Source organism: Nocardia sp. NPDC057668 (genome assembly GCF_042799795.1).
In the GTDB taxonomy this organism is placed as follows: Bacteria; Actinomycetota; Actinomycetes; order Mycobacteriales; family Mycobacteriaceae; genus Nocardia.
Genome location: NZ_JBHVIC010000001.1, coordinates 1,127,196 through 1,183,901, shown reverse-complemented (window position 1 = coordinate 1,183,901; position 56,706 = coordinate 1,127,196). Strand labels below are relative to the sequence as shown.

The 56,706-nt window shown below is 68.5% G+C and carries 54 protein-coding genes (2 of these 54 running past the window's edge); 39 read left to right on the top strand and 15 right to left on the bottom strand.

What is annotated here, in order from left to right:
- Positions 1-1,400: the 5' portion of an ABC transporter ATP-binding protein/permease gene (locus ACFVBH_RS05565; RefSeq protein ID WP_379000066.1), read on the bottom strand. Its footprint begins 1,216 nt before the window's first position; 1,400 of the gene's 2,616 nt are visible here — the first part of the coding sequence; its start codon is at positions 1,398-1,400; the stop codon falls past the left edge of the window.
- A 231-nt stretch (positions 1,401-1,631) separates the two neighbouring features.
- Here ACFVBH_RS05565 and ACFVBH_RS05560 point away from each other — a divergent pair, with 231 nt between their 5' ends.
- Positions 1,632-2,204 carry a TetR/AcrR family transcriptional regulator gene (locus tag ACFVBH_RS05560; RefSeq protein ID WP_354991049.1) on the top strand — a complete coding sequence of 191 codons (573 nt, stop codon included), beginning with the start codon at positions 1,632-1,634 and terminating at the stop codon, positions 2,202-2,204.
- A gap of 12 nt (positions 2,205-2,216) precedes the next feature.
- Here ACFVBH_RS05560 and ACFVBH_RS05555 read toward each other — a convergent pair whose 3' ends face one another.
- Positions 2,217-3,332 (bottom strand): agmatine/peptidylarginine deiminase, encoded by a 1,116-nt coding sequence (locus ACFVBH_RS05555; RefSeq protein WP_379000063.1) that lies wholly within the window; start codon positions 3,330-3,332, stop codon positions 2,217-2,219.
- 43 nt (positions 3,333-3,375) lie between these two features.
- Positions 3,376-4,587 carry a serine/threonine-protein kinase gene (locus tag ACFVBH_RS05550; protein ID WP_379000061.1) on the bottom strand — a complete coding sequence of 404 codons (1,212 nt, stop codon included), beginning with the start codon at positions 4,585-4,587 and terminating at the stop codon, positions 3,376-3,378.
- 280 nt (positions 4,588-4,867) lie between these two features.
- Between ACFVBH_RS05550 and ACFVBH_RS05545 the strand changes: the two genes are divergently transcribed.
- The gene (locus tag ACFVBH_RS05545) at positions 4,868-5,956 is read left to right on the top strand and encodes an agmatine/peptidylarginine deiminase (RefSeq protein ID WP_379000059.1); all 1,089 of its coding nucleotides are present in this window, start codon (positions 4,868-4,870) and stop codon (positions 5,954-5,956) included.
- Positions 5,957-6,147: 191 nt separating this feature from the next.
- Positions 6,148-7,110 (top strand): ferritin-like domain-containing protein, encoded by a 963-nt coding sequence (locus ACFVBH_RS05540; protein WP_379000057.1) that lies wholly within the window; start codon positions 6,148-6,150, stop codon positions 7,108-7,110.
- 219 nt (positions 7,111-7,329) lie between these two features.
- Here ACFVBH_RS05540 and ACFVBH_RS05535 read toward each other — a convergent pair whose 3' ends face one another.
- A complete protein-coding gene (locus tag ACFVBH_RS05535) occupies positions 7,330-8,127 on the bottom strand; it encodes an SDR family NAD(P)-dependent oxidoreductase (RefSeq protein ID WP_379000055.1) in 798 nt (265 codons plus the stop codon).
- Positions 8,128-8,172: 45 nt separating this feature from the next.
- Entirely contained in the window at positions 8,173-9,081 is a 909-nt protein-coding gene (locus tag ACFVBH_RS05530) for an alpha/beta fold hydrolase (RefSeq protein WP_379000053.1), read from the bottom strand.
- A gap of 143 nt (positions 9,082-9,224) precedes the next feature.
- Here ACFVBH_RS05530 and ACFVBH_RS05525 point away from each other — a divergent pair, with 143 nt between their 5' ends.
- Complete coding sequence (locus ACFVBH_RS05525; protein ID WP_379000051.1) at positions 9,225-9,863, top strand: TetR/AcrR family transcriptional regulator; 639 nt, start codon at positions 9,225-9,227, stop codon at positions 9,861-9,863.
- A 252-nt stretch (positions 9,864-10,115) separates the two neighbouring features.
- A complete protein-coding gene (locus ACFVBH_RS05520) occupies positions 10,116-10,730 on the top strand; it encodes a hypothetical protein (RefSeq protein WP_354991043.1) in 615 nt (204 codons plus the stop codon).
- 17 nt (positions 10,731-10,747) lie between these two features.
- Here ACFVBH_RS05520 and ACFVBH_RS05515 read toward each other — a convergent pair whose 3' ends face one another.
- The gene (locus ACFVBH_RS05515) at positions 10,748-11,173 is read right to left on the bottom strand and encodes a hypothetical protein (protein ID WP_379000048.1); all 426 of its coding nucleotides are present in this window, start codon (positions 11,171-11,173) and stop codon (positions 10,748-10,750) included.
- Positions 11,174-11,439: 266 nt separating this feature from the next.
- Entirely contained in the window at positions 11,440-12,687 is a 1,248-nt protein-coding gene (locus ACFVBH_RS05510; protein WP_379000046.1) for a thioester reductase domain-containing protein, read from the bottom strand.
- Positions 12,688-13,050: 363 nt separating this feature from the next.
- Between ACFVBH_RS05510 and ACFVBH_RS05505 the strand changes: the two genes are divergently transcribed.
- Positions 13,051-13,908, top strand: a complete 858-nt coding sequence (locus tag ACFVBH_RS05505; protein WP_379000043.1) for an Ig-like domain-containing protein — start codon at positions 13,051-13,053, stop codon at positions 13,906-13,908.
- Positions 13,909-13,965: 57 nt separating this feature from the next.
- Here the strand turns inward: ACFVBH_RS05505 and ACFVBH_RS05500 are convergent, their stop codons facing one another.
- Positions 13,966-14,463: a hypothetical protein gene (locus ACFVBH_RS05500; protein ID WP_379000041.1), complete on the bottom strand. Its 498-nt coding sequence runs from the start codon at positions 14,461-14,463 to the stop codon at positions 13,966-13,968.
- 219 nt (positions 14,464-14,682) lie between these two features.
- Between ACFVBH_RS05500 and ACFVBH_RS05495 the strand changes: the two genes are divergently transcribed.
- The 8 genes from ACFVBH_RS05495 (at position 14,683) to ACFVBH_RS05460 (ending at position 22,783) form a co-directional block, all read left to right on the top strand.
- Positions 14,683-14,961, top strand: a complete 279-nt coding sequence (locus ACFVBH_RS05495) for a hypothetical protein (protein WP_354991038.1) — start codon at positions 14,683-14,685, stop codon at positions 14,959-14,961.
- The gene (locus ACFVBH_RS05490) at positions 14,942-15,463 is read left to right on the top strand and encodes a DUF6879 family protein (protein ID WP_379000038.1); all 522 of its coding nucleotides are present in this window, start codon (positions 14,942-14,944) and stop codon (positions 15,461-15,463) included. Before ACFVBH_RS05495 ends, ACFVBH_RS05490 begins: the two co-directional genes overlap by 20 nt.
- Complete coding sequence (locus ACFVBH_RS05485) at positions 15,421-16,296, top strand: helix-turn-helix domain-containing protein (protein ID WP_379000036.1); 876 nt, start codon at positions 15,421-15,423, stop codon at positions 16,294-16,296. The genes ACFVBH_RS05490 and ACFVBH_RS05485 overlap by 43 nt, the downstream gene beginning before the upstream one ends.
- Before the next feature lie 80 nt (positions 16,297-16,376).
- Entirely contained in the window at positions 16,377-17,342 is a 966-nt protein-coding gene (gene ligD, locus ACFVBH_RS05480) for a non-homologous end-joining DNA ligase (RefSeq protein ID WP_379000034.1), read from the top strand.
- 107 nt (positions 17,343-17,449) lie between these two features.
- Positions 17,450-19,687 (top strand): MMPL family transporter, encoded by a 2,238-nt coding sequence (locus ACFVBH_RS05475; RefSeq protein ID WP_379001601.1) that lies wholly within the window; start codon positions 17,450-17,452, stop codon positions 19,685-19,687.
- 98 nt (positions 19,688-19,785) lie between these two features.
- On the top strand, positions 19,786-21,018 hold the full coding sequence (locus ACFVBH_RS05470) for a sensor histidine kinase (protein WP_354988849.1): 1,233 nt from the start codon (positions 19,786-19,788) through the stop codon (positions 21,016-21,018).
- On the top strand, positions 21,015-21,701 hold the full coding sequence (locus ACFVBH_RS05465; protein ID WP_379000031.1) for a response regulator: 687 nt from the start codon (positions 21,015-21,017) through the stop codon (positions 21,699-21,701). The genes ACFVBH_RS05470 and ACFVBH_RS05465 overlap by 4 nt, the downstream gene beginning before the upstream one ends.
- Positions 21,702-21,973: 272 nt before the next feature.
- On the top strand, positions 21,974-22,783 hold the full coding sequence (locus ACFVBH_RS05460) for a ParA family protein (RefSeq protein WP_379001599.1): 810 nt from the start codon (positions 21,974-21,976) through the stop codon (positions 22,781-22,783).
- 69 nt (positions 22,784-22,852) lie between these two features.
- On the opposite strand, the gene ACFVBH_RS05455 is transcribed toward ACFVBH_RS05460, so the two are convergent.
- Complete coding sequence (locus ACFVBH_RS05455) at positions 22,853-23,275, bottom strand: hypothetical protein (RefSeq protein ID WP_379000029.1); 423 nt, start codon at positions 23,273-23,275, stop codon at positions 22,853-22,855.
- Positions 23,276-24,007: 732 nt separating this feature from the next.
- On the opposite strand from ACFVBH_RS05455, the gene ACFVBH_RS05450 reads away from it, so the two are divergent.
- The 12 genes from ACFVBH_RS05450 (at position 24,008) to ACFVBH_RS05395 (ending at position 39,037) form a co-directional block, all read left to right on the top strand.
- The gene (locus ACFVBH_RS05450) at positions 24,008-26,239 is read left to right on the top strand and encodes a SulP family inorganic anion transporter (protein WP_354988845.1); all 2,232 of its coding nucleotides are present in this window, start codon (positions 24,008-24,010) and stop codon (positions 26,237-26,239) included.
- A 128-nt stretch (positions 26,240-26,367) separates the two neighbouring features.
- The gene (locus ACFVBH_RS05445; RefSeq protein WP_379000027.1) at positions 26,368-28,578 is read left to right on the top strand and encodes a SulP family inorganic anion transporter; all 2,211 of its coding nucleotides are present in this window, start codon (positions 26,368-26,370) and stop codon (positions 28,576-28,578) included.
- Positions 28,579-28,749: 171 nt separating this feature from the next.
- Positions 28,750-29,169 (top strand): TIGR02611 family protein, encoded by a 420-nt coding sequence (locus tag ACFVBH_RS05440; protein ID WP_354988854.1) that lies wholly within the window; start codon positions 28,750-28,752, stop codon positions 29,167-29,169.
- The gene (locus tag ACFVBH_RS05435) at positions 29,136-29,798 is read left to right on the top strand and encodes a (2Fe-2S)-binding protein (RefSeq protein WP_379000025.1); all 663 of its coding nucleotides are present in this window, start codon (positions 29,136-29,138) and stop codon (positions 29,796-29,798) included. The genes ACFVBH_RS05440 and ACFVBH_RS05435 overlap by 34 nt, the downstream gene beginning before the upstream one ends.
- Positions 29,799-29,947: 149 nt before the next feature.
- Complete coding sequence (thrS, locus tag ACFVBH_RS05430) at positions 29,948-32,005, top strand: threonine--tRNA ligase (RefSeq protein ID WP_379000022.1); 2,058 nt, start codon at positions 29,948-29,950, stop codon at positions 32,003-32,005.
- Positions 32,006-32,072: 67 nt separating this feature from the next.
- Entirely contained in the window at positions 32,073-32,702 is a 630-nt protein-coding gene (locus ACFVBH_RS05425) for an HIT family protein (protein WP_379000020.1), read from the top strand.
- Position 32,703: 1 nt separating this feature from the next.
- On the top strand, positions 32,704-33,393 hold the full coding sequence (gene pgsA / locus ACFVBH_RS05420) for a phosphatidylinositol phosphate synthase (protein WP_354988840.1): 690 nt from the start codon (positions 32,704-32,706) through the stop codon (positions 33,391-33,393).
- On the top strand, positions 33,390-34,388 hold the full coding sequence (locus ACFVBH_RS05415; protein WP_354988839.1) for a phosphatidylinositol mannoside acyltransferase: 999 nt from the start codon (positions 33,390-33,392) through the stop codon (positions 34,386-34,388). The genes pgsA and ACFVBH_RS05415 overlap by 4 nt, the downstream gene beginning before the upstream one ends.
- Positions 34,385-35,509, top strand: coding sequence for a glycosyltransferase family 4 protein (locus tag ACFVBH_RS05410; RefSeq protein WP_379000017.1), 1,125 nt, complete (start codon positions 34,385-34,387; stop codon positions 35,507-35,509). The genes ACFVBH_RS05415 and ACFVBH_RS05410 overlap by 4 nt, the downstream gene beginning before the upstream one ends.
- Positions 35,509-36,552: an NUDIX domain-containing protein gene (locus tag ACFVBH_RS05405; protein ID WP_379001597.1), complete on the top strand. Its 1,044-nt coding sequence runs from the start codon at positions 35,509-35,511 to the stop codon at positions 36,550-36,552. Before ACFVBH_RS05410 ends, ACFVBH_RS05405 begins: the two co-directional genes overlap by 1 nt.
- A 107-nt stretch (positions 36,553-36,659) precedes the next feature.
- Positions 36,660-37,328, top strand: a complete 669-nt coding sequence (locus tag ACFVBH_RS05400) for a hypothetical protein (protein WP_379000015.1) — start codon at positions 36,660-36,662, stop codon at positions 37,326-37,328.
- Between the two features lie 83 nt (positions 37,329-37,411).
- Positions 37,412-39,037 (top strand): hypothetical protein, encoded by a 1,626-nt coding sequence (locus ACFVBH_RS05395; protein WP_379000013.1) that lies wholly within the window; start codon positions 37,412-37,414, stop codon positions 39,035-39,037.
- A 348-nt stretch (positions 39,038-39,385) separates the two neighbouring features.
- Here the strand turns inward: ACFVBH_RS05395 and ACFVBH_RS05390 are convergent, their stop codons facing one another.
- Positions 39,386-40,516 carry an acyl-CoA dehydrogenase family protein gene (locus ACFVBH_RS05390; RefSeq protein WP_379000011.1) on the bottom strand — a complete coding sequence of 377 codons (1,131 nt, stop codon included), beginning with the start codon at positions 40,514-40,516 and terminating at the stop codon, positions 39,386-39,388.
- Between the two features lie 316 nt (positions 40,517-40,832).
- Between ACFVBH_RS05390 and ACFVBH_RS05385 the strand changes: the two genes are divergently transcribed.
- The 5 genes from ACFVBH_RS05385 (at position 40,833) to ACFVBH_RS05365 (ending at position 45,838) form a co-directional block, all read left to right on the top strand.
- On the top strand, positions 40,833-41,492 hold the full coding sequence (locus tag ACFVBH_RS05385; RefSeq protein ID WP_379000009.1) for a winged helix-turn-helix transcriptional regulator: 660 nt from the start codon (positions 40,833-40,835) through the stop codon (positions 41,490-41,492).
- A 133-nt stretch (positions 41,493-41,625) separates the two neighbouring features.
- Positions 41,626-42,546, top strand: coding sequence for a pyridoxal 5'-phosphate synthase lyase subunit PdxS (gene pdxS / locus ACFVBH_RS05380; protein ID WP_354988833.1), 921 nt, complete (start codon positions 41,626-41,628; stop codon positions 42,544-42,546).
- Positions 42,547-42,953: 407 nt separating this feature from the next.
- On the top strand, positions 42,954-43,838 hold the full coding sequence (locus tag ACFVBH_RS05375; RefSeq protein WP_379000006.1) for an MHYT domain-containing protein: 885 nt from the start codon (positions 42,954-42,956) through the stop codon (positions 43,836-43,838).
- A gap of 48 nt (positions 43,839-43,886) precedes the next feature.
- Complete coding sequence (locus tag ACFVBH_RS05370; protein ID WP_379000004.1) at positions 43,887-44,570, top strand: hypothetical protein; 684 nt, start codon at positions 43,887-43,889, stop codon at positions 44,568-44,570.
- Complete coding sequence (locus ACFVBH_RS05365; RefSeq protein WP_379000002.1) at positions 44,567-45,838, top strand: nucleotidyl transferase AbiEii/AbiGii toxin family protein; 1,272 nt, start codon at positions 44,567-44,569, stop codon at positions 45,836-45,838. The genes ACFVBH_RS05370 and ACFVBH_RS05365 overlap by 4 nt, the downstream gene beginning before the upstream one ends.
- A 109-nt stretch (positions 45,839-45,947) precedes the next feature.
- On the opposite strand, the gene ACFVBH_RS05360 is transcribed toward ACFVBH_RS05365, so the two are convergent.
- Positions 45,948-46,934: a hypothetical protein gene (locus ACFVBH_RS05360; protein WP_379000000.1), complete on the bottom strand. Its 987-nt coding sequence runs from the start codon at positions 46,932-46,934 to the stop codon at positions 45,948-45,950.
- 135 nt (positions 46,935-47,069) lie between these two features.
- On the opposite strand from ACFVBH_RS05360, the gene ACFVBH_RS05355 reads away from it, so the two are divergent.
- Entirely contained in the window at positions 47,070-47,702 is a 633-nt protein-coding gene (locus ACFVBH_RS05355) for a hypothetical protein (protein ID WP_378999998.1), read from the top strand.
- 17 nt (positions 47,703-47,719) lie between these two features.
- Here the strand turns inward: ACFVBH_RS05355 and ACFVBH_RS05350 are convergent, their stop codons facing one another.
- Both ACFVBH_RS05350 and ACFVBH_RS05345 read right to left on the bottom strand, forming a co-directional pair.
- Entirely contained in the window at positions 47,720-48,346 is a 627-nt protein-coding gene (locus ACFVBH_RS05350; protein WP_378999996.1) for a hypothetical protein, read from the bottom strand.
- A 71-nt stretch (positions 48,347-48,417) separates the two neighbouring features.
- Entirely contained in the window at positions 48,418-48,594 is a 177-nt protein-coding gene (locus tag ACFVBH_RS05345) for a hypothetical protein (protein ID WP_354988826.1), read from the bottom strand.
- 133 nt (positions 48,595-48,727) lie between these two features.
- Between ACFVBH_RS05345 and ACFVBH_RS05340 the strand changes: the two genes are divergently transcribed.
- Positions 48,728-49,582, top strand: coding sequence for an acyl-CoA thioesterase II (locus ACFVBH_RS05340; protein ID WP_354988825.1), 855 nt, complete (start codon positions 48,728-48,730; stop codon positions 49,580-49,582).
- Positions 49,583-49,835: 253 nt separating this feature from the next.
- Here ACFVBH_RS05340 and ACFVBH_RS05335 read toward each other — a convergent pair whose 3' ends face one another.
- Positions 49,836-51,527 carry an APC family permease gene (locus tag ACFVBH_RS05335; RefSeq protein ID WP_379001595.1) on the bottom strand — a complete coding sequence of 564 codons (1,692 nt, stop codon included), beginning with the start codon at positions 51,525-51,527 and terminating at the stop codon, positions 49,836-49,838.
- A gap of 208 nt (positions 51,528-51,735) precedes the next feature.
- Between ACFVBH_RS05335 and pdxT the strand changes: the two genes are divergently transcribed.
- From pdxT to ruvB, 6 genes are all read left to right on the top strand, one after another.
- A complete protein-coding gene (gene pdxT / locus ACFVBH_RS05330; RefSeq protein ID WP_354988824.1) occupies positions 51,736-52,359 on the top strand; it encodes a pyridoxal 5'-phosphate synthase glutaminase subunit PdxT in 624 nt (207 codons plus the stop codon).
- A 147-nt stretch (positions 52,360-52,506) separates the two neighbouring features.
- Positions 52,507-53,262, top strand: a complete 756-nt coding sequence (locus ACFVBH_RS05325) for a YebC/PmpR family DNA-binding transcriptional regulator (protein ID WP_354988823.1) — start codon at positions 52,507-52,509, stop codon at positions 53,260-53,262.
- Positions 53,263-53,460: 198 nt separating this feature from the next.
- Positions 53,461-53,907: an acyl-CoA thioesterase gene (locus ACFVBH_RS05320; RefSeq protein WP_378999992.1), complete on the top strand. Its 447-nt coding sequence runs from the start codon at positions 53,461-53,463 to the stop codon at positions 53,905-53,907.
- 138 nt (positions 53,908-54,045) lie between these two features.
- Complete coding sequence (gene ruvC / locus ACFVBH_RS05315) at positions 54,046-54,615, top strand: crossover junction endodeoxyribonuclease RuvC (protein ID WP_354988851.1); 570 nt, start codon at positions 54,046-54,048, stop codon at positions 54,613-54,615.
- The gene (gene ruvA / locus ACFVBH_RS05310; RefSeq protein WP_354988821.1) at positions 54,612-55,217 is read left to right on the top strand and encodes a Holliday junction branch migration protein RuvA; all 606 of its coding nucleotides are present in this window, start codon (positions 54,612-54,614) and stop codon (positions 55,215-55,217) included. The genes ruvC and ruvA overlap by 4 nt, the downstream gene beginning before the upstream one ends.
- A 6-nt stretch (positions 55,218-55,223) precedes the next feature.
- Positions 55,224-56,357 (top strand): Holliday junction branch migration DNA helicase RuvB, encoded by a 1,134-nt coding sequence (gene ruvB / locus ACFVBH_RS05305; protein ID WP_354988820.1) that lies wholly within the window; start codon positions 55,224-55,226, stop codon positions 56,355-56,357.
- 220 nt (positions 56,358-56,577) lie between these two features.
- Here ruvB and ACFVBH_RS05300 read toward each other — a convergent pair whose 3' ends face one another.
- A protein-coding gene (locus tag ACFVBH_RS05300; RefSeq protein WP_378999988.1) for an SDR family oxidoreductase crosses the window boundary here: on the bottom strand, positions 56,578-56,706 show its 3' portion. 1,350 nt of this gene lie beyond the right edge of the window; 129 of the gene's 1,479 nt are visible here — the last part of the coding sequence; the start codon falls outside the window, past its right edge; the stop codon is at positions 56,578-56,580.

Below are 56,706 nucleotides of genomic sequence, written 5' to 3'. Positions count from 1 at the left end.
AGCATCGTGAAGACGTAGCCGAGCACGGGCACCAGCAGCACCAGCGCGAGTCGCCAGTCCACCCAGAACAGGTAGCCCAGCACGGCCAGCGGGGCGACGACGGCGGCAACCGCGTCGATGACCGCGTGCGTCACCATGTAGTGCAGGGACAGGGTGTCCGCGGTGATGAGCTTGTTGATCTTGCCCGGTCCGCGAGCGATGAACCAGCCCAGCGGGAGTCGCGCGAGCTTGCCCAGCAACCGGGCGCGCAGATCGCGGCTGAAGCGCGCGTCCACCGCGTGCAGCCAGAATTGCAGGATCGCTTCCAGGGCAGCGCCGAGGCCCATCAGTCCCAGGGCCCACAGACCCAGCGTCCAGAGCTTGGATTCCTCTGCCGCGCCGAGCAATTCGCGCGCGAGCTCGACCAGCAACACGAAGGGCGCGAGCTGGACGAGGGTGATGATGAACTGCAGGACGGCGGCGAACCAGAGCTTGCGGCGGACGCTGTCGAACAGTCGGCTGCCCGCCTGCGAACGCCAGCGGCCGGGGGTGGCGGGCGCGGGGGCCGCGGTGGCGGCGGCGACGGCCGGGGCGGGCGTCGCCGCCACGGCCTCCTCGACGACCGCTGCGGACGCGCCGTTCGCGTCGTGCGCGGCTTGTTTCTCGGCGCCGTCGCGCTCCTTGCCCATGGCGCGGCCGTGCACCCAGTACGCCTGGGCGTAGACATCGGTCTTGGGGAAGCCGAAATCGTCCTTGAGCCGCGCGCGAATGAGCTTGAGCGACTTGGATTCCGGGCCCGCCCACGCGTACCAGTTGGACCAGTCGCGCGCTTCGAGCGCGGCGGCGAAGGAGGCCTCGGAGGTGCGCGGCACCCAGTGCACGCGCGCCAGGGGATGCTCGGTGAGCGGGATCAGCAGATCGTCATCGTGATGCTGTTCGAGGTAGACCTCGACTGCCACGTGCGGCGGCACCGCGGCCAGGATGGAATTGATCGCCGGGATCGAGGCGGAGTCGCCGATCAGCAGGTATCCGGCGGGCAGATCGTCCGGGGTGATGGGGAAGCCCTTGGAGCCGAACGAGGTGACCTCGATGGTCTCCCCGCCCTTGACCCGGCCCGCCCACGCCGAGGCCGGTCCGGCCGGCTCGTGCAGCACGAAGTCGATCGCGAAGCGCCCGTTGTCGAGATCGGCTTCGGCGATGGTGTAGCCGCGCTGGAACTCCGACTCCGAGCCCTCGGGATCCGGGAACCAGATCCGCAGCCAGGCGGTCGGCTCCATCGTGATCTCGTCGAAGAGCGAGGGTGCGGTCAGCCAGACCCGCAGGTATCGCGGTGTGGTCTGTTCTATTTCGAGCACCGTGGCGGTGTGGTACTGAACGCCGAAGGCGGTCAGCACCGCCCCCTGAAAACCTCTGCGCGCCATTCTCGCCTGTCCTCCGATCGGTGTGCGGCGAGTCGACCCCTCCGCCCGGCGTCGCACGCGCGCGCGTACGACCCCACTGCTTCCGAACCGGAATCCTCACCTCCAACTTTGGTAAGCCTACACATACCCGATGAAAACCGGTGGGTCAGGATCGAACGTCGAGAGGTGGAGGGACTCGACGTCCGAGCCGCCTACCCGCTTGCCGGGTACCGGTCCGTAAGCTGACAATTCGTGTCCGACCGCCAAACGCAGATATTGGAAGCCGCCGTTCGGGTCATCGCCCACGACGGGGTGCGGGGATTGCGCGTGGAGAAGCTCGCGGCCGAGGCCGGGGTGTCCACCGCGCTGATCTATTACCACTTCAAGGATCGGGCGGGGGTGCTGCAGCACGCGCTGCAGTTCGTCAGCGGTAAGGCCGCCCGGTACACCGAGAGCGCGTTTGCCCAGGCCAACCCGCGTGCGGCGCTGGAGGAGATGCTGCTGCTCGAGATACAGGACGTGCCCGAGGTCCGGGACAACAGCATCGCCTGGGGTGAGCTGCGGGCCAGCGCGGTGTTCAACGACGAACTGCGCGAGCAATTGCGGGCCGGCACCCAGGAATGGGTCGACGACGTCGCCGCCCTCATCGAGCGAGCGCGGGAATCCGGGCTGGCGTTGCGCGAGGTGAATCCCGCCGCGGCGGCCGCCCGGCTCACCACGCTCGTCGAGGGACTGAGCGAACGGTGGCTGAGCGGCTCGCTCACGGTGGAACGGGCGCGCGAGTTGCTGTCCGGGGCGATCGTCGCCGAACTCGGCCGCGTCTGAGGCGCGCTTCGATCAGGCGGGTTCCTGCTGGGTCGTGCAGTGGATGCCGCCGCCGCCCCAGGCGATGGCATCGATGTCGATCTGCACGATCCGCCGGTTCGGGAACAGGCGGGCCAGGATCGCGAACGCGGCCGAATCCGCTTCCGCGTCACCGAATTCCGGTGCGATGACCGCGCCGTTGCAGACGTAGAAGTTGATGTATCCCGCCGCGAAGTCGGCCGACTTGTACTCGGGGCGAACGCGGGTGGGCGCCTTGATGACCTCGACCTGCACGGTGCGGCCGTGCGCGTCGGTCGCTGTCTTAAGAATCTCCAGGTGGCGCTTGGTGACCTCGTGGTCGTAGGACTCGGGGTTGGTGTCCAGTGCCGCAACGACGACGCCGGGACGCACGAAGCGCGCGTAGAAGTCGGTGTGCCCGTCGGTGATGTCCCGGCCCGCGATGCCGGGCAGCCAGATGATCTTCCGCAGGCCCAGGAGCCGGTCGAGTTCGGCCTCGACATCGGATTTGCTCCAGCCGGGATTGCGATTGGCGTTCAGGACGCAGCTCTCGGTGATGACGGCGGTGCCCTCGCCGTCGACCTCGATGCCGCCGCCCTCGAGCACGAGGTCGGTGCGCACACGCTCCACACCGGCCGCGCGGGTGACGATCTCGGCTACCGCGGCGTCGAAACCGTGCTCCTGCTTGCCGCCCCAGCCGTTGAAGTTGAAGTCGACCCCGGCCCGGCGACCGCCGTCGGAGACGAAGACCGGGCCGGTGTCGCGCATCCACAGATCGTCGATCTCCGCCGGCACCAGTTCGACGTTCGCGTCGCCGATCAGCTCGCGCGCGATCGTGAGTTCGGCCGGGCGCACCAGCATGGACACCGGTTCGAAGGCGGCGATCGTCCGCGCGATGGTGGCGAGATTGCGCCGTGCCTCGGGCAGGACGTCGTCGTAGTTCTCGGCGGTCGCGCCGAAGGCCATCCAGGTGCGCCGATGCGGCTCGCCCTCCTCCGGCATGCGCCAAGTCGATTCGGCTGCGCTGCCGCTGCCGCCGAACGGCGAGCGCGGGAGGATGCCCTGCTGGTTTGCCATGATCAGGCCGCTGACCACGGTGATTCCGGTCTGTACGAATCGGCGTCTCTGCATGTTCTTACTCCTGATGTGTCGGGTGATGGGGGATCGGCGGAGATCAGCGGTAGTAGGAATCCGAGGGATAGGGCTCGGTGTCGCGGTATTCGGACGTCGTGCCGTCGACCACGGCCGGATCGGATTCGGGGATGGGTTCGGTGAACAGGTAGACCGCGCCGATGACGGCGGCGATCGTGAGCAGCGCGGCAGTCGCCCACAGCACGCCCTTGCGCCGGGTCTTCGGCGGTGTGGGCGCAAAGGTGTTGTGCGGCAACGGTGTCGGATACGGCGGGGCGATGACGGGCGGCGGGGCCGTCGCGACGGGTGCTGGGGGCGCGACCGCGGTGCGAGCCGATCGATATGCCGCGTCGGCGGATCGGTACTCCACCGCCGCGGGCGGGAGGATGCGCGCCGCGGGAGCCGTGATCGCCTGCGCGGCCCGGTTGATGCGGCGTCCGGGAACGTGCAGCGCCCGGCGTGCGGCCGCGGCGAATTCGCCCGCGCTCGCGTACCGGTCCTCGGGGTGCTTGGACATCGCGCGGATGATGGCCGCGTCGAGACCCGGCGGCAGGCCCGGCCGCAGCCGGCTCGGGCGCGGCGCGGGGGTCATCAGATGTCCGGAGACCTGCTGCTCGAGACTGTCGCCGGGGAAGGGCCGCGCGCCGGTCAGCGCTTCGTGCAGGACGCAGGCGAGTGCGTAGACGTCGGACTGCGCACTGGCGTGGCCGGTGCTGAACTGCTCGGGGGCCATGTACGCGAAGGTTCCGATCGCCGAGCCCGAGGTGGTCAGCGGCGGCTCGCCTTCGGCGCGCGCGATCCCGAAATCGATGAGGTACACGAAGTTTCGATCGCCCACCAGGACGTTCGCGGGCTTGATGTCGCGGTGCACCAGCCCCGCGGCGTGCGCGGCGTCCAGGGCCGCGGCGATCTGATCGATGGCGGCGACCGCCGCTTCCGGGTCGAGCGGGCCGTGCCGGGCCAGCAGCGTCTGCAGATCGGTGCCCTCGATCAGGCGCATGTCGAGGTACAGCCGGCCCTCGATCTCCCCGTAGCGATGGATCGGAACCACGTGCGGTTCGCGCAGGCGGGCGGCCGCGTGCGCCTCGCGGCGGAAGCGCTCGCGAAAGGCGGGATCGGCGGCGGTGTGCTCGTGCAGCACCTTCAGGGCCACGAAACGGTCGGTAGTCGTGTCGTAGGCCCGGTAGACCCGGCCCATCCCGCCTTCGCCGATGAGTTCGTGCAGGTCGTAGTGGCCGAACGTACTTGCTTCCACGGGGGTTCTCCTGTCGACCGAGCGAGCCTGTCCGGGCGCTGGGGATTCGGTCGTGTTCCGCAAATGAACTGAAAATCTAGTCAGGATCGTAGCGCATGGCTGTTCTGCGGGGTTTGAGCTGGATTGTCGGTAGCTGTGTTCACGCAGATGAAAGCACTGTGAAAGCCACCTCACTAGCTGGACTGAAAATTCAGTCAGAACTATCGTGAACCTCGGGTCGCACGGCGCGGCCACCCGTCGCGCAGGCGGCGGATCGACAACCGGTCAGGAGTACGGCGGCATGGGTGAGAGCAGATTCGCGCGAATGGGTGAGGCGCTCGGCGCGCTGCTGCTGGGCGACCCCGGCGACGCCGAGGACGACGGGCGGCGCTGGATCATGCCCGACGAAGCCGACCCGCACCGGCGCACCTGGATGGCGTTCGGCGCGAGCAAGGACGTGTGGGGACGGCATCTGCTCGCGCAGGTGCGCCACGATCTGGCCACCATCGCCACCACGATCGCGCGCTTCGAGCCGGTGTCGATGCTGGTCCGGCCCGATGAGCTGCATATCGCCCGGGAGCTGATCGGCGGCGCGAACGTCGAACTGGTCCCCGCGCCGCCGGACGACCTCTGGATGCGGGACACCGGGCCGGTCTTCATCACCGGCGAAAAAGGCCGGGCCGGAATCGATTTCAACTTCAACGGCTGGGGCGGTAAACAGCAGCACCGCCGCGATCGCAAGGTCGCCGAGCTCGTCACCGCGCACGCGGGTGTGGAGCGGCTCGAGACCGATCTGGTGCTCGAGGGCGGCGGTATCGAGGTCGACGGCCAGGGCACCGCCATCATCACCGAAAGCTGTGTGCTGAACGGCAATCGCAATCGGGGCTGGCGCAAGGGTGACGTCGAGGCCGAGCTGCGCTACCTGCTGGGGCTGGAGAAGATCATCTGGCTGCCCGGTATCGCGGGCTACGACATCACCGACGGGCACACCGATTTCTACGCGCGCTTCGCCGGGCCGGGCGTGGTCGTGGCGGGCCTGGACAACGACCCGAATTCCTTCGACTACCAGGTCACCCGAGCGCATCTGGAGATCCTGCACGCCGAGACCGACGCGCGCGGAAGAAAATTGCGGGTCGAGGTGATTCAGGGTCCCTCGCGAGTTCGCCCGCAGTACGACTGCGAGGACTTCGCGGCCGGATATATCAATTTCTACGTGTGCAACGGTGCGGTCATCGCGCCGCAATTCGGTGATCCCGAGGCGGATTCGGCGGCCTTCGCGACCTTGCAACGGCTGTTCCCGGACCGGCAGATCGTGCAGATCGCCATCGATGGCATCGCCGCCGGTGGGGGCGGTATCCACTGCACCACGCAGCAGGAGCCTGCGGTCTGAGCCCGTCCGCTCGGAAAGGGTTGGACGGCTTGTGAATTGCGCTGCGCGCGACGGAGGAATTTGTGGTCCGCCGCACTCGGCGTGAATCAAATCGCTTGCGGCGCACTGTTATGAGCGACGGTGCGGGGTATGTCTGAGGAAGGCGCAAATGCGCCGATCCGAAAAATACCGTCGAAGGAGAGCGAAACCTGATGAATACACGTGACACCTCTCTGTTGCGGGCGCAGTTGCGTTCGGTACGTGCTCTGACCAATACCGAGATCCAGATCGCCGAGACCCGGACCGGGCAGGCGCGCACGGAAGCGGTACGCGAGGAGCTGGCGACCAACGCGGCCAACGCCCGTGCTCGGGCCGAGGCGATCGGGTCGGCCGAGCGTGAACTGGGTGGGGTGCCGGAGGTCATCGGACCCTTCCTCGGCAAGGCCACGGCCGTGGTGAAGACGCTGCGGGAACAGGCCCAGCCGTTCGATGAGGCGCTGCTCGGCGATCTCGCGCTCGAGCATCAGCTGCTCGACCGCGCCCGCTACATCAAGGCGCTGGCGACCAACGCGCGCGAGCCGCAGGTGGTCGCGCTGGCCGATCGCCTGATCAAGGCGCATTCGGCGACCGTGAGTTGGCTCGGCACGGTGCTGGCGGAGGAGGCACTGGGCGGTCCGGCGGCGTTGCGCCGCACCCCCTTCCAAGCCGTCACCGGCACCGCGGTCAAACTGGCGAACCTCCCGGTGACCTGGTCCACGCGCGGCATCGACCGCACCCTGGACGCGTTCCGCTCGGCCCCGCCCGCCCTGAACGAGCTGCTGTCCCGCGGCGCGCACGTCGGCGACGTGGCGGTGAAGTCGCTCGGGGCGTCGCGCGACGCGGTGCTCGAGAGCGTCGAGGAGGTGACCCGCCGCGAGGGCGAGACGCGCGCGGCCGATTCGGTGCACGCGGCCCGTACCGCGACCGGTGTCCTGCACCCCACCGAGCTCCCCATCCGCCGCTTCGACGAGCTGAATGTCACCCAGGCGTCGGCCAAGCTCAAGGAGCTGACCGAGCCCTCCGACATCCGCGCCGTCCTGGCATACGAGGAGGCGAACAAGAACCGCCACGGCGTGGTCGCGGCCGCCGAGAACCGCCTCGCCGCGATCGCCCAGGATGTCGCGGGCCTGAATTGACCGCCCCGCGACGATGTCCGACGGTTGCGGGGTCCGAATGACCACGGCCCCTTCGGACGTCGGAAGAAGTAGTACGACGGTGGCCCCCTCCCCGGAGGGGGCCACCGCCGTTTTCCCGGCTCCTCGCCGCGACCTGACGCCGACACGGTCGGAGACCCGTTCCGGAACGAGCGTGGTGCTGTGGGCTCGGACGCGAATTCAATGGGGGCTGAGAGCTTTTCAGCTCGCCGCGTGTGCCCCGGAGTCGAGAGGCGTCACCATGGCGTACGTCCGGGCCGCCGCCTGCCGTGCGAGTGAACGCGGAAGATGGCGCATCAACGCCCCCGTGAGTGCGGTGAGGCGTCCGGGATAGACCAGGGCCCGCCCACGGTCGCTGGCCCGCAGCGCCTGTTCGGCCACGAACTCCGGTTCGTGCCACAGGGATCGAGGGAGTGCCGAGGCGTCGACTCCGGCACGGGCCTGCAGCTCGGTCCGGGTATACCCGGCGCACACGCAGGTGACGGTGATCCCCGCTGGTCGTAGCTCGTGGTGGAGTGATTCGCTCAGCGAGATCAACGCGGCTTTGCTCGCGCCGTAGGCGGCCAGGCGGGGCGCGGCCGCGATTCCGGCCAGGGACGCGATATTGATGATCCGCCCGCCGGACGGCATCGACCCGGCGGCGGCATGGCACAACCGCAGCGGCACCGCGGCGTGCAGGATCAGTTGACCGAGTTCGTGTTCCACCTCGAGTTCGGGGAACGATCCGTAGGTGGTGTAGCCGGCGTTGTTGACCAGTATGTCCACGCCGTCCCGGACTCGCTGTTCGACGACACCCAGGTCGTGTTCGTCGAGCAGATCGGCGACCAGTACCTCGGCGTCGATCTCTCGGGCCAGGGCTTCGAGCCGGGCGCGGTTCCGGCCGACGGCGATGACGTGCCGGCCCTGTCGGGCGAGGGCGTGAGCGAACGAGGCTCCTATCCCGCTGCCGGCTCCCGTGACCAGTGCGGTGCGTGCTCGATCGTGGTTCGCGGATCGCATCTGCATTCCTTCCGATGGGCCGTCGTATTGTGCTGGGACGCAGGGTCAGTGGGGTGTGGGGGAGAGGAACTGATCGACGAGGGTGTTGAACTCCGTGGGGCGTTCGAGCATCGGGAGGTGGCCGGTGCGGGGGAGGATTCGTACCGTACGGAGGGTTGGGGCGGCGGCGGCGAAGGCGTGCAGGTCGGGGGGTGGGGCTATGCGGTCCTGGGCGCCGCCGATCAGGAGGGTGGGGTGGGGGAGGGTCAGGGCGGGGGTGAAGTCGTAGCCGAAGCCCTGGCGGAGGGTGGCCAGGGTGCCGGGAGCTCCTGCGCCGGAGAGGAAGTGTTCGACGGTGGTTTTCGGGATCTCCGCGGGGTGGGGGACGTAGGGGGCCAGGGCCAGGTGGCGGGCCCAGGGGGTGCGGGCTATCAGTGATTGGAGCGGGGGTGGGAGGGGGAGGCCCGCGGTGGCGGCCTCTATCAGGAAGTTCGCCAGTTTCGGGTCGCGGCGGAGTGTGGCCAGGGGTGCTTCGAACAGGGACAGGACCGAGGTGATCGGGCCGCACGCGAGGACCACGCGGTTGATCGTGCGGGGATTTCGGGTGGCGGCCTCGCAGGCCACGAGGGTGCCCATGGAATGGCCGGCGATGTCGATGTGGTTGGCGTCGTGGGTGATTCGCAAGGCCTCGATGACGGCCACCGCGTTGGCGATGGCCGGGGAGCGCGGCCGCTCGGAATCGCCGAAGCCGGGGAGGTCGACCGCGATCACGCGGCGGGTTCGGGCCAGGGCCGGAATCGTCGGCGCCCAGTGTCTGCGGCAGCCGCCCAGGCCGTGGACGAGTACGCAGAGGTCCGGGCCGCTTCCGGCCAGCGTGTAGGCGACTCGTCGGCCGTCGACCACCAGGTCGTGTCGTTCCATTCGTGTTGTGACGTCGTCGGTTTCGGTCTCGCCGAGTGTCGTGTTCGTGCCCATCAGGCCCCCGCCCCTTCGCGATGCTGTCGCGGACTGTGTGAATGCCACTGGCCGAGTGCAAGTGACTTGCAAAGACTAGCGATGCTCGGAAAGTCCCGCAAGGGCTTGCCCGGACGGCGCCCGCGCTCGCGTATCGTGCTCTGGTGCCTGCTTCCGCCCGCCCGCCGCAGCAGCCCAGCCTTCTCGAACGCCGGAAGACGCGGGCCATGCTGGAGATCCAGGAAATCGCGCTCGGGCTCTTCGAATCCGATGGGTACCGCAAGGCTTCGGTCGAACAGGTCGCGGCCGCCGCGGGCATCTCCGCGAGCACGATCTACCGCTACTTCGGAACCAAGGAACAGCTCGTCGTCTGGGATCACGTGGACGCACAGGCCCTGACCCTGCTGACCGCCGACACCCGGGTGCTCACACCGGCCGAACTGCTGGCCGAGGTGGCCGCGCTGGCCCCGGCCGTCATCGCGGCGCTCGTCGATCCGGGCGAGGAACAGCGCATCGTCCGCCGGGTGCGGTTGATGACCTCCGAACCCGAGGTTCGCACCGGCGAGCTGCTGCAGATCCATGCCCTCGAACGGCACGTCCGCGCGCTGCTCGCGCATCGCCTCGGCCGCGACGACAACGACCTCGCGATCCGCTACGCCGCCGCGCAGGCCGCGTGGGGCTACCTCGCCGCCGTCGATCATTGGGCCGCCACCGATTTCACCGAACCGCTCGGTGCGGTGCTCGGGCGCGCCACCGGCCTCATGATCGAAGCCGTTGCGGCGGTGCTGAACGCGGCCGAGTGACGCGAATCCTCGGCTACACGGTTTTCGGGCGCGGGTCCATGCTTTCGTGACCGCTTTCCGGACGCCTCGGCGGGTGATTATCCGGCCGCCCGCCGCCGCGTCCGGATGTTGGTCTCCGACATTGCGTTACGGACTAGGAAAACGCCGCCGATGTAACTGTTTCGCCGACAGGATTGAGCGCCAGCAATTTCTGGGTACATCCAGCTGGAGCCGGGCGAGTCCCGGAGGATCTAAAAGTTAAGAAGTACCACCATGCGTAGAGCAACGGCGCTCTTCGCCGCATTACTGCTGGCCCTGCTCCTGTCCGTGACCGCTGTGTCCGGTGCCGAAGCCAAGGCCGATGTCTGCGTTGGCGATTGGGCAATCGGTGTCGGCGGACTCGGCGACAATACGTCGTCGACGTTCATCCCATTTGTTAATCAGCCCGTCGGTTACAACTCGTTGGACCCGATGTCGGGCCTGAACGAAATCAACCGGCTCTTCTGGCAGCATCGCAACCAATGCCCGGGAGACCACATCCGCCTTATCGGGCACAGCGAGGGCGCGGGCCTGGTGCACGCGTGGGTCACCGCGAATCAGGGTGTGGACAATGCCAACGCCATTCTGCTGGCCGATCCCAAGCGGCGCGGCGGCCCCGGCTGGGGCGGGCTGGCCTCGACCCCCGGCAGTGGCATCATCGGCTATCCCCTTGCGGGCGTCGATGATTGGTTCGGTGGTTTCCCGGTGCTGACCGTCTGCAATCGCGACGATCAGATCTGCGACACCTCCGCTGGTTGGTGGGGGTACCTCTTCGGAGGCGCGCATCAGCGTTACGATTTCAACGTCTGGAACTACGGCGCCTGGGATTCCGGCGTCTGGTACCGGTAGACGGTGATTCATGGGGATCAGTAGCCGTGCGGCACTGGTCCCCATTGACCGAACCCACGCCCGAGGGAAGTGCACACCGCCGCGCCGTTGAAGGTGAGCTGGCAGGTGGCGCCCGCGTGGGTGACGGAGAACTGCGGGTCGTGATAACTGACCTGATTCAACCGCGGCAGGGCCGGGTTTCCGCCGGGCAGCGTATGGCTGCCGTTGGAGTTCCACTCCGGATGCGCGGGCCAGCCCGACGAATCGATGATGATCGCGGGCACATTCGGTAGCGAGATCTGCATGCCGGCAACGAGAACATTCATACTGGCGGCCGGGACGTCGAGGTCGCAGCCCAGGACGCCGTCCCCGCGAATCGAGCAGTTCCAGTTGCCGAGCGCGAAATACAGTGTGTCGCCGACCAGTGCCGGGCCGGGCGCCGGGTCGGCGTGGGCCGGGGTCACACCCAGCAGGCACGCCAGGGTTCCGATGATTACTCCGCAAACCCTTGCGACGATTGTATTTCCAGCTCTGGACACGGTACTTCCTCTAGGTGTTTCCGACGCTCGCCATGGCCCCGACCATAGAAAAAAGCTATCACCAATTGATGCAAGCGCAAGAGACCTGTCCAGGCCCCTTGCATGCTAATTCGGGGGCGGTTACGGGTTGATCGGTCTGGTTACCGCGACAGAACAGCAGTTCCGAGGTCCGGCAGAGCGTTTCGAAGCTGTCAGCCGAGTTGTCCGGGCACCTTGACAGGTTGCGGCAGGAACCCGGTCTCGATCAGGTGTTCCAGATGCCGATCGATCAGATCGCAGCTCATGGGCGGGCACGAGATGCCGGACCGGACCAGCGCGCGGCGGGCATTGGTGTCATCCCAGCGGCACGGCCCGGGGCCGCTCAGCGAACTGATGATCAGCGCGCGGGCCATTCCCAGGTCGGTTCGGGCGGCCTCGGACAGCGCCGTGAGGAACTGCGGGACCGTGGCGGATCGCACGGGAATGCCGGTGGCGCGCAGTCGATCCAGCACCGTGCCGACCGGTATGGAAGTGTGGTTCACCAGGTGGTGGACCGGCGCGTGCCGGTGTTGTGCCGGTGGGCGCGCCACCGCGTACGCGATCGCGCCGGCGACGTAGTCCGCGGGCACCAGGCTCAGGGGTTCGGGCGGCGCGGGTGGCGCCATGCCCAGCCGGGCGATCGCCCGAATCACCGTCCAGAAGGCGTCATCCGTACCGGTCGCGCCGGTGTCCGCGGGTCCGCACACCCGATCGGGCCGATGGATGAGCACCGGCAGCCCGCGTGCGGCCGCCTGGGTCATCAGCATCTCGCCGACCCATTTGCCGACCACGTACCCGCTCGCGTCACCCGGTCGCTCGGGCACCCGTTCCGGAACCGGGCCGTGCGGCCGGGCCGCGACCGAGGTGGAGGATACGAGGTGCACTGGGATCGCGCCGCGATGGCAGGCCAGCCGCAGCACCGACACCGTGCCGAGCACATTGGGAACGCGCAGGCGCTCATAGGATTCGGCGTGATTGACGCGCGCGCCGTTGTGCACGATCGCGTCGGCTGTCGTGGCCAGCCGCTCGTAGTCGGCGCTCGTGAGGCCGAAGCGCGGCGCGCCGAGGTCCCCGGGCACGGCGATCACGCGCCGCATGAGGGCGGGGCTCCACAGGCCGTATCGGCGCAACGCCACCGCGATTCGCGCGCGCGCCGCGCCCCGGTCCGTGGCCCGCACCAGGCACAGCACCCGGACCCCGAGCCGAAATGCCAGCTCGTGCACCAGATATGCGCCGAGGAACCCGCTGGCGCCGGTGAGCAGCACGGAGTCGAGACCGGCGGGTCGCCGGCCGCCGGGCGCCACGGCGGCATCCAGCACCGCATCGCCGAGGGCACGGGCCGGGATCGGCGTCGAATGTCCTGCCCCCGTGGTGAATCCGCCCAGTTCGGCCAGTGATCTGGGTCGTGCGAGCATTCCCATCGCGGCCCGTCCCTTCGCCCCCGGCAGTGGGTCGATGCTAGGGCGATGGCGGGGAGTGTCAGCAGACCCCGATTCCTGTGCCACCGGTCTCGGTGACTGGGACGCGGGCTGGTGTCGGCACGTGGGTCAGGCGCTCGTTCGGCAAATTTCATCTTGATCTTCAAAATGGGCTGCCTGCCTGTTCAGGGCTGTATTGTCCGGCGAGAACCTGTTTCAGGTTCGACTACCTGGACATCTGACTTACATTCATTTCGGATTCTCGTCCGCCGGGGTGTCCCGGCGTGATCTACTGCTCGCCAGTTCGGGTGAATCAGCGCCTCGGTGACGACATCGAAGGGCACCCGGCTGTACGTGGAGGCAAAGATGGTGGATAGAGGAACGCAGCGAGCGGCAGGCTCGTTGGCCGCGTTCGCGGTCGCGGCCGGTTTCGCGGCCGCGATGATGCCGGCGGCTTCGGCTGCGCCGGGATCGATCACCTGGGAAGACGGGAACAGCAAGTTCACCCGCACGGTGTCGAACACGACCCCCAAGGTCGGCGACATCGTGACCGTCACGACGAAGTGGGAGCGGACCGGCATTCCGGTCGAGTACATCTACAACGTCAAGGATCTCAAGCCCGCCTGCCTGACCCCCGTCGCGGGCTCGGCCAAGATGGGCGGCGACCAGGTCTCGCTGGACACCTCGTCCTCGGATTGGGTGCGCGCGGAGTTCGGCATCACCAAGTACCCGGTGTACCCGAACATCAACCCGAAGTCGCAGACCTTCGAGGTGCAGTACAAGGTGGGCGTCAACTGCGCCCGCGACACCCCGCTGCCGACCTCCATGCACTACGGCGGCTCCCTGGGCGACGGCATCTACCAGGGCAAGGGCCCGAGCATCACGGTTTCCAGCGATGCGCTCTCGACCACCGCCCTGGCCGACGTCTCCGGCGCCAAGGTCGGCGTGGCCGTGACCCTGGAGGCGACCGTCAACCCGGCCGCGGCCGGCGGCACCGTGCAGTTCAAGGCGGGCGACAACGTCCTGGGTGACATCCCGGTCAACGCGAACGGCAAGGCCACGATCGTCTGGACCCCCGGCGCGGCCGGCTCCTACACGATCGGCGCGACCTTCTCCGGCCGCGAAGGCGTGGCGGGCTCGACGACGACCAAGACGGTCACCGTCGCCGAGCAGCCCACCGATCCCGAGCCCCCGAAGCCCAGCACGGGTTCGTTCGGCTCGTAGTTCCGCACTCCCGAATCCGGCTGCGACCGAAAGTCTTCGGTCGCAGCCGGTTCGCGTTCATGCCCGGCGCCGGTCCCAGCCGGGGTATCGGGAATAGGTCTGCTCCGGGTGGACCGTGATCACGTCCAGTTGCCGCATCAGCGACTCGGGCACTCGGCAGCCGGTGAAATGCTCGGGACCGGGAACGATCACGGCCCGGGCGTCCAAGCGTGTGGCCTGGGCTTTGAGCCTGGCCAGCGGCGGGCGGCCGGAGGTCGGATCGAACAGCACCATCAGGGCGAAGTCGTAGCCGAGGCCGGCGGCGAGTTTTCGAATCTGCCCTTCGTCCCACAGCTGGGACATGCCGGAAATATCTGTCCGAAGATAGCCGAGACATGTTGGCCTGTATCGCATTTCGGATCTGTCCTCGCGATCGCCGGGATAGTCGTCATCGGGCGTCCCATAGGAATCGAGTTCGAGCACGCCGCCCGGGAACTCGACAAGCCGGGTAGTCCTCGCCATCGCGCCCCTCGGGTCACCAGCCGTGTGTGGGAAGTTCGACGCGGATGAATCCATCGCGCCGAAGCCTCGGCTCCGACGCTAGAGAGCAGCCCCGGTCGCGAGCCAGAATCATGCTCGAAGATGCTCGGGCATTGTCATCGCTCTTCCATTTGGTCTCTGCTGGAGGATCATTGAGAGGTTCGAGCATGACCGTGCATTAGATCCGATTGGAGACTGATCATGCGGGTTCATTTTCTCGGTAGGGGCGACTCTGAGGGTGGCGGGTGCCCGACCATGTACGACACCGACCGGGCGACCTATGTCGTTCAGGGCTGGAAGACCGAGACGGCCGGAACGATCGAGATCCCGCAGCGGCTGCTGGGATTCATTCATCCCGATACGTACATCGACTCGGCGATGATCGACACGGGCAGAGGGACTTTCGCGCTCTCCGGAATTCCGGTGACCGATTGCGAAGCGCTCGCGCAAATGGATATCTACCCCAACGAGACGGCCATCGAGGTGCCCAAGGCGGAGAGGACGTTCTACGGCGATGCTGCTAGTGCAGGGTGAGGCTTTCGATGACCTGTTTCGTGCGGCGAAACGTGAAGCCTTTCACCTCGAAGTGCGCGATGATTATTACTCGGCGGACTACGGTCCACTCCTTCGGTTCCTGGCCGGCGAGGCGGAGGACTACGAGTGGTTTCAACCGTGGTTGAAGCTGGTTCGCGACACCGTGAGTCGTGGGGTTGCGATCAATCGTGCGCGGGTCGTGTCGAATCCGCACAATGACTACACCCGCTACGCGAGACATGTCGCCCGCCTGAACATGGCGGCGGGCGAACAGGTGCGCTACCTCTCGCGCGAGCTGATCGACGCGGAGCAGTTGACCCGCGACGACTGGTGGCTCTTCGACGATTCCGTCGTGGCGTTCACGGTGTTCGAGCCCGAGGAGAACGGGCGATGGCTCGGCGCGGCGGTCACCACCGATCCGCGGATCGTCGAATACGTCCGGGGCGTGAAAGAGCGGGTGTGGGCAATGGCGACTCCGTTGCCGCGGTACGAGGACTCGTGACCGGCTCGATCGACCAGGCGAGGGAGGCTCTCGGGGCACGCCTTCGGGAGCTTCGCCTCGATGCCGGGATGACGGGCAGCGATCTCGCCCGCCGGGCCGGCTGGCATCAGACGAAGATCTCGAAGATCGAATACGGCAGGACCAAGCCCACCGACGCCGACGTCCGCGCGTGGTGTGTGCACACCGGCTCCGAGGCGCAGATCCCCGACCTGATAGCGACCCTGCGGAATCTCGAGGCCGCGTGGCTCGAATGGCGGCGGGTGCTCGGGACCGGAACCACACGGCGGCAACAGCTCTCGATCAAGCTGGAAGCCGACACCGAGGTGATGCGGGTCTATCACCCCTTCCTGGTGCCCGGTCTGCTCCAGACCGCGGAGTACGCCGAGGGCGTCCTGCGCAGCGTCGTCGACTTCCAGCGGGTGCCGGACGATGTCGATGAAGGCGTATCCAAACGCATGGAACGCCAGCAGATTCTGTACCGGCGCGACCATCGGTTCCACTTCGTCATCGCGGAGCAGGCATTGCGCACGTCGGTGGGCAGTGATCAGACGATGATCGGTCAGCTCGATCGGCTACTGGCCGTTCTCGGCATGCCCAGGGTCGTCCTCGGCATCGTCCCGGCCGAATCGCCCTACCGGGTGTCGATGACGAACTTCCTCATCTTCGACAACACGCGGGTCATGGTCGAGACCGTGACGGCCGAGCTGACGATCACCCAGCCCCGGGAGATCGCCCAGTACGGGCGGGCGTTCGACGTGCTGGCGAGCCAGGCGGTGACGGGTGAGGCCGCCCGGGCACTGATCCGCCGGGCGGTCGAAGCGCGCCTCGGGTGAAGGCGGCCGTCCGGCCGGAAGCCGTCGAAACGCGGGGGAGTTCGAGGGCGAGTGTCCGGTTCGGCCGTTAGGGTCGGGGGATGGCCGGTAAGTCTGGTTCGCCCGCGGTGGAGGTGGCGGTCGGGGACTTCACGGTGCGGGTGTCGAACCCGGACCGGGTGTATTTCCCCGCGACCGGGGCCACCAAGCTGGACCTGGTGCAGTACTACCTGAGCGTGGGGGACGGGATCGTCAACGCTCTGCGGGAGCGGCCCTGCATGTTGCATCGGTTCCCCAAGGGGCTGCCGGGTGGGAAGGTGCATCAGAAGCGGGTGCCGGCCGGAGCGCCGGAGTGGATTCCTACCGTGCAGCTCTACTTTCCGCGGTACGGGCGGACCGCGGACGAGTTGTGTGTCGAGAAGCTTGCGGACGTCATCTGGGCCGTGCAGATGTCCACGGTCGAGTTTCATCCGTGGAACTCTCGGCGGGCCGACACCGAGATGCCGGACGAGTGGCGGATCGACCTCGACCCCATGCCGGACTGTCCGTGGTCGAGGGTGCAGCGGGTCGCGGGGGTCGTGCACGAGGTGCTCGACGAGCTGGGGGCCGTGGGGTGGCCCAAGACCTCGGGCGGCAAAGGGTTGCACGTGTATGTGCGGACCGTGCCCGAACTCGGATTCCAGGACGTGCGGCGGGCCGCACTGGCCTTCGCCCGCGAGGTGGAGCGGCGCGCGCCGAAAGACGTCACCACCGCGTGGTGGCGTAAGGACCGCGACCCCGCGCAGCTGTTCGTGGACTACAACCAGAATGCGCGGGATCACACCATCGCCGCCGCGTACTCGGTGCGCGGGGTTCCGGAGGCCACGGTCTCCACCCCCATCCGCTGGGACGAGATCCCGGACATACACCCGACCGACTTCACCATGACGACCGTCCCGCCCCGCTACGCCGACCTCGGCGACCTGCACGCGGGCATCGACGACGCGGTCTTCGACCTCGCACCCCTGCTGGAATGGGCCGACCGGGACAAGATCACGGTCGATCTGGACGAGGGTTCCGAGGACTGATCGTGCCGATCACGTAGAAAGCTCCCGCGCGTACTGCCGTTGCAGTACGCGCGACGGCCTCCGCTCGCACGATGCCGACTACGAAGGCCCCGGACGAGCATGATCGCATGGCGAAACTCCTGTACCGGCTCGGCCGGATCGCGTTCGAGAAGCGGCGACTCGTCGCTCTGCTCTGGGTGGGGATCATGGGCGCGCTGGTGGTCGGGGCCGCCGCCGCGCCCACACCGCCGCCGGACACCTTCTCCATTCCCGGTACCGAATCCCAGCAGGCGTTCGACCTGCTCGAGGAGCGCTTCCCGGGCACCAAATCCGATGGGGCACAAGCGCGTATCGTCTTCGTAGCCCCCGAAGGGCAGCGGATCGACTCGCCGCGCAATCAAGCCGCGGTCGAGCAGGTCATCGGCTCGGTGGCGGGCGGTACGCAGGTGAAGGGCGTACTCGACCCGTTCCAGGCCGGCGCGGTGAGCGCCAACGGCACGACCGCCTACGCCACCGTGAGCTACGGCGAAACCAGTGATCAGCTCACCGACGCCACCAAAACAGCGCTGACGGACACCATCGAGGCCGGCAAGGCCGCGGGCGTCACCGTGGAGATCGGCGGCACCGCGCTGATGCCCGAACCCGAGATGGGCGCGGCCACCGAACTCGTCGGCGTGGCCATCGCCGCCATCGTCCTGATGATCACCTTCGGCGCGTTCGCCGCCGCCGGACTCCCGCTGCTGACCGCGCTGATCGGCATCGGCGTCGGCATCGCCGCCATCGTGGCGATCGGAATGTCCACCACCACAACGACACTGGCCATGATGCTGGGCCTGGCCGTCGGCATCGACTACGCGCTGTTCATCGTCTCGCGCTACCGCACCGAACGCGCGGACGGGTACACCGCCAAGGAAGCGGTGGGCCGCGCCGTCGGCACCGCGGGCTCGGCGGTGGTCTTCGCCGGCCTCACCGTGGTCATCGCGCTGGCCGGTCTCGCCGTCGTCGGCATCCCCGCGCTCACCAAGATGGGCCTGGCCGCCGCGGGCACCGTGGCCGTCGCGGTCACCATCGCGCTGACCCTGCTGCCGGCGCTGCTCGGCTTCTTCCAGAACGCGGTCATGCCGCGCGCTTTCCGCAAGGCCGCCAAGGCGACAGGCGAACAGACCCCGGACGCGGCTAACGCCGCGACCGCCGCTCAGCTGCGCGAGGACAAGCCCGGCATGGGCACCCGCTGGGCCCGGTTCATCGTGCGACGCCCGGTCGCGGTACTGCTGATCGGCCTCGTCGGCATGGGCGTGCTGGCGCTGCCGGTGCAGAGCCTGGAGCTCGGCATGCCGGGCGATGAATCCCAGTCCACCGAAACCACGCAGCGCCGTGCCTACGACGCGCTCGCCGCCGGTTTCGGCCCGGGGTTCAACGGCCCGCTCACCATCGCGGTGGATCTCGCGGGCGTCGCGAATCCGCAAGGGGCACTGGAGCAGATCGCGCGCACGCTGACCGAGACCGCGGGCGTGGTGTCGGTGACGCCGCCGATCCCGAACCAGGCCGGAGACGCGGCCATGCTCACCGTGGTGCCCGCCACCGGTCCCTCCTCCACCGAAACCAAGGACCTCGTTCACGAATTGCGCGGCGAGGCAGGCGATCTCAAGGCCGCGACGGGTGCGACCGTGCTGGTCACCGGCGCGACCGCCATGAACATCGACGTCTCGCAGAAGATGGCCGATGCCCTGCTGCCGTACCTGGCGGTCGTGGTCGGACTCGCGATCCTGCTGCTGATGCTGGTGTTCCGCTCCATCGCGGTGCCGATCAAGGCGGCGCTGGGGTTCCTGCTCTCGGTCGGCGCGGCCTTCGGCGTGATCGTCGCGGTGTTCCAGTGGGGCTGGCTGGCCGGTCTCATCGGCGTGGATCAGACCGGTCCGGTCATGAGCATGATGCCGATCTTCCTGATCGGCGTGGTATTCGGCCTCGCGATGGACTACGAGGTCTTCCTGGTCACCCGCATGCGGGAAGCCTTCGCGCACGGTGAGAGCGCGACCGACGCCATCGTCACCGGATTCCGGCACAGCGGCCGGGTCGTGGTGGCCGCGGCGGCGATCATGATCGCGGTGTTCGCCGGCTTCGTCGGCGGCGGCGAGCCCATGATCAAGATGATGGGTCTGGGCCTGGCGGCCGCGGTGTTCTTCGACGCCTTCGTGGTTCGCATGACCCTGGTCCCGGCCGTGCTGGCCCTGCTCGGCGACAAGGCGTGGTGGCTGCCGCGCTGGCTGGACCGCATTCTGCCGAACGTGGACGTGGAGGGTGAGGCGCTGACCAAGCACGCCGAGCCCGCCGCCCCCGTGCGCGAACTCGAGGACGCGCGCGCCTAGCGACCGGCGCACCAGGTGGGCCGTCCCGGGTGGGGCGGCCTACCGGTCCCGGTGCGGCCCGCCGATTAGGGTTCTCAACGACGAGAAGGGACGCGCACATGACCGCCGAATGGTCGCAGTGGCCGCGCCGGCACAGCCGGGCCGTCGACGTGATGGTCGCGGTGCTGCTGTGCGCGCTGGCCACCTACGCCAGCCGCCTGATCGATCACGGCGACGGCCGCGGGCCGGTGGTCGACCAACCGGCCTCGCTGGTGGTCTTCGGCCTCTCGTGCACGGCGTCGCTGGCGCTGTTGTGGCGCCGGCGTTTTCCACTCGCGGTGCTGGGCGTCACGACCGGCTGCGGTGTCGCGATCGCGGTGTGCGGCTTCGAGCCGTCGATTCTCACCGCGGGCGCGGCGCTGGTGGCGGCGTACTCGGCGGGCATCTGGGCGGCGGATCTGCGCACCGCCAAACTCGCGCCGGTGCTCGCGGGCGGCGCGCTGCTGTTGGCTTCGCTGGTGCACGATTTCACGCCCATCCTCACCGGCGGCCGCATCACCCTGATAGCCGCGGTGCTCGTGGCGGGCGCGTTCGCCGAGGCCGGGCGCAGCCGGCGCGGCTACCTCGCGGCCCTGCACGCGCGCGCCGAACTGGCCGAGCGCACCCGCGAGGAGGAAGCGCGCCAGCGGGTCGGCGAGGAGCGCGTGCGCATCGCCCGCGAACTGCACGACATCGTCGCCCACCACATGGCCCTGGCGCACGCCCAGGCCTCCACCGCCGCATACCTTCTGCGCAGCCAGCCGGACCAGGCGCAGGAGATGCTCGACCAGCTGGCCGGCACCACCTCCGCGGCCCTGCGCGAACTCAAGGCCACGGTCGGACTGCTGCGCGAGGACGATTCGGACGCCCCGCTCGAGCCGACCCCGGGCCTGGATCAATTGTCCGAGCTGCTCGGCTCTTTCGAGCGCACCGGACTGCGGGTCGAGCTCTCGGTCACCGGCGAGCCGCGCCCGCTCTCGCCCGGCGCGGATCTCACCGCCTACCGCATCATCCAGGAGGCGCTGACCAATGTCACCAAGCACGCGAGCACCGCGACCGCGACCGTGCGCCTGGTCTACTCCCGGCTGCTGCTGACCATCAGCGTGAGCGATGACGGCGGATCCGAAACCGTTCGCGCGGAGCCTGATTCGGCGGACGATGACCAGGGCTACGGTTTGATCGGCATGAACGAGCGCGCGGTCTCGGTCGGCGGTCACCTGCGCGCCGGCCGTCGTCCGGACGGCGGTTTCGAAGTCACCACCGAACTTCCGCTCGAGCCACCCCGCGTCGCCGACCACGAGGACAAACCATGACCATCCGGGTACTGCTGGCCGATGATCAAGCCCTGCTCGCCGGGACCTTCCGGCTGCTGATCGATTCGGCCGAGGACATGGAAGTGGTCGGGATGGCCGGAAACGGCAGGGAGGCAGTGGATCTGGCGCGCGCGACCGCACCAGACGTCGTGGTCATGGATATTCGGATGCCCGGGATGGACGGCCTGGCGGCGACCCAGGAGATCTGCGCCGATCCGGCCCTGCACGAGACCCACGTGCTCATCCTGACCACGTTCGAACTCGATGAGTATGTGGCGCAGGCCCTTCGCGCCGGGGCCAGCGGCTTCCTGGGCAAGGACGTGGGTCCGGAGGAGCTGCTGCGCTCGATCCGGGCGGTCGCCGCGGGGGAGGCGCTGCTCTCGCCCACCGCGACCCGCACCTTGATCTCGCGCTATCTCGCCCGCCCCGAAAGCCGGGTGAGCGCAGCCGAATCGCTCGAGGTGCTCACCGCGCGGGAGCGCGAGGTGGTGGCGATGGTCGCGGAGGGGCTGTCGAACGAGGAGATCGCCGAGCGGATGTACGTCAGCCCGCTGACCGTTCGCACCCACGTGCAGCGCGCGATGTCGAAAGTCGGTGTGCAGAACCGCGCCCAGCTCGTGGTGATCGCGTTCCAGTCCGGCCTGGTACGGGTCGAGCCGCCGCGCCGCGGCACGAGCAACTGAAATTAGCCCGGGCCGTCGGCCGGTCGCTGAAATCCCTTCCGGCGGCGGGGCCGTCGGGGATGCGATCCAATTGCTTTGGTACCGTTGATGCCTTACGTGACTGATGTGACGGCTGTTGTCAATCAACACGTGGCGTTCCCGCGTTTCGTCCGATTTCTCGGTTAACCTAGCGACATTTCGGCAAACTGCTCGTGTCCGGTTCGCCCTGTTGGTTGGGGTGGCAGCGGTCGGGGGCAAGCAACGAAGAGGAGTGTCGGCGGATCGTGACTGTCATCAGTGCGGACAAATCCGAGATTCGGTCCCAGGCGCCACAAGCCGAAGCGCAGATCATCGCGCTGTGCAATCAGAAAGGGGGAGTGGGAAAGACGACCTCCACGGTCAATCTCGGCGCGGCACTGGCCGAAGCCGGGCAGCGGGTGCTGCTGGTCGATCTGGATCCGCAGGGCGCGTTGTCCGCGGGGCTCGGGGTGTCCCACTACGACCTCACCATGACCGTGTACGACCTGATCGGCAAAGATACGCCGCCGGTCGACGAGGTGCTGCTGCACACCGGTGTGGAGCGCCTGGATCTGCTCCCGAGCAATATCGACCTGTCCGCCGCGGAGATTCAGCTCGTCAACGAGGTGGCTCGCGAGTACTCGCTGCGCCGGGTCCTCGAACCGCTGCGCGATCGCTACGACTACATCCTGATCGACTGTCAGCCCGCGCTGAGCCTGCTCACGGTGAACGCGCTGGCCTGTGCCGACGGCGTGATCATCCCCATGGAGTGCGAGTTCTTCTCCCTGCGTGGGCTCGCACTGCTCACCGACACCATGGAGAAGGTCCGCGAGCGGCTCAATCCCCGGCTGAACATGCTCGGCATCGTGATCACCATGTTCGACTCCCGGCTGCTGCACGCGCGTCAGGTGCTCACCCGGGTCGAGGAGATCTTCGGCGAGCAGGTCTACGAAACGATGATCACGCGCACGGTCCGCTTCCCCGACGCCAGCATCGCGGGTGAGCCCATCACCTCGTGGGCGCCCAAATCGCGTGGCGCGGACCAGTATCGGGCGCTGGCGCAAGAGGTGCTCAAACAGCGCTGAATCCGGGTGCCGCGGCCGGCGGATGAAATGCGCTGCGGCCGTGGCGTTCGCGAGGTCGTGCCGGTTGCCTCAGCCCACGATGTACGCGGGCTGCGGTCCGGTCGTGGCTATCGTGCTCTGCCCCCGGGTCAGGTTGACCGTCACCTGCCCGCCCGAGCTGTTCGGCAGAATCCGGCCGGGCGCCACGAGATTGCCCGTCCACCGATGCGCCGCCCCGTCGCAGTCCACCTGAACCGGACCGTCGAGCCGGATGGCGATCGGCCCCCCGATCCCGCCCTGGAACATCTGCTCCAGCGACCCGTCCACCACCTCGACCCCCGCGGTCCCGCCGCCGTCGCAGGTGGCGCTCCCGCTGATGCCCAGCGTGGCGACCTGATAGACGAGTTCCGCGTCCGCTGACACGGCGGGCGACTGCGCCCCCGCGGGCCCGGCCAGAATTCCGGCGCAGGCCGTGGCGGCCAGCAGATAGAGCGGCAGTCGGCGATGCGGCATGACGGGCCCTCGAATCAATCGATGAATCACGATCGTCTTCCCATCATGCGCGCGCACCCCGGGCCGGTCCGGGAATTTTGCTGAACCGTTGCGCCCGAAATATCGGTCAAATCGGTCAATTCGACTCATTGAAGTCGGCGCCGGGAATTATCGACGGCACCGAATGTCTGGGAATGTGGTCGCGGCTTAGCGATCACGGCACTCGGTGTCAATTCGACCCGCCGGTTCCCTCGGGTCTCATTGTCGATAGATTTCTCGATGCCGTCGCGGTCGATGCCTTCGGCGATCGAGCATGCGGCTCGCTTCGCGGCCTCGGCGTACTCGGTGGAGTTGCAGGTAGCTGCATGAAAGTCGCCGGTGTGCGGCTCGGGCGGCCCGGGAGGGAATCTCGCCGCCGGTCGTTGCGTGGATGCACGGTATGCGGCCCGGGTCGCCGATCATCTTCTTGTTTCGATGCGTGGTAACCATCGGGTTTTTCTGTTTTACACAGGCGACCAATTGGTGTGCGGGCAAGAGACTGGACATTCGATCAAAGTGGTGTAGGTCACAGTTTGATAGAAGTTCGCCCCACGTGCCGCAAACTCTTTTCAGCTTCTTTGGACAGTCTTTACGATTACGCCGTTCCGCTCTGAATAGCGTCGTGCCTACACAGCTTCGCCCGCCGCTCGCTCTCGATGCCAGTACATGTTGACCGATGAACCGGGCCGTAAAACGCTCCGGCGAAGGAGAAATATGTCCACCGACACCGAACAGCTTCCCCGGACGTCGCTGCCCGGCCTCCATGACCTGATCCGCCACGACTTACCGGCCTCACTGGTCGTCTTCCTGGTCTCCCTACCCCTGTCCATCGGCATCGCGGTGGCCGCGGGCGCGCCCGTCGCGGCCGGCCTCATCGCCGCCGTCGTGGGCGGCCTGGTCGCGGGTTCGCTCGGCGGTTCCACCCTGCAGGTCAGCGGTCCGACCGCCAGCCTCACCGTGGTGGTCGCCGAGTGCATCAATCAATTCGGCTGGGCCGTCACCTGTTTCATCACCGTGGCGGCGGGGGTGTTACAGATCGTGTTCGGGCTCAGCCGGATCGCCCGCGGCGCGCTGGCCATCGCCCCGGTCGTGGTGCACGGCATGCTCGCCGGGATCGGTGTCGTCATCGCCCTGCAGCAGGTGCACGTCCTGTCGGGCGGCAATTCGCTGAGCTCGTCCTGGGACGCGATCACCGGACTGCCCGGGCAGTTGCGCTCGGCGCGCCTGGGCGATCTGTTCGTCGGACTGCTCGTCATCGCCATCCTGGTGGGCTGGAAGCACGTCCCCGAACGTGTGCGCGCCATCCCTGCCCCGCTGGTGGCGGTGGTCGCGGCCACGCTGGTCGCCTTCGTCCTGCCGGTGAGCGTCGAGCACATCGTGCTGAACGGCTCGCTCGTGGACGAGCTGAATCTGCCGCAGGTGCCGCACGGCGGCTGGGGCACGGTCGTGCTGATGGCCGTCACCGTCGCCCTGATCGCCAGCGTGGAGACCCTGCTCTCGGCGGTCGCGGTGGACCGCATGCAGAAGAACTCCGCCCGGCGCACCGACCTCGATCGCGAGCTGATCGGCCAGGGTAGCGCCAATGTGGTGTCCGGTCTGATCGGCGGCCTGCCGATCGCGGCGGTCATCGTCCGCAGCATCACCAATGTCAAAGCCGGTGCGCGCGGGCGGTCTTCGACCATGCTGCACGGGCTCTGGATCCTGGTCTTCTCGGTGGCCCTGGTCGGGGTGGTGCGCCAGATTCCCAAGGCGGCGCTGGCCGGTCTGCTCATCGTGGTCGGCATCCAGCTCATCAAGCTGGCCCACATCCGGCTCGCCAAGCGCAACGGCGACCTGGTGGTCTACGCCGCGACGGTGACCGTGGTGGTGTTCTGGAACCTGCTGATGGGCATGCTGTTCGGCTTGGCGCTGGCCTTCGGGCTGCTGCTGTGGCGCGTGGTCCGGGTCTCGGTGTCCGCCGCCGAGGTGGGGCCGCTGCGCTGGAAGGTGACCGTGGACGGCACCTTCACCTTCCTGGCCCTGCCCCGGCTCGCGCCCGAATTGGCCAAGGTGCCCACCGGATCCGACGTCACGATCGAGATGACCGTCGACTTCCTGGACCACGCCGCCTACGACGCGATCCAGGAGTGGGTGGGCGAGCATCGGGCCGACGGCGGCACGGTGGAGTTCGTGGAGCGCGGCAGCGCGACGATGGCAGCCGCGGTGTCCGGTCCGCCCGCGCGCGGGCATTCGCGGCACATGGTCGACGAGGTCCTCTCGCCGTGGCGGCGCAACGGGCAGCGGGTGGATCCGGTGGTCGCCGGCGTCGCGGCCTATCACCGCAACCACGCCCACGCGATGCTCCCGCACCTGGATGTGCTGCGAAATGGCCAGGAGCCCGATTCGCTGTTCGTGACCTGTGCCGACTCGCGCATCGTGCCCAATGTCATCACCAATAGCGGGCCCGGGGATCTGTTCACTGTCCGCAATGTCGGGAATTTGATCCCCGCCGATCGCCGGGACTCCTCGATGGAGGCCGCGCTGGTCTATGCCCTGGACAAACTCGACGTGCGTTCGGTGGTGGTCTGCGGACATTCCGGATGCGGCGCGATGGAGGCGCTGCACGCCGAGGCGGTCACGGGGTCGGGTCTGGACGACTGGCTGGCCAATGCCCGGCCCAGCCTGGACCGATTCCGTTTCGGGCACGTGGTGGCCGAGGCCGCGGCGGCCGCGGGATTCGGTCCCGTCGATCAGCTCGGCATGGTCAATGTGGCGGTGCAGTTGGAGACGCTCTACGCGCACCCGGTGGTGCGGCGCGGCGTGGATGAGAGGGGGGTGGTGCTTTCCGGTCTGTTCTTCGATATCGCGACAGCCCGAGTGGTGGAGGTCACGGTGGACGGAATACGTGAGATCGACGATGTTGAGGCCGATAGCCATTGTGGCTCAGGTTTTCTCAGCCTTTGCTAAGTCTTTACTTCTAGCCTGGCACGACTCGTCCGGTGAGTTGTGGCCAACGCCGTCCACAGCATCTTTCGATGCCTTCAGAACATGTTCGACATCTTGCGGATCGCTCGCGATCCGGAGTAGGAGCCGAAATGTCCACAGACACCGATTCACCGCCCGGCAGAGCGGACCACTGGTCCACCACTCTGCTGCGCCACGATCTGCCCGCGTCATTCGTAGTTTTCCTGGTTGCTCTACCCCTGTCCCTGGGCATCGCCGTGGCCTCGGACGCCCCGATCGCCGCCGGCCTCATCGCCGCGGTCGTCGGCGGCGTGGTGGTCGGCATCCTGGGCGGTGCGCCGCTCCAGGTGAGCGGTCCGGCCGCCGGCCTGACCGTGGTGGTCGCCGAGACCATCAATCAATTCGGCTGGAAGACAGCCTGTTTCATCTTCGCCGCGGCCGGCGTCCTGCAGATCCTGTTCGGATTGAGCCGGATCGCGCGCGCCGCGCTCGCCATCGCACCGGTGGTGGTGCACGCCATGCTCGCGGGCATCGGCATCACCATCGCGCTGCAACAGCTGCACGTGCTGCTCGGAGGGGCGTCGCACAGTACAGCTTTCCAGAACATCGTGCAGCTGCCGGGGGAGCTGACGAGTCTGCACGGCGACGATGTGCTCATCGGCGGTGTGGTCATCGCCATCATGCTGGGCTGGAAGTACGTGCCCGAACGCGTGCGCGCCCTGCCGGGGCCCCTGGTCGCGGTGACGATCGGTACCCTGCTGTCGCTGGTGCTGCCCGGCAATGTGGAGCGAATCGTGTTGAGCGGCTCGCTGTTCGACGCCATCGGCCTGCCCGGCGTGCCCTCCGGGAACTGGGGCGCGGTCGCGCTGGCGGTGCTGACCATCGCGCTGATCGCGAGCGTGGAGAGCCTGCTGTCCGCGGTGGCCGTGGACAAGATGCAGACCGGCCCGCGCACCAATTTCGACAAGGAGCTGGTCGCGCAGGGCGCGGCCAACGTCACCTCGGGCCTGCTGGGCGGTCTGCCGGTCACCGGCGTGATCGTGCGCAGCGCGACCAACGTGCAGGCCGGCGCCAAGACCAAGAATTCGGCGCTGCTGCACGGCATCTGGATCCTGGTGTTCTCGGTCGCGCTGGTCGGCGTGGTCGAGCAGATCCCCAAGTCGGCCCTGGCCGGTCTGCTGATCGTGGTCGGCATCCAGCTGGTGAAGCTGGCGCACATCCGCCTGGCCCGGCGCACCGGCGACCTGCTGGTGTACGTGGTCACGGTGCTGGGCGTGGTGTTCCTGAACCTGCTCGAGGGCGTGCTCATCGGCCTGGTGCTGTCCTTCGCGCTGCTGCTGTGGCGCGTGGTGCGCGTCGTGGTTAACGCCGCGCCGGTGACCGGGACCGATCGCTGGCTGGTGACGGTCGAGGGCACCTGCACCTTCCTGGCCCTGCCCAAGCTCTCCTCGGAGCTTTCCAAGGTGCCCGAGGGCGCCGACGTGCTGCTCGAGATGAGCGTGGACTTCCTGGACCACGCCGCCTACGAGGCCATTCACGACTGGGCCAGACAGCACGAAAGCACCGGCGGCAACGTCGAATTCGTGGAGCTGGGCACCGCCCCCATGGCCGACGCCGTGACCGGACCGCCGGTGCGCGGGCGCTCGCGCGGCCTGCTCGACGACGTGCTCAAGCCGGGGCAGGACAGCGACGGCAACCCCGTCACCTCCGGTGTGGCCGCCTACCACCGCCGGCACGCCCACGTGGTGCGCCCGGCGCTGGACGAGCTGCGCGACGGTCAGAATCCGCATTCGCTCTTCCTGACCTGCGCCGATTCGCGCATCGTGCCGAACGTCATCACCAGCACCGGTCCCGGTGACCTGTTCACCGTCCGCAACGTCGGCAACCTGGTGCCGCCGCAGGGCCGGGACAGCTCCATCGAGGCCGCGATCGTGTTCGCGCTCGAGGAGCTCGAGGTCGATCACCTCGTGGTGTGCGGGCATTCGTCCTGCGGGGCGATGCAGGCGCTCATGTCCGGCGCGCCCGCCGGGCCGGGCCTGGGTGCCTGGCTCGGGCACGCCCAGGCCAGCGTCGAGCGCTGGATGCAGCGGCATCCGGTCGGCGTCGCCGCGGACGAGGCGGGCTTCCGCTCGACCGATCAGCTCGCGATGGTGAACGTGGCCGTGCAGCTGGAGAATCTGCGGGCGCACCCGGTGGTGCGGCGCGCGATCCTGGAACGCGGCGTCACGGTGTCGGGGCTGTTCTTCGACATCGGGACCGCGCGGGTGCTCGAGGTGTCCCGCGACGGGATCGCCGAGATCACCGACGCGGACCTATCGGCCCTGGCCGCCGCGCTCGGCTGAGGCAACGACCGGGGCGTGGCGGCTCGCATGCCGCCTTCGCCCCGGTCGCGGCCCGGAACGCGCACGTAGGCTTGCACTGTGCGCACAGAGAAAGACACGGCGACCGCGACGGCCGCCGCGAACGACACGGCGGTCGCAGGCAACGACACCGCGACCGCCGACACCGCGGCGATCGACGCGATCACCGATAACGACCCGGGTCGCTGGCGCGCCTTGCGGGCCTCGATCGCCGCGCGCCCTACCCTGAACATCACCTACCGGATCGCGGTGGGAGTCCTCGGCCTCGTCGTATTGACGCTCGGGATTCTCGCGATTCCGTACCCCGGCCCCGGCTGGCTCATCGTTTTCGCGGGCCTGGGCATCCTGGCCACCGAATTCGCCTGGGCGCACCGGACACTGCACTGGACGCGCGGCAAGTATCGGGTCGCCATGGATTGGCTGGCCCGCCAGGGGATCGCGGTGCGCGGGCTCGCCGCACTGGGTACCGTCGCCATCGTGGTGGCTACGTTGTGGTTGCTCGGCACCTTCGCTGTCCTCGCCGGTCTGATCGGAGTCGAATGGGAACCATTGAGCAGTCCGCTGTTTCGGTGAACGCCGGACCGGTGATCGTGCCCGGCGCGGAGTTACTGAACGCGCGCTGGCTCGGTGAGCGGATTGCCGCCATGGGCGGTTCCTGGGGGACCGGCAATACCCGGGTCGCCGGCACCCTGTGGTGGTGCATGGCCGCCTCGTCTCTGGTCGCACCCGTGGTCGGGGCGTACGCGGCCGGTGATCCGGCGCCCGATTCGGAGCTGGAGCGGATCTCCTGCGAGATCCGGCCGGACGGCGGCGTCGAGCGGGTGTTCGCGCTCGGGACGGTGCCCGCGGACGGGAACGCCGGTCAGATACTGCGGCACACGCTGTCGCGGGTGATTCCGGTCGTGGCCGAGGTGACCGGCGCCGGGGTGGCCTCGCTGTGGGCGATCGTGGCCGACGCCATCGGCAATCGCGCCCTGGACCTGGGCGATCGGGAAGCCGGCGCCCGGCTGGCGCGCGACGTGGCCGGACGGCTGCCGGTGCCGCGTTTCAGTGATGTCGGCGCCCGTACTTTTGTGCGCCGCATCTCCTGCTGCCTGGTGTTCGAGGTCTCGGGCTGCGAGATGTGCACCAGCTGCCCCAAACGCCCTGCCGCCCAGCGCGAAGCGCTGCTCACCGAGCTCGCCGCCCGCGGCGAGGGCTGACCCGCACCGCGTCCGGCGTCCGCCCGCGCCGGTGCGGACACCCCGGCGGCCGGTCCATCGGCACGGCCCCGTCACCGTGCCGATAGCATGGTGCGCGACCAAGCGGCGGGCTTTCGCCCGTCCACGACAACTCCAAGGAGCGCACAGCCGTGACCACCTCAGTGCCGAAAACCCCAGTCGCCCTCGTCCGGGTGTCGGCCGGGACTACGGCGGGTGCCGCGGTGCGCGAGGCCGACCTGCCCAGCAAGGGCCCGGAGGCCGTGATCGCCGTGCGCGACGGCGAGGGCAATCTCAAGGATCTGTCCTGGATTCCCGAGATCGACGAAGAGGCCGTGGCCGTCACCGCCGATTCCGAGGACGGCCGCTCGATCATCCGGCACTCGGCCGCCCACGTGCTGGCCCAGGCCGTGCAGCAGGAGTTCCCCGAGGCCAAGCTAGGCATCGGCCCGCCCATCAAGGACGGCTTCTACTACGACTTCCAGGTCGATCGCCCCTTCACCCCCGAGGATCTCACCAAGCTGGAATCCCGGATGAAGAAGATCATCAAAGGCGCGCAGCGCTTTTCGCGCCGCGTCACCGATGTCGAGTCGGCGCGGATCGAACTGGCCAAGGAGCCGTTCAAGCTCGAGCTCATCTCCGACAAGTCGGGCATCGACGATCCGGAGGTCATGGAGGTCGGCGGCAAAGAGCTGACCATCTACGACAACCTGGATCCGCGCACCGGCGAACGCCTCTGGGGCGATCTGTGCCGGGGCCCGCACATCCCGACCACCAAGTACATCCCCGCCTTCAAGCTGACCCGCAGCTCGGCCGCCTACTGGCGCGGTGACCAGAACCGCGAGGATCTGCAGCGCGTGTACGGCACCGCGTGGGAATCGCAGGAGGCGCAGGACGAGTACCTGGCGCTGCTGGCCGAGGCCGAGAAGCGCGATCATCGCAAGCTCGGGGTCGAGCTGGACCTGTTCTCCTTCCCGGACGAGCTGGGCTCGGGTCTGCCGGTGTTCCACCCCAAGGGCGGCATCATCCGCAAGGAGCTCGAGGACTACTCGCGCAAGCGGCACACCGCCGCGGGCTACGAGTTCGTGAACACCCCGCACATCACCAAGGGCCACCTCTTCGAGGTCTCGGGCCACCTGGACTGGTACCGCGAGGGCATGTTCCCGGCCATGCACCTCGACGCCGAGTACAACGACGACGGCACCGTGCGCAAGCCCGGCCAGGACTACTTCGTCAAGCCGATGAACTGCCCCATGCACAACCTGATCTTCCGTTCGCGCGGCCGGTCCTACCGCGAACTGCCGCTGCGCATGTTCGAGTTCGGCTCGGTGTACCGCTACGAGAAGTCCGGCGTCGTACACGGGCTGACCCGCGTGCGCGGCATGACCCAGGACGACGCGCACATCTACTGCACCAAAGAGCAGATGCACGCGGAGCTGACCACCACGCTCGGCTTCGTGCTCTCGCTGCTGCGCGACTACGGCCTGGACGACTTCTACCTCGAGCTCTCCACCAAGGACCCGGTCAAGTTCGTGGGTTCGGACGAGCTGTGGGAGGAGGCGACCGAAACCCTGCGCAAGGTCGCCACCGATTCCGGCCTGGACCTGGTGCCGGACCCGGGCGGCGCGGCGTTCTACGGCCCGAAGATCTCGGTGCAGGCCAAGGACGCGCTCGGGCGGACCTGGCAGATGTCCACCATTCAGCTGGATTTCAACCTGCCCGAGCGGTTCGAGCTCGAGTACACCGGCTCCGACGGCGCCAAGCACCGCCCGGTCATGATCCACCGCGCGCTGTTCGGATCCATCGAGCGGTTCTTCGGCGTGCTCACCGAGCACTACGCGGGCGCGTTCCCGGCCTGGCTCTCGCCGGTGCAGGTGGTCGGCATCCCGGTCGCCGAGACCTTCGCCGAGCACCTCGAGGGCGTGGTCGACCGGTTGCAGGAGCACGGCATTCGCGCCGAGCTCGATCGCAGCGACGACCGCATGCAGAAGAAGATCTTCAACCAGACCGCGCAGAAGGTGCCCTTCATGCTGCTGGCCGGCGCCCGCGACGTCGAGGGCAACGCGGTCAGCTTCCGGTTCCGGGACGGCACCCAGGTCAACGGCGTGCCGGTGGCCGACGCGGTGGCGACCATCGTGGACTGGATCAAGCGGCGCGAGAACACCTCTCCGACCGCCGAGGGCTTCGAAATCCGATCGGCAATGGCATGAGTGGTGCGGGTTCGGCGGCGGCACGCGTCACCGTGCGGGGCCTGCACACCTGCCGAGGGGGTACAGCATGAGCGAACGCACGGTTCCCGGTGGTCTCGCGGAAGAGGCTGCCGGGCACGAGGATTCAGCGGGTCGCATCGTGGATCACGGTGCGGGCGAACCGGATCGGCTGCAGCGGCTGTGGACGCCGTATCGCATGTCCTACATCACCGGGGCCACCGCCGAGCGCAAGGAGCGCGCCGAGCAGGACCCGGACGCGCCCAAGAAGACCGGCCACCCGTTCACCGACATCCCGCAGATGTCGGACGAGGACGGCCTGGTGCTGGCGCGCGGGGACTGGGTGTACGCGGTGCTGAACCTGTACCCCTACAACCCCGGTCACATGATGGTGGTGCCGTACCGCCGCGTGGCGAACCTGGAGGATCTGACCCCGCAGGAGAGCGCCGAGCTGATGGCGTTCACCCAGCAGGCGATTCGGGTCATGAAGCAGGTCTCGCGGCCCGAGGGTTTCAATGTCGGTTTGAATCTCGGCGGTGTTGCCGGTGGTTCACTCGCCGATCACCTACATCAACACATCGTGCCCCGCTGGAGTGGCGACGCGAACTTCATTACCGTCGTCGGCGGTGTGAAGGTGATGCCGCAGCTGCTGCGCGAGACGCGGGCGCTGCTGGCGGAGGCATGGAAGGAATCCGAATAGCGTGCTGAGCTTCTTCGGTCGCGAAACGTTCGCCAAAGCGACTGCGCCCCTGGGCAAAGCGCTGGTGAGCACCGGTCTCACACCGGACGCGATGACGCTCATCGGTACGACCGCCACCATCGCCGCGGCGGTGACGCTGTTCCCGTCCGATCATCTGTTCTGGGGAACGATGGTGATCTGGCTGTTCGTCATGTTCGACATGCTCGACGGCGCGATGGCGCGGGCGCGCGGCGGCGGCACGAAATACGGTGCGGTGCTGGACGCCACCTGCGACCGCGTCGCCGACGGCGCGATCTTCGCGGGTCTGGCGTGGTGGGCCGTCTACAGCGAGGGCTCGCGCGAGCTGTTCGTGGCGACCCTGGTGGTACTGGTGACCTCGCAGGTCATCTCGTATGCCAAGGCGCGCGCCGAGGCGAGCGGGCTCTCTGCCGACGGCGGCCTCATCGAGCGCCCGGACCGTCTGGTCATCGTGCTGGTCGGCGCCGGATTCACCGGCATCGGCGGGTACTTCGGCATCGAATGGCTCTCGTACGCGGTGTACGCGGCCATGTACGCGCTGGCGGTGCTGAGCATCGTCACCGTGTTCCAGCGGGTGCTGGCCGTGCGTAATTCGCCCGGCGCCCGCGAGGTCATCGCTCCCGTGGCGGCGACCGGCAAGTCGACGAACGCGCCGGAGGAACCGCAGCGGTGAGCACCGATTTCACGTCCGCGATGACCGACAAGGCATACGCGGCCGGGTGGCGACTGGTGCGCGGACTCCCGGACGGGGCCGCGCGCAGGGTTTTCGACGCGGGCGCGGATGTCGCGGCGCGCAGATCGAACCGGGCGTCGCACGCCGGCCATCCGAATCAGTTGCGGCACAACCTGGCCCGGGTCATCGGAACCACGCCGGAACTCGTGCCCGACGCCCTGATCCGCGACAGCATGCGGGCCTACGCCCGGTATTGGCGCGAGGCGTTCCGGTTGCCGTCCATGAATCACGCGGAGATGGCGCGCTCGGGCATCATCCAGGTCGCGCAGATCGAGAATCTGGAAACGGCCCTGGAGGCCGGGCGCGGCGTGGTGCTCGTGCTGCCGCACTCGGGCAACTGGGATATGGCCGGCATGTGGCTGGTACAGAACTACGGTCCGTTCTCCACGGTGATGGAACGGTTGAAGCCGGAATCACTGTTCGAGCGATTCGTCGAGTATCGCGAGAGCCTGGGCTTCGAGGTGTTCGCGCTGACCGGCGGTGAGCAGCCGCCGTTCCACGCACTGGCCGATCGGCTCCGGCAGAACCGGGTCGTATGCCTGCTCGGTGAACGTGACCTGACCGGCAAGGGCGTGCCGGTGGAGTTCTTCGGAGAGCGCACCTGGATGCCGGCCGGCCCGGCCAAGCTGGCCGTCGAGACCGGCGCGGCGCTCATCCCGGTGCACGGCTGGTCCATCGTGGACGAGCAGGGTCGCGAGGCGTGGCGCTTCAAAACCGAACAGCCCCTTGATGTTTCCGGTGGAGTAGAAGCCGCGACGCAGGCCCTGGCAGCGCGCTTCGAAGCCAATATCGCCGAGCATCCCGCCGATTGGCACATGCTGCAACCGCTGTGGGAGGGCGATCTGTCGCCCGAGCGGCTCGATCGCATCGCGGCCGCGCAACAGCAGCTCGGTTACCGGGCGCCCGGCATCGCGCGGGGGGACAGCGCACAATGAGAATCGGCATGGTCTGCCCGTACTCGTTCGATGTGCCGGGCGGCGTGCAGTCGCATGTCGTCGAGCTCGCCCAGGTCCTGATCGAACGCGGGCACAAGGTGAGCGTGCTCGCCCCCGCCGCCGAGGACACCCCGCTGCCGGACTTCGTGGTCTCGGCCGGGCGCGCGGTCGCGATTCCCTACAACGGGTCGGTGGCGCGCCTGTCGTTCGGACCCACCGCCTACACCCGCATCCGGCGCTGGATCGCGGAGCACGACTTCGACGTGCTGCACATCCACGAGCCGAACGCGCCGAGTCTGTCCATGCTGGCGCTCAAGATCGCCGAGGGTCCCATCGTGGCGACCTTCCACACCTCGACCACGAAGTCGTTGGTGCTCAGTACTTTTCAGGGCGTGCTGCGCCCGTACCACGAGAAGATCAGCGGCCGGATCGCGGTCTCGGAACTGGCGCGGCGCTGGCAGGTGGAGGCATTGGGCGGGGACGCGGTCGAGATCCCCAACGGCGTGGACGTGCCCGCGTTCGCCAACGCTCCCGTGCTGGACGGTTATCCGCGCCCCGGGGGCAGCGTGCTGTTCCTGGGCCGGTTCGACGAGCCGCGCAAGGGCATGGACGTGTTGCTGGGCGCGCTGCCCGAACTGGTGCGCCGCCATCCCGAGGTCGAGGTGCTGATCGTGGGCCGCGGCGACGAGGACCGGCTGCGCCGCGAGGCCGGGGCCAACGCCTCGCACCTGCGTTTCCTGGGGCAGGTCACCGACGAGGAGAAGGCCTCGGCCATGCGCAGCGCCGACGTGTACTGCGCGCCCAATATCGGCGGCGAGAGCTTCGGCATCGTGCTGGTGGAGGCGATGGCCGCCGGAACCGCCGTGGTGGCGAGCGATCTGGACGCCTTCCGCCGGGTGCTGCGCGACGGCACCGCGGGCATGCTGGTGCCGGTGGGGGATTCGGATCAGCTCGCCGAGGCCCTGGACACCGTGCTGACCGACGCCGATCGGCGCGAGGAGCTCATCCGCACCGCCAATCAGGTGGTGGGCGAATACGACTGGCCGGTGGTCGCGGAGCAGATCCTGCGGGTCTACGAGACCGTCACCGTCGGTGACCTGCGCGTCAGGACCGCCGGGTGATCACTTTTTCCGCGACGGCCATTCTGGTCCTCGCGCTCATCGCCGCGCTCGTCATCACGGCCGGCGTCTGGGCCTACACCACCGCCAATCGCCTGGACCGGCTGCACGTGCGCTCGGATCAGGCGCGCAACGCACTGGACGCGGCCCTGGCCCGGCGCGCGGTCGTGGCGCGCACGGTGGCCGCGGTACTCGGGGTGCCGAGCGCGGATCCGGCGTTGTTCGAGCAGTCCCGCAGGCTCATCGCCCTGGCCGATCGGGCCGAGCGTTCGGACTGGCAGGGTCGCGAAGCGGTGGAGAACCAGCTCGCGGGCGCGCTGTCCGCGGTCGACATCGATTCGCTGCCACCGCAATTGGTGGCCGAACTGGCCGACGCCGAGGCGCGCGTGCTGATCGCCCGCCGCTTCCACAACGACGCGGTCCGCGACACCCTGGCCCTGCGCACCCGGCGCCTGGTCCGGATGCTGCACCTGGGCGGCACCGCACCGCTGCCGACGTATTTCGAGATCGCCGAGCGCGTGACCGCCGCCGCGTCCACCGGGCTCGAGGTGGACACCGTGCGCACCTCGGCGCGCGTGGTGCTGCTCGACGAGCAGAACCGGGTCCTGCTGCTGCGGGGCCGCGATCCCAAGGTCCCGGACGTCGATTTCTGGTTCACCATCGGGGGCGGCGTGGAATCCGGGGAATCCCTGCGCGCGGCCGCGATTCGCGAACTGCACGAGGAGACCGGCTACGTCGCCGACGCGGCCGGTTTGCGCGGGCCGCTGTGGCGTCGCGTCGCGGTCTTTCCCTTCAACGGCGAACTGATTCGATCCGAGGAACTCTTCTTCGCCCTGCGGGTGCGCAATTTCGAGCCCAAGCCCGCCAAACTCGACTTCATCGAACGCCGCTCGATCACGGGCAACAAATGGTGCGCCCCCGCCGACATCAAGGACCTCGATCACTCCGGCGAGACCGTCTACCCCTATCACCTGGACGAACTGCTCGCCGAGGCCATCGCAGCCGCGGATGCTGACATCGATCCCGAGGTCCGTTCCATCCGCTGAGCCGGCCGCCGTTCCGGTGGCCGAGACTTTAAGCGAAAGTGCTTAACTTTCGCCTACCTTGCGGATACGGTGAGCCGGTCAATGGTGATCGGTCGCAAGGATTTCGAATGAAGCTGATGTACGCGCTGTGGGGCTCCGGGCTGGACGAGCGGTTGCACGCGGCGGAACTGCGGCACCGGCTGACCGACCTCGGCGCGAGTGAGTTGCAGGTCAACGTGCGCGACGGTGACGTGGCCGCGGCGCAGGTGCGGCACTCCACGTACGAGTCGCCGATCGACGCGATCGTCAGCGTGCGCACCCGGGCCGGGCACGAGGCCGTGACCGCGGCCCTGTCGTCGGTGGCCGACGAGGTGAACGGGTGGATCGTGGACGAGCGGACGCCGATCGTGCCGCCGCGGGCGGAGAACGGGGCGCGCGCCGACGCGCTGGCGAATTTCGCGCTGCTGCGGATTCCCGCGGAGCTGACCCGGGAAGAGTGGTTGCACATCTGGCACGATCGGCACACCACCGTCGCCATCGAAACCCAGGACACGTTCGGGTACGTGCAGAACACCGTCACCGAGCCCGTCACCCCGGGCAACCGGGTCGACGCCCTGGTGGAAGAACTCTTCCCGATGACGGCCATGACCAGCGCGCACGCCTTCTACGGCACCGGCGGCGACGACGCCGAACTGCAGCGCCGGGTCACCCGGATGATGGAGAGCGTGGTGAGTTTCGGCGCGCATCTGAATCTGGATCTGGTGCCCACCAGCCGGTACGTCTACACCCTGACCTGATCCGGGTCCGAAAACCGGGCGCAGGCAACGGTATGCGCGCGCTAGTCTCGGGGCCACTGTCCCGACGGAGGATCTGAATCACCATGACGCATACCGTGCCCGGTGCAGCGCAGCCCCGAGCCGACGACCGGTACGACGAGTTCCTCGCGAGCGTGCGAGACCGATTCGCGGCGCAGGTCGCCGACGACGTCGAACTGTTCACCGTCGACACCGACGGTCTGTTCGAGGTCTTCCTGGGCGAACTGTCGCCGGATCTGCTGGCGGAGAACACCTGTGGGACCTGCCGCGCCTTCGTGCGCAGGTACGGCGGGCTGGTGGCGATCAGCCCGCGGGGCACGGCCGAATCGGTGCTGTGGCGCGGCGACGGCACCCCGCCGATGTACGCCAAGGCCGTCGCCGCCCTGTCCGAGGTGGTCGAGAACCGGCCCGTCACTTCGGTTTTCCGGTCCAGCGACGAGACCTGGGGCGTCGGGGCGACCGGTGACTGGACGCACCTGTCGGTGCGCCCGCCCGGCGGCCTCGTCTTTCCCGCGGGCGGGCTGTACACCGCGCGCCAGTACGCCGCCGCCAAGCGCGCGGACCGCGGGACGCTCGAGCGCGCGCTCGCGGAGTTCTCGATCGAGATCGTGCGAAAGGCGGTGGCACTGCTGCGCACCGAGCAGCTCTACCGCTCGGACGCCGTGCTCGGCGCGGGCACCTGGCTGCTGGAGCTGCACGAGCAGTTGGCGGCCGTGCGCGGCAAGGGCGTGGTCGCGCGACGACAGCGCGAGAATCTGCTGTGGCTGGCAACCGCTTCCGCGCCCGCCGGCTACTGCCACGTCAAGAGCGGCATGATCGGCACCCTGCTCGCCGACCTGGCCGCGGGCCTGCCTGCCGCGGAGATCGAGCGCCGCTTCGCCGAGAAGATGCATCCGCTGCAGTATCGCCGTCCCACCGCCGCCCCGACCGAGCAGATGATCGAGCGGGCGGAGCGGGTCATCGGCGAGCTGCGCGCGGCGGGATCGCTGGGGCGCAGGTTCGCCAAACTCGCGGACGTGCATCCGATGTGGTCGCCGGGCGCGGCCGCCACGCCGCGGGCCGGCGGCGTGTTCGGGCACCTGAAGCCGGCTGTGAAGACCGGGGCGGCAACCGATCTCGACGTCGATCCGGTGATCATCACCTGGGACAAGTTCGTCCGCACGGTCCTGGCGGGCGCCGAGCGCATCGAGTTGTCCGTGCCCGAGGCCAAGACCACCTACGGTGCGATGGTGACCGCGGCCGACGCCGCCGCGCCGCCGATCGTGCAGTGGGACAGGCCCGATCGGCGCAATCCGGTGACCTGGTACGTCTATGTCAACGGATCTCCGGCCGAGCAGTGGGGGCTTTCGCCGGGGGAGTTCCGCGAGGTGACCGCGGTCGTCGCGCATCCGGCGACCTGGCACGTCGAGGTCGATCGCACCCGGCGTGAGCAGTCGGTGCTGTTCGCCCTCGCGGGCGCCACCGACACGACCTACACCAAGGGCGCGGGCTTCTTCCCGGAATTCCTGTCCGGGGAATTGCACGAGATTCGAAAGACGCTGGAGGCGTACGCGAAAGACGCGGTGGTCGCGGACAGGGACGACGCCGAAGTCTGCGGACTGCTGGTGTCCAAGGGCGGCGCACTGAATCACACCTTCCGTGTGACGTCGGGGGGAATCCGAACTCGCTATACCCTCGATCGCTGGGATTAACCGGCCCGAACGCACATTCGGTGGTGGCACTCGCCACCACCGAAATGTGCACTCGATGCCGTTCGCGCGGTTGCGGATGTGGGTTCCGCGCATGTGGGCTATGGTCGGACACGCTTGCCGCACACCGGGTGTGGCGAGCTGGAACTGGAGGTGACTCGTTCGTGTCCTACCTGCTCTATGACTTTCTCATGCCCTACATGGGTCCCGCGGCCGCGGAATACTGGGCGACGGTATTCGTGCTGGAGCCGTTGAGCAATCACTAGCCGACCGGTGCCGGATCACCGCGTCCGGGGCTGTGAATTACCGGCCCGGGGGCAATGATCCGGCGGTTCGCGACGCTCGGGAATATCAGCCCAGCGGGCTGTGACCCAGGAGCACATGGCCGGTGAAGCGGAGCTGCTTGGCACGCGGCAGCGGGTGGAACAGGCAGCCGTGAATATCGCGGTACCACATTTCCAGCGGAAGACCGCGGGAATAGCCTGCGCCGCCGATGGTTTCGATGGCGAGACGAACGGTTTCGATGAGCTTGTCCGCGGAAACCGTTTTCCGGCTGAGAATTCGGGCGGCGCCGGCATCGGTGTTGTCGAAGTTCAGATTGTCCGAGGCGGTGAACATGGCCTCGATCACATCGACGGCCGTGGTGTAGGCGTTCATCATCTCGCCCGCCGAGCCGACGGTATGCGCGTCGGTGCGCCCCGCCAGCAGCTCCGTCACGGTTTCCACCGCACGATCGGCGATACCCAGGTAGGCGGCCATGACCAACGGCATGGCCGCGCCGATCACCACGTTGAGCACCGGCGGCCAGCCGGTCGCCGGGCGATTCAGCGAGACCGCGGCGTCCGGCACGAAGACGTCGTCGAAGACCACGGTGTGCGAGCCGCTGGCTCGCAATCCGAGGGTGTCCCAAGACTTTTCGATGCGGACGCCGTCCGCGCTCAGCGGCACGGCGAAGTGCAGCACGCGCGGTCCCTCGGGGGAGTCCTCCCACCGAATGCTGGACACCGCGATGGTGCCCGCCTCGCACCCGCTGGCCGGAGCCTTGCGGGCGGTGACGCGGTAGCCGCCGTCGACCTTGACCGCGTGACCGTTGGAGTCGACCCAGTCCGAGGCGCCGGTGCTCACCAGGAACGCGCCCGCGACGACCTTGCCGAAGACCGCACTGGCGTCGATGCCGTGCTTGTGCCGCCAGACCTGCGCGGCGACCAGATGGGTGTGCATGGCGAAGGCCACGGCGGTCGAGGGATCGTGCCGGCCCAGGACCCGCAGGATCTCGCCCATCTCGCGATGGCTGACGCCGCCGCCACCGAACTCCACCGGAACCAGCGCGGCGCTCAGGCCCGAGGATCGCAGCAGGTCGTAGGCCTCGGTGGTGAATTCACCGGTGCGATCACGTTCGGCTACGCCCGCGCTCAGTGTCGCGCCGACAGCGGTGGCGGTAGCGGTCCAGTCCAGGGTGGGGGATGCGGTGGTAGTCGTCATGTACGTTCGGCGCGTATACCTTTCGAGCGAAAGGTATTGCGATCGCGCCTTCCTCCTTGTGGTGGGTGGCCGGGGGTTGTGGTTGTGCGGGGTGGGCCCTGCGTGGGGCCGGTACTTGGTTGTTGATCGTGCGAATCGGCGGGATGCGCAACAGTGGAGCGAAAGATCATCGGATTCGTGATCCGGTGAAAAGGCTCTGTTGATGAAGGTAAAGACGTGCGCGATAACCGAATAGTCCAGAAAATGGACCTGTCGGCGCCGGGTCCATCGGGCCAGGTCCCGGCGGTGGAACGGCTCGATCTCGGTGAGGTGCGCGATGAAGATGACCACGGTGGCGGGCTACGGCCAGTACTGCCCGATCTCGCGGGCGCTCGACCTGCTGGGGGAGCGGTGGTCGCTGCTGATCCTGCGCGATCTGATCACCGGCACGACGCGATTCAATGATCTGGCCCGGGGTCTGCCCGGCCTGTCGCGCAGTCTGCTGGCCAAACGGCTGCGCCAGTTCGAGCGCGCCGGACTGGTCGAGAAAATCGATGTTCGGTATGTGCTGACCGATGCCGGGCGGGAGCTGGAACCCATTCTGTTCGGGCTCGGGGCCTGGGGTGCGCGCTGGTCGTTCGGTGAGCCCGAGCCCGCGGAGCTGGATGCGCAGCTGCTGGTGTGGTGGATGCACACGCGGCTGGACACGTCCTCGTTCCCGGGCAAGCGGCATGTGCTCGGGGTGCGGTTCAGCGATGATCCGCATCGGTACTGGATCGTGGTGGAAGGGGGTGTGCCCTCGGTGTGCGACTCCGATCCGGGATTTCCGGTCGATGTCACCATCGCCTCGGATGTGAGTTCGCTCTATCAGGTGTGGCTCGGGCGCATACCGCTGCACCATGCCGTGCGCACCGGCCGGCTCGAGTTCCAGGGGCCATCGGACCTGACGCGCCGCATGTCCAGCGTGCTTCGGCTCTCGCCTGTTGCGGCGGGTTAGCCTGCTGGCTGTGATCTGCATTACTGGCTGTCGATGCAGGCAGTCCAGTGGTGCCCAACTGGCTATGAAGTGGCCTCGGGTGGACGCCTAGAATCAGGGTGTTCGAAACCAGATGACCCCTCAATTGGCCCAGATGACACAGGAGTTTGCCGTGACCTCGTCCGACACCACACCCTCCATCGGCACCGCCCGCGTGAAGCGCGGCATGGCCGAGATGCTGAAGGGCGGTGTGATCATGGATGTCGTCAACGCCGAGCAGGCCAAGATCGCCGAAGACGCCGGCGCCGTCGCCGTCATGGCGCTCGAGCGCGTGCCCGCCGACATCCGCGCCCAGGGCGGCGTCTCGCGCATGTCCGATCCGGACATGATCGACGGCATCATCGCCGCGGTGTCCATCCCGGTCATGGCCAAGGCGCGCATCGGCCACTTCGTCGAGGCGCAGATCCTGCAGTCGCTCGGTGTGGACTACATCGACGAGTCCGAGGTGCTGACCCCGGCCGACTACGCCAACCACATCGACAAGTGGAACTACACCGTGCCCTTCGTCTGTGGCGCGACCAACCTGGGCGAGGCGCTGCGCCGGATCACCGAGGGCGCGGCCATGATTCGCTCCAAGGGTGAGGCCGGCACCGGCGACGTGTCCAACGCCACCACCCACATGCGCACCATCCGCGGCGAGATCCGCCGCCTGACCTCGCTGTCCGAGGACGAGCTCTTCGTGGCCGCCAAGGAACTGCAGGCGCCGTACGAGCTGGTCCGCGAGGTCGCCGAGACCGGCAAGCTGCCGGTCGTCATGTTCACCGCCGGTGGCATCGCCACCCCGGCCGACGCCGCCATGATGATGCAGCTCGGCGCCGAGGGCGTGTTCGTCGGCTCGGGCATCTTCAAGTCCGGCAACCCGGAGCAGCGCGCGGCGGCCATCGTCAAGGCCACCACCTTCTACGACGACGCCGATGTGCTCGCCAAGGTCTCGCGCGGTCTGGGCGAGGCCATGGTCGGCATCAACGTCGAGGAGATCCCGCAGCCGCACCGGCTCGCCGAGCGCGGCTGGTAAGCGGCGCGGCGTAGCGCGAACTCACCGCCGGGTGGTCCTTCGGGACCGCCCGGCGGTTCTTTGTTTCGTGACCTTGAATTGCCGGGAGCGGCAAGGGTTCGGTGCCGAATGTGTGCGGCTTTCCGTGCCTCGGGCTCTAGACAGCGCGCCATTGTTGTGCCGCGACGCCTTTCGATTTGTTTGGTATTTGCTGTGCATTGCGAAATGTCAAGGATGCCATACGCGGCAATGGATTACGGCGGGTATCGGGCCGGACCGCTGTTTGCCTGCGAAGTTGGTTCCAGCTAACCCCGGCAACTTTTCGGTCATTGTGCCGGAACAAATTTACTACCTGCTGATTCGTCGCTAATGTTCGGCTCAGCCGCCGGTGGGACGGTCCCGGCGCGGCCTTCCGGCAAGGAGCCCGCATGCTCGAAATCAATCAGTTCACCTACGGGTGGCTGACTCCGCTTCTGGCGTATGCCATGTCGGTCACCGGGTCGTTGCTGGCCCTGCGCTGCATGGTCCGGGCGCGGGGCGATTCGGGGCACGGCGGGTGGATAGCGACGGGCGCGGTTGCGCTGGGCGGCACCGGGATATGGGTCATGCATTTCATCGCGATGCTCGGGTTCTCGGTGCACAACGCGACCATTCGATACGACATTCCGGTGACGATATTGAGCGCGGCCATCGCGATGGGCGTGGTGTGGCTGGGATTGTCGATCGTGGTGAACCGGCACGGGGGTGAGGGATTCGCGCTCTGCGTGGGCGGCGCGGTCACCGGGCTCGGGGTGGGGGCCATGCACTACTCGGGCATGTACGCGATGAAAACCGATGTGGCCGTGCGCTTCGACCCGTGGATCGTGTTCCTGTCGCTGGTGATCGCGGTGGTGGCGGCGACGGCGGCGCTGTGGTTCGCGCTGCACGTGGACGGCATCGTGGCCACGATCGGGGCGGCGCTGATCATGGGAATCGCGGTGTGCGGCATGCACTACACCGGAATGTTCGCGATGCGGGCGCACGTGGCCGACCACGTCGCCGCGCCCTCGGGCGCGCAGGCCGGTCAGCTGCTGACCCCCTTGATCATCGCGGTCAGCATGGTGACGATGCTCCTGCTGCTGCAGGTCGGCATCACCGACATCGACGAGCCCGACCTGAGCCGGATCCGCGGCCAGCACGCCAGCCGCTACTGGCCGGTTCCCGAAAAGCCCAGGCGCCGTTTCCGTCCCGAGGATCGCCCCCGCCCGCGTTTCCGCGCCGACGACTTCCCCACCGAGAAGTTCGATCCCCGCCACCGCCGCATGGACGGCTAGCCCGGAAACCGCCGTGACGTAGCGGTTCCGCTTTGCCAGGATGGGTCGGTGATCACCGCACCGCCGACCTTCCGCGGTGAGTTCGAGACGCATGTGACCGTGCGCGCCGACTCCCCGGCCACCCTGGACGCCTTCGAACGCTTCGCGGGCGCAAGGGATCTGAAGTTCACCCACATCCGGCTCGCGCGCGGGCGGGTCCGCGAGCAGCCGATGCTGACGGCGGGCTTCGCCGGCGCGTACGCGGAGGTGCGAGCGTCGGTCGATCGGCTGGTGGCGGATGTGGTGGCGGCCGGTTTCCCGGTGGTGCGCACGAAGATCGAGGCCACGCCGTGGGCCGAGGGTGTTCCCGCCGATGACGAGCAGGCTCGTGCACTGGGTCCGGGCTACTACTTCGAACACCACGTGAAGCTCTTGCTCCCCGTGGGCACGGATGGCGACGCCCTCGCGGCGGTGGCCGCCGTGCACGCGGCTCACCTGTCCGTCAACGCCCGCCGTACTCGCGCGGGCGGCGGCGCGGAGCGTTTCGTCACCCAGCGCTGCCGCCTGGTCGGCGATGCCGACGCCGCGGCCCGAGCCCGGGAGCTGCTGGTGGATCTGGAGCTGCGCGGCTACGAAATCCTTTCCGTGGAACGCGAGTTCGTGGTTCACGACAGTGACGAGTCCGTCGACGCGGGCTGGATCGATGAGCGCCGCGAATCGTTGACGGCCGATGTGAGGGGTGCGGTGTTGTGACGGTTACGCCGTGGGACGAGTTTCGGTACGGGCCGTGGAGTGCCGATCTGGTGGTGCCGGGGGAACCACCGTCGGAGGAGGTGCGGGCGCGGCGGGGGTTGCCCGGCACCTTGCGGCCCGTGCCCGGGGACGGGGTGGTGCAGCGGCCGGTGTTCGATCCGGCGATGACCGGTCGGCCGTACGGCATGCGGTTGAGCGAGCCGTATTTCGCCGATGCCGGGCGCGGCGCGGGGTGGTTGGCGGCGCGCCGGGCGGCGATCGATCATGTGCTGGCGGCGGTGGCCGGATCGGAGTGGGCGGGACAGCTCATGGTGCGGGGGAGCGTGCTGCTGGCGGCGTGGTTCGGCGCCGCCGCGCGGGAGCCGGGAGACGTGGATTTCGTTGTGCTGGATCAGGGGTGGGCGGTCGACTCGGATAGGACCACCTCGATGTTCGGGGATCTGGCGGTGCGGGCCGAGCATGCGTCGCGGGCGGCGGACAGCGTCGTGCGCCTCGACGCGGCGGGTGCGCTGGACAGCGAGATCTGGACCTACGATCGGGTCCCCGGTCGCCGCCTCGTACTGCCCTGGACATCGACCGCCCGCGGAATTCCCTCCGGCACGGTGCAACTCGATTTCGTCTTCAACGAGACCCCGCCGCAGGCTCCGGCCTGGACCGAGATCGCGCGCGTCGGTACTCCGGGTCCGGCGGCGCGGTTGATCGCGGCGAGCCCGGAGCTGTCCCTGGCGTGGAAGCTGCTGTGGATCTACACCGACAGGTACCCCGAAGGCAAAGACCTGTACGACGCGGTGCTGCTCGCCGAGAACTGCACGCTGCCGCCGGACCTGCTGAACGCCGTGATCGGCGAGGTGACGCTGGCGAGCGTGCCGAACGCCGTGTTCGAAGCGGACTGGGAGGAGTTCGCCAAGGACTATCCGCGGCTCGCGAACGATCGGGACTCGATGATCTGGCGTTTGACGGTGGCCCTCGCACCGACCTTGACGCCCGGCCTGGGCCCTGCCCTGTACGACGAGATAGCCCGCTTCCTGGCGCGCGGAATCTCCAAGCAGCGCAAGCAATTCGCGACGAAGGGAAACACGGTGGTCCAGGACCTCCTCGATCCCACCTACCCCCCGACCCCCTACCTGCTCGTGATGCTCCGCGAGATCCTGGGCCCGGCAGCGCATTCCCTGGACGACGTCGCCGATCTCGTAGCCGCGCGGTGGCGGGAGATCGGGGCCGACGTGCTCCGCGCCGATCCGCACACGGTCGCCTCGGGCTTGCGGTGACGAACGCGGACCCCGCTCCCGGCTCGATCCATTTCGGCCGTGGATTCGCCGGTTTCACGGCGGGGCACGTGAGAGTGGTTCGGAAAGGGCGGAATTCGGGCTCGGGAGATCAGGGAGCGCCGTGCAGGGGGACCGCGCCGGGGACCGCGGCCACGGCTTCCGCGCCTGCCGCGTCGGCGGCCACGTAGAAGTCCGCCGTCGTCGCGCCGTTGAAGAAATCGCCGGCCCAGCCCGCCGTCAAGAGCTCGACCGCGTCGATGTTCGTGGCGTCGGGGGTGCCGCAGAGGGCCTCGCCGAGGGCGTCGGAGCTGGTGCCCTCGGCGTCGGTGTGCGTGCCCGCGGGGAGGCGGACGCCGAGGAAGGGGCGGTGCAGGAGGGACTCCAGGGCCGTCGTGCCGGTGCCGAAGTTGTTGCACAGGGACGGGGGTGCGGAGATCGCGAGGATCGGGAGGTCGGTGTCGTCCAGGTCGGTGAGGGCGCGGTCGGTGTTCGCGCCGAGGAAGGATTTCACCGGGTCCAGGAGCACCACCCCGCGCAGGTGGTCCCAGGTTTCGGGGTGGCGGACGTGCAGGGAGTGGGCGACGTACTCCACGGCTTCCCCGCCCGCCGAGTGTCCGACGAAGACGAAGTTCGCGGGGATGGCCGGGGGCGTCACGCCCTGGCGGGCGGCCGCGTCGGACAGGCTGCGGGACAGCGCGCCCGCGGGGTCGCCGGCGGTGGCGGTGGCGAAGAGCGTGGCGATCGCGTCGAGGAACGGGGTGTTGTCGCCCAGGTTCTGCAGGGTGCAGCCCGCGAGGTCGAAGAACGGCAGGCTCGGGGCGAACACGAGATAGCCGGAGTCGGACAGCGTCCGGGCCAGGCTCGCGACGTTGTCGGAGTTGCGCGCGAACCCGTGCTGCACCCAGACCAGTCCGCGCGGATCGCCCTCGGGCAGATACCAGCTCGCGCTCTGGCGCAGTACCGATGCGGCGCAGGGTATTTCGATCGATCCGCCGAGTACCGGGGCGGCAGCGGCCGGGGCCGTCGCGGGCCCGGCGGACACGACCGCGATCAGCGCCGCGGCGACGGCGGCCAGGGCCGGTCCTCGATGGTTCATGGCTACTCCCGTGGTGAGCGCACCGCCCTCTGAGAAAGTGGTGTTTCATACTTGGCGTGCTCAGTATGTGGGTGCGAGCCGATCTTGGTTGACGGTTCGCCGATGAGCGCCGATTTCGCCGAGAGTGGGTAGCCCATGGTGTCCGTCCTGATGCTGGCGATCGCCGCGGTGCAGCTGGCCTGCGTCGCCGCGCTACCGATCGCGCTGCGCGAACCGCGGGTGTGGTTGCTGCGCCTGGTGGGCGTGGGCGTGGCCTACGACTCGGCGATCATCGGCCTCGGTGCGCTGATCGGCGCGGGCGATCTGCTGCACGACCTGAGCATGGGCCGTTTCCTCGGCCACGCGATCCTCACGCCGCTGCTCGTGGTCTGGGCCGCGGATCGGGTCCGGACCCGGTGGTTCCCGGTGTGGGCGGCGTGGCTGGTGACGCTCGCGCTCGTGGCGTGGGCGCTGCTGAGCGAGGTGGCCGGACTCGAACTCGAGACCCGGGACTACGCCGACACCCTGCGCTACACGGCGCGGGATCCCGCCGGGCCGCCGTATCCGACCCTGGTCGTCATCGCCCTGCTCTTCGTCGCGTGCGTGGTGCTGTGGCGGCGCGAGGGCCTGTATTGGCCGCTGCTCGGCGTCATCGGGGTGACCGTGGCGTCCGGGGCCGCGTTCGCGGTCCCGCCGCTGGGCAACGCGGGCGAGGCGCTGCTGCTCGCGGGACTGGTGACCGCCGAGCGTTCCCGGCCCGAGCGGCTCGACGCCGATCTGCCGAACTGAAGCCGTTCCCCGCGGGCTCAGCGCCGATCGGCCGGGCTGAGCCGGACGGCCGGGCGGTCGGGGTGATCCCAGGCGACCAGCAGGTCCGGCTCCTGCGGATGCGACCGGGCGTGTTCGACCGCCGCGGTGACGGTGAAGCCGTTCTCGGGCGCGGTGCGCCGCCGCACCGCCGCCTCGGACATGCGCAGTGCGACCGAGAGATCGACCGACAGCCCCCGGCCCAGCAGCATCGGCCCGGCGATCAGCACCACCAATCCGGCCGGGGCGGTGCGGATTCGGGCGCGGGCGGAGCGATCGGTGGTCTCGTTCCAGAGCGCGGGCAGCCACCGCCCGTGTTCGTGCAGCGCGTCGATCACCTCGCGGGTGAGTGCGGGATAGTCGAACCAGCCTGTGCGGTAGGTGAATTCGTCGTCGCGATCGTATTCCAGCCGCACCGAGGCGGGCCGGACGTAATCGTGCAGCGACACCACTTCGGCCGGGCGGCCGTGCGCGCGCAGGTGGGCGGCGACCTTGTGCGCGAAGGACACCGGATCGGCGGCGTCGGCCCCGTCGACGGCCACGATCGCGAACCCGGGCAGGTCCGCCGCGCGGCCCGCGACCAGTTCGGTCAGGGCGTCGGGGGAGATCGGGGCGAACGCGGGCACCAGCCCATCATGCCGGTCGCGAACACCGGCCCGCCCGTGCCGGTGGTCGCGCCGACTTTGCCGCGCAGCGCTCAGGAGTAGTCGCGGAACGTCATCAGGAGTCCGGCCGCGCCGAGCACGAACAACCCGATCCAGCAGAGCACTCGCACCCACGTCCACGGCAGGTCCCGCACCCACAGCCCGCTGACCAGGACCGTGATCAACATCAGCGCCCCGTAGAAGGGCGTGCGCTCGGGATGACCGCCCATAGTTCCTGGGTACGCCCTTTTCCGTGCCCGCGCCACCGCCCGCCCTGACACGCGGACTCGGGACGGGTACCGTCCGCCGGATCCCCGGTCCCCGGTTGTTAGCCTGAGCCGGACAATCCGGAAGGGGACGTGCATGGCGACGATCGAAGAGGCCCTCGAAATAGAGCGGCTCGAGCGCGACATCTTCCGCGGCGCGTCCACCAAGACGCAGCTGCCCCGCACCTTCGGCGGCCAGGTCGCCGGGCAGTCGCTGGTGGCGGCGGTGCGCACGGTGGATCCGCACTACCAGGTGCATTCGCTGCACGGCTACTTCCTGCGCCCGGGCAACCCGCTCGAGCCGACCGTCTACCTGGTCGATCGCATTCGCGACGGCCGCTCGTTCTGCACCCGCCGCGTGACCGGCGTCCAGAACGGCGAGGCCATCTTCACCATGTCGGCCTCCTTCCACACCGCCGGCGACGAGGGCCCCGAGCATCAGGACGAGATGCCGCAGGTGCCGCCGCCGGACGAGCTGCCCGACGCCATGACCACCATGAGCCCGGAACGCCTGTGGGCCATGCGCGAATGGGAGCACTGGGACATTCGCACCGTGCCGCAGGAGCAGGTGGCCCGCCGCGACGGCCTCGCCGCCCAGCAGCAGGTGTGGTTCCGGTACCGGCATCCGCTGCCCGAGGATCCGCTGTTCCACGTCTGCACCCTGGCGTACATGAGCGATATGACCCTGCTCGGCTCGTCCAAAGTGCCGCACCCGGATTCGCCGACCCAGAACGCCTCGCTCGATCACGCCATGTGGTTCCTGCGCGACTTCCGCGCCGACGACTGGCTGCTGTACGACCAGCAGTCCCCGTCCGCGGGCTTCGGCCGCGCGCTGACCGCGGGCCGCATCTGGAATCAGCGGGGCGAGCTCGTGGCGGTCGTGGTCCAGGAGGGCCTGATTCGCACCTTCCGCGACAAGAACGCCGAGTCGTTCCCGCCCGGGACGAACTGAGCTCGAACGGGGGTTCGCGGTGATCTGCCGTCGGCGAGATCGCCGCGAGCCGGGGCGATGACCTCGACCGTCGGGCCGTGAGCCGGTTGCGTCCGAGACCGGTTGACGGGTTGGCCGCCGGGCCGGTCGGGATCCCGCCACGCGATCCGAACCGGCACGGCGACAACCGCTTCCGGCAAGCACGGGGCCCCGGCGACCGAAGCCGCCGGGGCCGCCGTCACCCGATCCGGGCCCTGCTGCGGGGCGGGCCGGATCAGGTGGTCGGTATCCGCAGGTGACAGACGACGGTGTCGGGCAGCTTGCGCAGCACCCGTTCCAGTTCGTCGCTGCGGTGACTGGGCAGCAGGTGATTCCAGCCCGCGGGCGGCTCGACCTCCGCGATCACCACGACCTTGCGGCGGCCGGTGAAGTTGTCGCGCACGTAGCGCGCCACCGGCCCGGCGACCGTGGTGTCGCCGTCCTCGAGCAGCAGCAGCCGCACATCGGGATGCCAGGTCTCCCATTCCTTGGTGAATACCCGCAGGTTCTCCCCGGGTAGGCAGACATGGACGGCGGTCACGTCGCGGCCCAGTGACAGGGCGGCCGAGAGGGCTTCGCGGCTGAGTTCGGAGACCTCGGAGACCGGCACCACGATGGCGGTGTCACTCGCGCGCGGTGCCGCGGGCACGCAACCCACGCCGCGGCATCCGTCGATCCTGCTGTAGGTCTTGCGAATTCGCTCCATGCCGAGGACCAGCAGCGGCAGCACGAGCACGATGAGCCACGCCCCCTCGGTGAACTTCATCGCGGTGGTGACGACCGCGGCCACGAAGGTCAGCGTCGCGCCGAAGCCGTTCAACGCGATTCGCCATCGCCAGCCGGTGGATCGGACGGCGAGCCAATGCCGCACCATGCCGAACTGGGCGATGGTGAAGCCGACGAAGACACCGATGGCGAACAGCGGTACCAGGGCGTTCATGTTGCCCTCGGACGCGACGATCAGGACGGTGGCGCAAACACCCAGCGCCAGAACGCCGTATCGGTACACCGCATGCGGCGAGCTGACGGCGAACCGATGCGGTAGGCAGTTGTCGTCGGCCAGGATCTTGGTCAGCGTGGGCAGCCCGCCGTAGGAGGTGTTGGCCGCCAGCGCCAGCAGGATCACGGTGGCGAATTGCACCACGTAGTAACCGATTCCGTGCCCGAGCGCGGCCTGGGTGAGCTGGGAGAGCACGGTGGTGCCCTCGATGGGGTGCACCTCGAACTTCTGGATGAGGGTCGCCAGCCCCAGCAGCATGACGCCGAGCAGCACCCCGAGTGCCACTTCCGCGCGCTGGGCGCTGCGCACCTCGGGCCGGCTGAAGGACGGCACCGCGTTGGCGATCGCCTCCACGCCGGTCAGCGCCGCGCACCCGCTCGAGAACGCCTTGAGCAGCAGCAGCGCGCCGACGGTGTGAGCGTCGATCACCACGGCAGATCCGGTCGCCACACTCGCCGGTTCCGAGCGCAGCAGACCGCCGATGATCACCGCGAAGATGCCGAGCACGAAGACCACGGTCGGTGCCATGAACGCCCGCGCGCTCTCGCGAATGCCGTACAGGTTGAGCACGGTGATCCCCGCGAGAATGCCCAGGCACAGCCACACCGTGTACGGCAGCAGTTGGGGGAAGGCCGAGGTCAGCGCCGCGACGCCGGCCGCGATGGACACGGCCACGTTCAGGACGTAGTCGACGATCAGCGACGCCGCGGCAACCAGGCTCGTGCGATCGCCGAGCCGTTCCCTGGCCACGGCGTACGCGCCGCCGCCGTTGGGGAAGGCGGCGATGACCTGCCGGTACGAGGCGATCAGCACCGCCAGCAGCACCACGATGGCCGCGGTGACGGGCAGGGTGAAGCCGAGCCCGGTCGCGCCCGCGGCGGCCAGGACCAGCACGATCGCCTCGGGGCCGTAGGACACCGAGGCCATGGCATCGAGGGAGAGTCCGGCCAGGCCGGTCGAAACGGTCAGCCCGCGCCGAGGTGGGGGAGCGGCGATTCCCCCGCGCGGCCCGGGCGAGGTTTGCGGTAACACATCAGTCACATCGCGCAGTGTTCTCCGGAATCGGCCGTCCGACGCGCGTCCTGACGGAACCTCTACACCCCGGGTGAGCAGGGCCACACCACCCCGCGAACGTATGCTCGGGGGCGTGACTGCGACGATTGGTGTGCTGGCTCTGCAAGGCGATGTGCGTGAGCACATGCACGCGCTCGAGGCGTGTGGCGCGCGGCCCGTGCCGGTGCGCCGCGAGGCGGAATTGGCCGCGGTCGACGGGCTCGTGATCCCGGGTGGCGAATCCACGGCGATCAGCAAGCTGCTCGAGGTGTTCGAATTGCTGGAGCCGCTCAAGCAACGCCTGCGCGAGGGACTTCCCGCCTACGGCTCGTGCGCGGGCATGATCCTGCTCGCCTCCGAGGTGCTCGATACCCGCCCCGATATGAAGCCGCTGCACGGCATCGATATGACCGTGCGCCGCAACGCCTTCGGCCGTCAGGTCGATTCGTTCGAAACCGATCTGGAGTTCGCGGGCCTGGACGACGGGCCGGTGCGCGCGGTCTTCATTCGCGCGCCCTGGGTCGAGCGCGCGGGCGAGGGGGTCGAGGTGCTGGCCCGGGTGCCGTCGGGCCCGGCGGCGGGGACGATCGTCGCGGTGCGTCAGGGCAATGTCATGGCCACGTCCTTCCATCCCGAGGTGACCGGCGACCTGCGCGTGCACCGGCTTTTCGTCGACACCCTGGTGCGTCCGCGCGCCGGAGTATGACCCGCTGGACCAAGATCATGTGCGCGCGGCCATGATGGGGGCGCGCAGTAGACTGGGGCGCTGTCCGTCCGTGGGCTCTTCGGCGGTACTCCCGGGTTGGTAGTACATGTTGGAAGTACCGAGCCCCCTGAACCGAGGAAGTAGGGAATGAGCGGCCACTCCAAATGGGCCACCACCAAGCACAAGAAGGCCGGGATCGACGCGAAGCGCGGCAAGCTCTTCGCCAAGTTGATCAAGAACATCGAGGTGGCGGCCCGCACCGGTGGAAGTGACCCGGACGGCAACCCCACGCTGTACGACGCCATTCAGAAGGCGAAGAAGTCGTCGGTCCCCAACGACAACATCGAGCGCGCTCGCAAGCGCGGCGGTGGCGAAGAGGCCGGCGGCGCCGACTGGCAGACCATCATGTACGAGGGCTACGGCCCCAACGGCGTTGCGGTACTGATCGAATGCCTCACCGACAACCGCAATCGCGCGGCCGGCGAGGTGCGCGTCGCCATGACCCGCAACGGCGGCAGCATGGCGGACCCGGGTTCGGTGTCGTACCTGTTCCACCGCAAGGGCATCGTCTCCCTGGAGAAGAACGGCCTGTCCGAGGACGACGTCCTGATGGCGGTGCTGGACGCGGGCGCCGAAGAGGTCAGCGATCTGGGCGAGACGTTCGAGATCATCTCCGAGCCGACCGACCTCATCGCCGTGCGAAAGGCGTTGCAGGAGGCGGGTTACGACTACGACTCCGCCGATTCCGGCTTCCAGCCGTCGATGTCGGTCGCGGTCGACGCCGATACCGCCCGCAAGGTGTTCAAGCTGGTCGACGCCCTCGAGGACAGCGACGACGTGCAGAACGTCTACACCAACGTCGACATCTCCGACGAGGTGATGGCGGAGCTGGACGCCGACTAGGCGCCCATCCATTCCGTCACCACGGCCGCTCCCCGAATCGGGAGCGGCCGTGGTGCTTTCCGGCGGGACGAACGGGGCACGGCGCAGCGGATCCCCTCGTGTAGCGGACGGTCGTGGGCAGTGGTTGCCGCATGCCGTCGTCGCTGATCAGCCCGGTGCGGAGCGGTTCTTGTCGGTGGCTCCTGGCATGGTGTTCGCGTGACTATCGCCGATGAACCCTTCCGGATCCGAGTCGAGGTCAGGGTGTCCGATCTGGACCCCCAGTTGCACGTCACCGGATCCGCGTATCAGCAGTTCGCCGATCACTCGCGGTTCGAATGCGTACGGGCGGCGGGCATTTCGGTGGAGGACATGCTCGCCGACGGGCTGGGCCCGGTGAATCTCGAGACCGTCATCAAGTACCACCGCGAACTGCGCGCCGGTGACGCCGTGGACGTGACGTGCTCCTGGGAGTGGGGTCCGGGCAAGACCTATCGGGTGGAGCACAGACTGATTCGGCCCGACGGCGAGCTGTCGGCCACGGTCGCCTTCGTCAGCGGGGTATTGGATCTGCGCACCCGGCGGCTGGTGGCCGATCCGAAGACGGCGTGGGCCTCGCGGGCCACCGACCCGACGCTGCTCGGCCTGAGTCCGGTGTGCAACTGAGCGGTGGGTGATGTCCGGATGTGCCGGGCGCGGAGCGACTTCCGGCGATCGCGCGGGCGTCCGTGTCGATGGCCGATCCGGGCGCTCGGCTGCGCTACACTCTCGAACAATTGTTCGTCTGTGGTGAGAGGGGATGTCGTGCGGGTGATGGGCGTCGACCCCGGGCTCACCCGGTGCGGGCTCAGCATGGTCGAGGGCGGAGTGGGCCGGACCGTGAAGGCCATTCACGTCGATGTGGTGCGCACCCCGCCGGACATGAATCTCGCCGAACGCCTGATGGGCGTGGCCGATGCCGCCGAGCAGTGGATGGACAGGTACAAGCCGCAGGCCGTGGCCATCGAGCGGGTGTTCTCCCAGCACAACGTGCGCACCGCCATGGCCACCGCGCAGGCGGCCGGCGTGATCGCCCTGGCCGCCGCGCGCCGCGGCATTCCGGTGCACTTCCACACCCCGAGCGAGGTCAAGGCCGCGGTCACCGGCAGCGGTACCGCGGACAAGGCGCAAGTGACCGCGATGGTGACCCGTATCCTCGGGCTGGCGGTCGCGCCGAAACCCGCCGACGCCGCCGACGCGCTCGCGCTGGCCATCTGCCACTGCTGGCGCGCGCCGCTGATCGAGCGCATGGCCAAGGCGGAGGCCGCGGCGGCGGCGCAGCGGCGCATGTACGAGGAAAGGCTTGCCCAGCAACGAAAGGCGGTATCCGGGTGATCGCGTCGGTACGCGGTGAAGTGCTCGAGATCGGGCTCGACCATGTGGTCCTGGAGGCCGCGGGGGTCGGGTACCGGCTCAACGCCACTCCCGCCACGCTATCCACGCTCACTCGCGGTGAGGATTCGCGGCTCTACACGACCATGATCGTGCGCGAGGATTCCATGACGCTCTTCGGTTTCTCCGACACCGAGTCGCGCGAGCTGTTCGGACTGCTGCTCAGCGTGTCCGGCGTCGGCCCCAAGATCGCCATGGCGGTGCTCGCGGTGCTCGAGCCCGAGGCGCTGCGCAAGGCCCTGGCCGAATCCAATGTGGCGGCGCTGACCCGGGTGCCGGGTATCGGCAAGCGCGGGGCCGAGCGCATGGTGGTGGAACTGCGCGACAAGGTGGATCTGGTTCCGGTGCAGTCGGGTCCGCCCGGATCCGCGGCCGCTGCGCCGGTCACCCCGGTGCGCGAACAGGTCGTGGAGGCGCTCGTCGGCCTCGGTTTCCCGGCCAAGCAGGCCGAACCGGCGGTGGACGCGATTCTGGTGACCGACCCGGATCTGAGTATCTCGCAGACGCTGCGCGCGGCGCTGGGACTGCTGGGCAAGAACCGGTAGCAGGCCATGATCGACGAATCGGACGACTTCGAACCCGGCGAGTTCGGGGACGAGCCCTATCCCATCGACGCCGACGCGGCCGAATCAGCGGTCAGCGCAAGCTATCTCGCTTCCGACGGCGAGATAGAGGCGAGCCTGCGCCCCAAGTCGCTGGATGATTTCATCGGCCAGCCGCGGGTGCGCGAACAGCTCGCGCTGGTGCTGCGCGGGGCCAAGATGCGCGGCGGCACACCGGATCACGTGCTGCTGTCCGGCCCGCCCGGACTGGGTAAGACGAGTATGGCGATGATCATCGCGGGGGAGCTGGGCACCGCGCTGCGCCTGACCTCCGGGCCCGCGCTCGAGCGGGCCGGCGATCTGGCGGCGATGCTCAGCAATCTCGTCGAGGGCGATGTGCTGTTCATCGACGAGATCCACCGCATGGCCCGGCCCGCCGAGGAAATGCTGTACCTGGCCATGGAGGATTTCCGCGTCGACGTGGTGGTCGGCAAGGGGCCGGGCGCGACCTCGATTCCCCTGGACATCGCGCCGTTCACCCTGGTCGGCGCGACCACGCGCTCCGGCGCGCTGACGGGCCCGCTGCGGGACCGCTTCGGTTTCACCGGCCACATGGATTTCTACGAGCCCGCCGAGCTGAAGCTGATTCTGGAGCGGTCGGCCCGAATCCTGGGCGTTCGACTGGAATCCGATGCGGCCGCGGAGATCGCCGGGCGCTCGCGCGGTACGCCGCGTATCGCGAACCGGTTGTTGCGCCGTGTGCGCGACTACGCGGAGGTCAAGGCCGACGGTCTGGTCACCAAGGAGATCGCGCACGCCGCGCTGGCGGTGTACGACGTGGATGTGCTGGGCCTGGATCGCCTGGACCGGTCGGTGCTCTCGGCCCTGATCCGCAGCTTCAACGGCGGTCCGGTGGGTGTCTCGACGCTGGCTGTCGCCGTGGGCGAGGAAGCCGCGACCGTGGAAGAGGTCTGCGAACCATTCCTGGTCCGAGCGGGTTTGGTGGCGCGCACGCCCCGGGGCCGGGTGGCGACCGCGGCCGCGTGGGAGCACCTGGGCCTGGTGCCGCCCGCGGATCTGGTGTTCGGTTCGATCGAAGTGCGTGCCCGGGAACAACATCCGGGTCTGTTCGACTCGCTGTGAGCCGTCGGCACGGTCGCCGTGCCGCGCCGACTCCATACCGGCACCGGTGAGTGGGAGTGACCGCAATCCGGTCGGCACGGCTGTCGACCGGCGCCGGATCGGTCGCGATCGATCGGGTCGGCGGTGTGGAAGACCGAAATCGGCGTCGTCCCGTATACGGCGCGGGTCGGTCGCGCCGCGCCCGCAATCCGGTCGGCACGGCCGTTATTGCTGGGACATCCTAGGAGTTCTCTTCGGCGCGAACGGGATTCGCTTCCGCCGCGCCGGTGATGTTGCGGACCATCCCGCCGAACACCACGCCGTGGAAGGGGGCGATCGCCTTCCAATAGGCGTGGCCGGACAGGCCGTG

Coding starts and splice junctions, on each gene's coding strand:
- ACFVBH_RS05555 (WP_379000063.1), bottom strand. CDS start 3,332: ATGCAGAGACGCCGATTCGTACAGACCGGAATCACCGTGGTCAGCGGC.
- ACFVBH_RS05545 (WP_379000059.1), top strand. CDS start 4,868: ATGGGTGAGAGCAGATTCGCGCGAATGGGTGAGGCGCTCGGCGCGCTG.
- ACFVBH_RS05540 (WP_379000057.1), top strand. CDS start 6,148: ATGAATACACGTGACACCTCTCTGTTGCGGGCGCAGTTGCGTTCGGTA.
- ACFVBH_RS05535 (WP_379000055.1), bottom strand. CDS start 8,127: ATGCGATCCGCGAACCACGATCGAGCACGCACCGCACTGGTCACGGGA.
- ACFVBH_RS05530 (WP_379000053.1), bottom strand. CDS start 9,081: ATGGGCACGAACACGACACTCGGCGAGACCGAAACCGACGACGTCACA.
- ACFVBH_RS05520 (WP_354991043.1), top strand. CDS start 10,116: ATGCGTAGAGCAACGGCGCTCTTCGCCGCATTACTGCTGGCCCTGCTC.
- ACFVBH_RS05510 (WP_379000046.1), bottom strand. CDS start 12,687: ATGGGAATGCTCGCACGACCCAGATCACTGGCCGAACTGGGCGGATTC.
- ACFVBH_RS05505 (WP_379000043.1), top strand. CDS start 13,051: ATGGTGGATAGAGGAACGCAGCGAGCGGCAGGCTCGTTGGCCGCGTTC.
- ACFVBH_RS05500 (WP_379000041.1), bottom strand. CDS start 14,463: ATGGATTCATCCGCGTCGAACTTCCCACACACGGCTGGTGACCCGAGG.
- ACFVBH_RS05495 (WP_354991038.1), top strand. CDS start 14,683: ATGTACGACACCGACCGGGCGACCTATGTCGTTCAGGGCTGGAAGACC.
- ACFVBH_RS05490 (WP_379000038.1), top strand. CDS start 14,942: ATGCTGCTAGTGCAGGGTGAGGCTTTCGATGACCTGTTTCGTGCGGCG.
- ligD (WP_379000034.1), top strand. CDS start 16,377: ATGGCCGGTAAGTCTGGTTCGCCCGCGGTGGAGGTGGCGGTCGGGGAC.
- ACFVBH_RS05475 (WP_379001601.1), top strand. CDS start 17,450: ATGGCGAAACTCCTGTACCGGCTCGGCCGGATCGCGTTCGAGAAGCGG.
- ACFVBH_RS05470 (WP_354988849.1), top strand. CDS start 19,786: ATGACCGCCGAATGGTCGCAGTGGCCGCGCCGGCACAGCCGGGCCGTC.
- ACFVBH_RS05465 (WP_379000031.1), top strand. CDS start 21,015: ATGACCATCCGGGTACTGCTGGCCGATGATCAAGCCCTGCTCGCCGGG.
- ACFVBH_RS05455 (WP_379000029.1), bottom strand. CDS start 23,275: ATGCCGCATCGCCGACTGCCGCTCTATCTGCTGGCCGCCACGGCCTGC.
- ACFVBH_RS05450 (WP_354988845.1), top strand. CDS start 24,008: ATGTCCACCGACACCGAACAGCTTCCCCGGACGTCGCTGCCCGGCCTC.
- ACFVBH_RS05445 (WP_379000027.1), top strand. CDS start 26,368: ATGTCCACAGACACCGATTCACCGCCCGGCAGAGCGGACCACTGGTCC.
- ACFVBH_RS05435 (WP_379000025.1), top strand. CDS start 29,136: ATGGGAACCATTGAGCAGTCCGCTGTTTCGGTGAACGCCGGACCGGTG.
- ACFVBH_RS05425 (WP_379000020.1), top strand. CDS start 32,073: ATGAGCGAACGCACGGTTCCCGGTGGTCTCGCGGAAGAGGCTGCCGGG.
- ACFVBH_RS05410 (WP_379000017.1), top strand. CDS start 34,385: ATGAGAATCGGCATGGTCTGCCCGTACTCGTTCGATGTGCCGGGCGGC.
- ACFVBH_RS05400 (WP_379000015.1), top strand. CDS start 36,660: ATGAAGCTGATGTACGCGCTGTGGGGCTCCGGGCTGGACGAGCGGTTG.
- ACFVBH_RS05395 (WP_379000013.1), top strand. CDS start 37,412: ATGACGCATACCGTGCCCGGTGCAGCGCAGCCCCGAGCCGACGACCGG.
- ACFVBH_RS05390 (WP_379000011.1), bottom strand. CDS start 40,516: ATGACGACTACCACCGCATCCCCCACCCTGGACTGGACCGCTACCGCC.
- ACFVBH_RS05385 (WP_379000009.1), top strand. CDS start 40,833: ATGAAGATGACCACGGTGGCGGGCTACGGCCAGTACTGCCCGATCTCG.
- pdxS (WP_354988833.1), top strand. CDS start 41,626: ATGACACAGGAGTTTGCCGTGACCTCGTCCGACACCACACCCTCCATC.
- ACFVBH_RS05375 (WP_379000006.1), top strand. CDS start 42,954: ATGCTCGAAATCAATCAGTTCACCTACGGGTGGCTGACTCCGCTTCTG.
- ACFVBH_RS05360 (WP_379000000.1), bottom strand. CDS start 46,934: ATGAACCATCGAGGACCGGCCCTGGCCGCCGTCGCCGCGGCGCTGATC.
- ACFVBH_RS05355 (WP_378999998.1), top strand. CDS start 47,070: ATGGTGTCCGTCCTGATGCTGGCGATCGCCGCGGTGCAGCTGGCCTGC.
- ACFVBH_RS05345 (WP_354988826.1), bottom strand. CDS start 48,594: ATGGGCGGTCATCCCGAGCGCACGCCCTTCTACGGGGCGCTGATGTTG.
- ACFVBH_RS05340 (WP_354988825.1), top strand. CDS start 48,728: ATGGCGACGATCGAAGAGGCCCTCGAAATAGAGCGGCTCGAGCGCGAC.
- ACFVBH_RS05335 (WP_379001595.1), bottom strand. CDS start 51,527: ATGGCCTCGGTGTCCTACGGCCCCGAGGCGATCGTGCTGGTCCTGGCC.
- pdxT (WP_354988824.1), top strand. CDS start 51,736: ATGCTCGGGGGCGTGACTGCGACGATTGGTGTGCTGGCTCTGCAAGGC.
- ACFVBH_RS05325 (WP_354988823.1), top strand. CDS start 52,507: ATGAGCGGCCACTCCAAATGGGCCACCACCAAGCACAAGAAGGCCGGG.
- ruvB (WP_354988820.1), top strand. CDS start 55,224: ATGATCGACGAATCGGACGACTTCGAACCCGGCGAGTTCGGGGACGAG.